Source organism: Thermosynechococcus sp. (assembly GCF_025999095.1).
Taxonomy (GTDB): domain Bacteria; phylum Cyanobacteriota; class Cyanobacteriia; order Thermosynechococcales; family Thermosynechococcaceae; genus Thermosynechococcus.
Map to the genome: position 1 here is coordinate 2,276,669 of NZ_AP024678.1, position 57,671 is coordinate 2,334,339.

At 54.3% G+C, this 57,671-nt stretch carries 51 protein-coding genes and 1 pseudogene (1 of these 52 cut by a window edge); 27 read left to right on the forward strand and 25 right to left on the reverse strand.

The window, feature by feature from the left end:
• Positions 1-45 precede the first annotated feature (45 nt).
• The 3 genes from Q0W94_RS11175 (at position 46) to Q0W94_RS11185 (ending at position 3,362) form a co-directional block, all read left to right on the forward strand.
• On the forward strand, positions 46-702 hold the full coding sequence (locus Q0W94_RS11175) for a Mo-dependent nitrogenase C-terminal domain-containing protein (RefSeq protein ID WP_297759111.1): 657 nt from the start codon (positions 46-48) through the stop codon (positions 700-702).
• A gap of 22 nt (positions 703-724) precedes the next feature.
• The gene (rimO, locus tag Q0W94_RS11180) at positions 725-2,059 is read left to right on the forward strand and encodes a 30S ribosomal protein S12 methylthiotransferase RimO (protein WP_297759114.1); all 1,335 of its coding nucleotides are present in this window, start codon (positions 725-727) and stop codon (positions 2,057-2,059) included.
• Between the two features lie 64 nt (positions 2,060-2,123).
• Complete coding sequence (locus Q0W94_RS11185; protein WP_297759117.1) at positions 2,124-3,362, forward strand: sensor histidine kinase KdpD; 1,239 nt, start codon at positions 2,124-2,126, stop codon at positions 3,360-3,362.
• Here Q0W94_RS11185 and Q0W94_RS11190 read toward each other — a convergent pair.
• Both Q0W94_RS11190 and Q0W94_RS11195 read right to left on the reverse strand, forming a co-directional pair.
• Positions 3,332-4,186 (reverse strand): DNA-formamidopyrimidine glycosylase, encoded by an 855-nt coding sequence (locus Q0W94_RS11190; RefSeq protein WP_297759120.1) that lies wholly within the window; start codon positions 4,184-4,186, stop codon positions 3,332-3,334. The genes Q0W94_RS11185 and Q0W94_RS11190 overlap by 31 nt on opposite strands.
• An 11-nt stretch (positions 4,187-4,197) precedes the next feature.
• On the reverse strand, positions 4,198-4,428 hold the full coding sequence (locus Q0W94_RS11195) for a photosystem I reaction center subunit IV (RefSeq protein ID WP_011057407.1): 231 nt from the start codon (positions 4,426-4,428) through the stop codon (positions 4,198-4,200).
• Between the two features lie 200 nt (positions 4,429-4,628).
• Here Q0W94_RS11195 and Q0W94_RS11200 point away from each other — a divergent pair, with 200 nt between their 5' ends.
• Positions 4,629-4,967, forward strand: a complete 339-nt coding sequence (locus tag Q0W94_RS11200) for an STAS domain-containing protein (RefSeq protein WP_315863128.1) — start codon at positions 4,629-4,631, stop codon at positions 4,965-4,967.
• A gap of 27 nt (positions 4,968-4,994) precedes the next feature.
• On the opposite strand, the gene Q0W94_RS11205 is transcribed toward Q0W94_RS11200, so the two are convergent.
• Genes Q0W94_RS11205 through Q0W94_RS11220 form a run of 4 tightly spaced genes read right to left on the reverse strand, consistent with a single transcriptional unit; the run spans position 4,995 to position 8,425 of the window.
• Positions 4,995-6,056, reverse strand: coding sequence for a 3-deoxy-7-phosphoheptulonate synthase (locus Q0W94_RS11205; RefSeq protein WP_315863071.1), 1,062 nt, complete (start codon positions 6,054-6,056; stop codon positions 4,995-4,997).
• 35 nt (positions 6,057-6,091) lie between these two features.
• On the reverse strand, positions 6,092-7,228 hold the full coding sequence (locus Q0W94_RS11210; protein WP_297759128.1) for an LptF/LptG family permease: 1,137 nt from the start codon (positions 7,226-7,228) through the stop codon (positions 6,092-6,094).
• Between the two features lie 2 nt (positions 7,229-7,230).
• Positions 7,231-8,019 (reverse strand): LPS export ABC transporter ATP-binding protein, encoded by a 789-nt coding sequence (gene lptB / locus Q0W94_RS11215; RefSeq protein WP_297759131.1) that lies wholly within the window; start codon positions 8,017-8,019, stop codon positions 7,231-7,233.
• Positions 7,976-8,425, reverse strand: coding sequence for an LptA/OstA family protein (locus Q0W94_RS11220; protein WP_297759133.1), 450 nt, complete (start codon positions 8,423-8,425; stop codon positions 7,976-7,978). Before Q0W94_RS11220 ends, lptB begins: the two co-directional genes overlap by 44 nt.
• A gap of 59 nt (positions 8,426-8,484) precedes the next feature.
• On the opposite strand from Q0W94_RS11220, the gene holA reads away from it, so the two are divergent.
• Entirely contained in the window at positions 8,485-9,492 is a 1,008-nt protein-coding gene (gene holA / locus Q0W94_RS11225; RefSeq protein WP_297759135.1) for a DNA polymerase III subunit delta, read from the forward strand.
• On the opposite strand, the gene Q0W94_RS11230 is transcribed toward holA, so the two are convergent.
• Complete coding sequence (locus Q0W94_RS11230; protein ID WP_297759138.1) at positions 9,429-9,884, reverse strand: hypothetical protein; 456 nt, start codon at positions 9,882-9,884, stop codon at positions 9,429-9,431. The genes holA and Q0W94_RS11230 overlap by 64 nt on opposite strands.
• A 213-nt stretch (positions 9,885-10,097) precedes the next feature.
• Between Q0W94_RS11230 and Q0W94_RS11235 the strand changes: the two genes are divergently transcribed.
• The 4 genes from Q0W94_RS11235 (at position 10,098) to Q0W94_RS11250 (ending at position 12,110) form a co-directional block, all read left to right on the forward strand.
• Positions 10,098-10,514 (forward strand): hypothetical protein, encoded by a 417-nt coding sequence (locus Q0W94_RS11235; protein WP_297759141.1) that lies wholly within the window; start codon positions 10,098-10,100, stop codon positions 10,512-10,514.
• Between the two features lie 52 nt (positions 10,515-10,566).
• Entirely contained in the window at positions 10,567-10,890 is a 324-nt protein-coding gene (locus Q0W94_RS11240) for a metal-sensing transcriptional repressor (RefSeq protein WP_297759143.1), read from the forward strand.
• 69 nt (positions 10,891-10,959) lie between these two features.
• Positions 10,960-11,253, forward strand: coding sequence for a YggT family protein (locus Q0W94_RS11245; RefSeq protein ID WP_315863072.1), 294 nt, complete (start codon positions 10,960-10,962; stop codon positions 11,251-11,253).
• Positions 11,253-12,110 (forward strand): DNA adenine methylase, encoded by an 858-nt coding sequence (locus Q0W94_RS11250; RefSeq protein ID WP_297759151.1) that lies wholly within the window; start codon positions 11,253-11,255, stop codon positions 12,108-12,110. Before Q0W94_RS11245 ends, Q0W94_RS11250 begins: the two co-directional genes overlap by 1 nt.
• A 21-nt stretch (positions 12,111-12,131) precedes the next feature.
• On the opposite strand, the gene Q0W94_RS11255 is transcribed toward Q0W94_RS11250, so the two are convergent.
• Positions 12,132-13,070: a hypothetical protein gene (locus tag Q0W94_RS11255; protein ID WP_297759153.1), complete on the reverse strand. Its 939-nt coding sequence runs from the start codon at positions 13,068-13,070 to the stop codon at positions 12,132-12,134.
• Between the two features lie 110 nt (positions 13,071-13,180).
• Here Q0W94_RS11255 and Q0W94_RS11260 point away from each other — a divergent pair, with 110 nt between their 5' ends.
• The 4 genes from Q0W94_RS11260 to Q0W94_RS11275 all read left to right on the forward strand — a co-directional run bounded on the left by Q0W94_RS11260 (position 13,181) and on the right by Q0W94_RS11275 (position 17,582).
• Positions 13,181-13,453 carry a hypothetical protein gene (locus Q0W94_RS11260; protein WP_297759156.1) on the forward strand — a complete coding sequence of 91 codons (273 nt, stop codon included), beginning with the start codon at positions 13,181-13,183 and terminating at the stop codon, positions 13,451-13,453.
• A gap of 219 nt (positions 13,454-13,672) precedes the next feature.
• Positions 13,673-14,932 carry a M48 family metallopeptidase gene (locus Q0W94_RS11265; protein WP_297759159.1) on the forward strand — a complete coding sequence of 420 codons (1,260 nt, stop codon included), beginning with the start codon at positions 13,673-13,675 and terminating at the stop codon, positions 14,930-14,932.
• Positions 14,933-14,967: 35 nt separating this feature from the next.
• On the forward strand, positions 14,968-16,395 hold the full coding sequence (locus Q0W94_RS11270; protein WP_297759162.1) for a YdiU family protein: 1,428 nt from the start codon (positions 14,968-14,970) through the stop codon (positions 16,393-16,395).
• The gene (locus Q0W94_RS11275) at positions 16,392-17,582 is read left to right on the forward strand and encodes a lipid-A-disaccharide synthase-related protein (protein ID WP_297759165.1); all 1,191 of its coding nucleotides are present in this window, start codon (positions 16,392-16,394) and stop codon (positions 17,580-17,582) included. Before Q0W94_RS11270 ends, Q0W94_RS11275 begins: the two co-directional genes overlap by 4 nt.
• Before the next feature lie 82 nt (positions 17,583-17,664).
• Here the strand turns inward: Q0W94_RS11275 and psbC are convergent, their stop codons facing one another.
• Complete coding sequence (psbC, locus tag Q0W94_RS11280; RefSeq protein WP_297759167.1) at positions 17,665-19,050, reverse strand: photosystem II reaction center protein CP43; 1,386 nt, start codon at positions 19,048-19,050, stop codon at positions 17,665-17,667.
• Positions 19,034-20,092, reverse strand: a complete 1,059-nt coding sequence (gene psbD / locus Q0W94_RS11285) for a photosystem II D2 protein (photosystem q(a) protein) (protein WP_024124638.1) — start codon at positions 20,090-20,092, stop codon at positions 19,034-19,036. The genes psbC and psbD overlap by 17 nt, the downstream gene beginning before the upstream one ends.
• Positions 20,093-20,627: 535 nt before the next feature.
• Between psbD and rbfA the strand changes: the two genes are divergently transcribed.
• Positions 20,628-21,017, forward strand: a complete 390-nt coding sequence (gene rbfA, locus Q0W94_RS11290) for a 30S ribosome-binding factor RbfA (RefSeq protein WP_297759170.1) — start codon at positions 20,628-20,630, stop codon at positions 21,015-21,017.
• Here the strand turns inward: rbfA and Q0W94_RS11295 are convergent.
• The 3 genes from Q0W94_RS11295 to Q0W94_RS11305 form a co-directional block, all read right to left on the reverse strand.
• The gene (locus Q0W94_RS11295; RefSeq protein WP_297759173.1) at positions 21,014-21,901 is read right to left on the reverse strand and encodes a sulfite exporter TauE/SafE family protein; all 888 of its coding nucleotides are present in this window, start codon (positions 21,899-21,901) and stop codon (positions 21,014-21,016) included. The two genes, rbfA and Q0W94_RS11295, sit on opposite strands and share 4 nt — an antisense overlap.
• A 3-nt stretch (positions 21,902-21,904) precedes the next feature.
• Positions 21,905-22,447 (reverse strand): rhodanese-like domain-containing protein, encoded by a 543-nt coding sequence (locus tag Q0W94_RS11300; protein WP_297759176.1) that lies wholly within the window; start codon positions 22,445-22,447, stop codon positions 21,905-21,907.
• 80 nt (positions 22,448-22,527) lie between these two features.
• Complete coding sequence (locus Q0W94_RS11305) at positions 22,528-23,226, reverse strand: MBL fold metallo-hydrolase (protein ID WP_297759179.1); 699 nt, start codon at positions 23,224-23,226, stop codon at positions 22,528-22,530.
• Positions 23,227-23,426: 200 nt separating this feature from the next.
• Here Q0W94_RS11305 and Q0W94_RS11310 point away from each other — a divergent pair, with 200 nt between their 5' ends.
• From Q0W94_RS11310 to Q0W94_RS11330, 5 genes are all read left to right on the forward strand, one after another.
• Complete coding sequence (locus Q0W94_RS11310; RefSeq protein WP_297759182.1) at positions 23,427-24,890, forward strand: FAD-linked oxidase C-terminal domain-containing protein; 1,464 nt, start codon at positions 23,427-23,429, stop codon at positions 24,888-24,890.
• Positions 24,890-25,906 (forward strand): cobalamin biosynthesis protein CobW, encoded by a 1,017-nt coding sequence (gene cobW / locus Q0W94_RS11315; protein WP_297759233.1) that lies wholly within the window; start codon positions 24,890-24,892, stop codon positions 25,904-25,906. The genes Q0W94_RS11310 and cobW overlap by 1 nt, the downstream gene beginning before the upstream one ends.
• Positions 25,907-25,912: 6 nt before the next feature.
• Entirely contained in the window at positions 25,913-28,240 is a 2,328-nt protein-coding gene (locus tag Q0W94_RS11320) for an NAD-binding protein (protein ID WP_297759236.1), read from the forward strand.
• Between the two features lie 453 nt (positions 28,241-28,693).
• The gene (locus Q0W94_RS11325) at positions 28,694-29,347 is read left to right on the forward strand and encodes an FHA domain-containing protein (RefSeq protein WP_297759239.1); all 654 of its coding nucleotides are present in this window, start codon (positions 28,694-28,696) and stop codon (positions 29,345-29,347) included.
• A complete protein-coding gene (locus Q0W94_RS11330; protein WP_297759242.1) occupies positions 29,347-30,249 on the forward strand; it encodes a tRNA (5-methylaminomethyl-2-thiouridine)(34)-methyltransferase MnmD in 903 nt (300 codons plus the stop codon). The genes Q0W94_RS11325 and Q0W94_RS11330 overlap by 1 nt, the downstream gene beginning before the upstream one ends.
• On the opposite strand, the gene Q0W94_RS11335 is transcribed toward Q0W94_RS11330, so the two are convergent.
• On the reverse strand, positions 30,242-30,985 hold the full coding sequence (locus Q0W94_RS11335) for a M50 family metallopeptidase (RefSeq protein ID WP_297759245.1): 744 nt from the start codon (positions 30,983-30,985) through the stop codon (positions 30,242-30,244). The genes Q0W94_RS11330 and Q0W94_RS11335 overlap by 8 nt on opposite strands.
• A 16-nt stretch (positions 30,986-31,001) precedes the next feature.
• On the reverse strand, positions 31,002-31,496 hold the full coding sequence (infC, locus tag Q0W94_RS11340; protein WP_051372785.1) for a translation initiation factor IF-3: 495 nt from the start codon (positions 31,494-31,496) through the stop codon (positions 31,002-31,004).
• Between the two features lie 303 nt (positions 31,497-31,799).
• Between infC and Q0W94_RS11345 the strand changes: the two genes are divergently transcribed.
• The 3 genes from Q0W94_RS11345 (at position 31,800) to Q0W94_RS11355 (ending at position 38,639) form a co-directional block, all read left to right on the forward strand.
• Positions 31,800-33,008, forward strand: a complete 1,209-nt coding sequence (locus Q0W94_RS11345) for an efflux RND transporter periplasmic adaptor subunit (protein WP_297759247.1) — start codon at positions 31,800-31,802, stop codon at positions 33,006-33,008.
• Between the two features lie 6 nt (positions 33,009-33,014).
• Positions 33,015-36,149: an efflux RND transporter permease subunit gene (locus tag Q0W94_RS11350; protein WP_297759249.1), complete on the forward strand. Its 3,135-nt coding sequence runs from the start codon at positions 33,015-33,017 to the stop codon at positions 36,147-36,149.
• Positions 36,150-36,212: 63 nt separating this feature from the next.
• Positions 36,213-38,639, forward strand: a complete 2,427-nt coding sequence (locus Q0W94_RS11355; RefSeq protein WP_297762431.1) for a DNA topoisomerase (ATP-hydrolyzing) subunit A — start codon at positions 36,213-36,215, stop codon at positions 38,637-38,639.
• On the opposite strand, the gene tilS is transcribed toward Q0W94_RS11355, so the two are convergent.
• Together tilS and ccsB are read right to left on the reverse strand one after the other, a co-directional pair.
• Entirely contained in the window at positions 38,560-39,594 is a 1,035-nt protein-coding gene (gene tilS, locus Q0W94_RS11360) for a tRNA lysidine(34) synthetase TilS (protein ID WP_315863130.1), read from the reverse strand. The genes Q0W94_RS11355 and tilS overlap by 80 nt on opposite strands.
• Positions 39,595-39,606: 12 nt before the next feature.
• Positions 39,607-40,566 (reverse strand): c-type cytochrome biogenesis protein CcsB, encoded by a 960-nt coding sequence (gene ccsB, locus Q0W94_RS11365; protein WP_297759255.1) that lies wholly within the window; start codon positions 40,564-40,566, stop codon positions 39,607-39,609.
• A gap of 191 nt (positions 40,567-40,757) precedes the next feature.
• Here ccsB and Q0W94_RS11370 point away from each other — a divergent pair, with 191 nt between their 5' ends.
• Positions 40,758-41,540 (forward strand): YaaW family protein, encoded by a 783-nt coding sequence (locus Q0W94_RS11370; RefSeq protein WP_297759258.1) that lies wholly within the window; start codon positions 40,758-40,760, stop codon positions 41,538-41,540.
• Here the strand turns inward: Q0W94_RS11370 and Q0W94_RS11375 are convergent.
• From Q0W94_RS11375 to Q0W94_RS11395, 5 genes are all read right to left on the reverse strand, one after another.
• Entirely contained in the window at positions 41,537-44,536 is a 3,000-nt protein-coding gene (locus tag Q0W94_RS11375) for a DEAD/DEAH box helicase (RefSeq protein WP_297759261.1), read from the reverse strand. The two genes, Q0W94_RS11370 and Q0W94_RS11375, sit on opposite strands and share 4 nt — an antisense overlap.
• 13 nt (positions 44,537-44,549) lie before the next feature.
• Complete coding sequence (locus Q0W94_RS11380; RefSeq protein WP_297759263.1) at positions 44,550-45,356, reverse strand: bifunctional diguanylate cyclase/phosphodiesterase; 807 nt, start codon at positions 45,354-45,356, stop codon at positions 44,550-44,552.
• Positions 45,357-45,439: 83 nt separating this feature from the next.
• On the reverse strand, positions 45,440-48,436 hold the full coding sequence (locus Q0W94_RS11385; RefSeq protein ID WP_297759266.1) for a PAS domain S-box protein: 2,997 nt from the start codon (positions 48,434-48,436) through the stop codon (positions 45,440-45,442).
• A 90-nt stretch (positions 48,437-48,526) separates the two neighbouring features.
• Positions 48,527-49,240, reverse strand: coding sequence for a tRNA (guanosine(37)-N1)-methyltransferase TrmD (gene trmD, locus Q0W94_RS11390; protein ID WP_297759269.1), 714 nt, complete (start codon positions 49,238-49,240; stop codon positions 48,527-48,529).
• Positions 49,240-50,349, reverse strand: coding sequence for a S49 family peptidase (locus Q0W94_RS11395; protein WP_297759273.1), 1,110 nt, complete (start codon positions 50,347-50,349; stop codon positions 49,240-49,242). Before Q0W94_RS11395 ends, trmD begins: the two co-directional genes overlap by 1 nt.
• 211 nt (positions 50,350-50,560) lie before the next feature.
• Here Q0W94_RS11395 and pipX point away from each other — a divergent pair, with 211 nt between their 5' ends.
• From pipX to gor, 4 genes are all read left to right on the forward strand, one after another.
• Entirely contained in the window at positions 50,561-50,830 is a 270-nt protein-coding gene (gene pipX, locus Q0W94_RS11400) for a transcriptional coactivator PipX (protein WP_315863131.1), read from the forward strand.
• A 438-nt stretch (positions 50,831-51,268) separates the two neighbouring features.
• Complete coding sequence (locus tag Q0W94_RS11405; RefSeq protein ID WP_297759278.1) at positions 51,269-51,511, forward strand: thioredoxin family protein; 243 nt, start codon at positions 51,269-51,271, stop codon at positions 51,509-51,511.
• Positions 51,512-51,605: 94 nt separating this feature from the next.
• Entirely contained in the window at positions 51,606-52,922 is a 1,317-nt protein-coding gene (locus tag Q0W94_RS11410; protein WP_297759281.1) for a permease, read from the forward strand.
• Between the two features lie 56 nt (positions 52,923-52,978).
• The gene (gene gor, locus Q0W94_RS11415) at positions 52,979-54,364 is read left to right on the forward strand and encodes a glutathione-disulfide reductase (protein WP_297759283.1); all 1,386 of its coding nucleotides are present in this window, start codon (positions 52,979-52,981) and stop codon (positions 54,362-54,364) included.
• On the opposite strand, the gene ctpA is transcribed toward gor, so the two are convergent.
• The 3 genes and pseudogenes from ctpA to Q0W94_RS11435 form a co-directional block, all read right to left on the reverse strand.
• Positions 54,351-55,589: a carboxyl-terminal processing protease CtpA gene (gene ctpA, locus Q0W94_RS11420; RefSeq protein WP_297759286.1), complete on the reverse strand. Its 1,239-nt coding sequence runs from the start codon at positions 55,587-55,589 to the stop codon at positions 54,351-54,353. The genes gor and ctpA overlap by 14 nt on opposite strands.
• A 66-nt stretch (positions 55,590-55,655) precedes the next feature.
• Positions 55,656-56,520, reverse strand: a pseudogene (truB, locus tag Q0W94_RS11430) (tRNA pseudouridine(55) synthase TruB).
• A protein-coding gene (locus Q0W94_RS11435; protein WP_297759294.1) for a TolC family protein crosses the window boundary here: on the reverse strand, positions 56,520-57,671 show its 3' portion. The gene runs 300 nt beyond the window's last position; 1,152 of the gene's 1,452 nt are visible here — the last part of the coding sequence; the start codon falls outside the window, past its right edge — the gene reads right to left on this strand; it ends in the stop codon at positions 56,520-56,522. Before Q0W94_RS11435 ends, truB begins: the two are co-directional and overlap by 1 nt.

The window sequence follows — 57,671 nt, forward strand, 5'->3', positions numbered from 1 at the left end:
ACCTAGAGTACAGTCGTAGTGAGCAGCACTCTTAGGGTAACTTCTATGGCAACCACCGCAGCATCTACCCTTGAACTCACACCGGAACAAACGGCCCTTTGGATCAAGGGGCTTTTGAGCATTGCCTGCGCCGATGGTCATTTTGATCCAGAAGAGAAGCAACTGATTGCAAGCCTAATTCAAGAGGAAATCGCTCCGGAAATTGACACTGATCACTTTGCCCCCGTCACCGATGCAGAACTGGTGGCAGCCTTTGGGGGCGATCGCGCCCTTGCCGAAAATTTTGTGCGTACCGCCGTAATGGTGGCGCTTGCCAATGGCATTTACTCCCAATCAGAGGATGCCGAACTGCAACGCTTCTGCCGCGCCTTAGGACTAGAAATTGATGCCCTAGAGTCCCTAAAACATACCCTTGATGGTCAGCACGGGAGCAATGAACAAACCCTGCGCCTCCTGGATCCGGTGCGCCATTGGCTGGATGGTTTAGAGATCAAAGATGCCAAGGTCGCTCGCTTTCTCTGCCGCCTGATTCCCGCCCAATGCCCCTTTGAGCGCGACATTACCCTCTTTGGTCGCAAGATTGTCCATATTCCCCCCCTCTGTAAACTCAATCCCCTTTATGATCAACTAGTGGGGTTGCGCTTCCGCGCGCTCACCTATTTAGCGGATGAGTGTGGTGAAGACATTACCCCCTACTGTTAGATGGTGCTGACGACCTATTTAGATGCCAAACCCAACAAAACCGAAAATTGCCTTTGCCCACCTTGGCTGTGATAAGAACCGCGTGGATACGGAGCACATGATTGGTCTGCTGGCCGCAGCGGGCTATGGGGTGGGTACCGATGAAACCGAAGCCGACTACGTCATTGTCAACACCTGTAGCTTTATTCAAGCCGCCCGCGAAGAGTCGGTGCGCACCCTCGTGGAGCTGGCGGAGGCCAATAAAAAAATTGTAATCACAGGCTGCTTAGCCCAGCATTTTCAGGGGGAACTATTGGCGGAGCTTCCCGAGGCGGTGGCCGTTGTCGGCAGTGGCGACTACCAGCACATTGTGGAGGTGATTGAGCGGGTAGAAATGGGTGAGCGGGTACAGCAAATTAGTGCGGTGCCCACCTACATTGCCGATGAAACCGTTCCCCGCTACCGCACGACGCCGGCCCCTGTGGCCTATCTGCGGATTGCTGAGGGCTGTGACTATCGTTGTGCCTTTTGTATCATTCCCCAGCTGCGGGGCAACCAGCGATCGCGCTCCATTGAGTCCATTGTTAGCGAAGCTCACCAGTTAGCGGCTGAGGGGGTCCAAGAAATCATCATTGTTTCCCAGATTACGACAAATTACGGCCTGGATCGTTATGGCCAACCGCAACTGGCGACTCTGATTCGCGCCCTCGGCGAAGTGGATGTGCCGTGGATTCGCTTGCATTATGCTTATCCCACTGGGCTAACCCCTGAGGTGATTGCAGCAATGCGGGAAACCCCCAACATCTTGCCCTATTTGGATTTGCCATTGCAACATTCCCATCCCGAAGTCCTACGGGCAATGAATCGGCCTTGGCAAGCAGGGGTTAACGATCGCCTGATTGAACGGCTGCGGCAGGAATTACCGGAAGTAGTGATGCGGACGACCTTTATTGTGGGTTTTCCCGGTGAAACCGAGAGCCAGTTTGCGCATCTCTGCCAGTTTGTGCAGCGGCATGAATTTGACCATGTGGGGGTGTTTACCTACTCCGCCGAGGAAGGGACTGCTGCCTATGAGCTGCCGGATCAGATTCCCGAGGAGATCAAACTGGCGCGGCGCGATCGCCTCATGCAACTGCAACAACCCATTGCCCAGCGCAAAAATGCCGCTGAAGTGGGTAAAACTGTGCCGGTACTCATTGAGCAGGAAAACCCGCAAACGGGGGAATTCATTGGGCGATCGCCCCGATTTGCCCCGGATGTGGATGGGGTTGTCTATGTCAAGGGAGCCGCTACCCTAGGCACGATTGTCCCCGTAGAAATTACTGCTGCTGATATTTACGATCTGTACGGCATCATCCCCACCTCAGTTCGGTTTTAACCCTAGGCGAATCGGAAACATTGGGGCTATGGTCAAGGCAGTTGGGGACGTTGCATCGGCTGCTATGGGGCGCTCGCATTCCACCATTGCTCGTTATGATACCCGTGCCAGCGATCGCTTTTGGCAGTGGCAAGCGGGGGTTGCTGCCTTAGAAAAATTATTGGCAGTGATGCATCCCATTGAGGGCTTTTTAGTTTCTTTCCCCAGCCTTATTCTTCAAGACTGTCCCTTAAAAACCTATGTCCTCATTCCCCAGGGGCGATCGCTTCCGTACTTGCCGCCATCAGGGGCCAATTCTGCTCTCCCCGCGATGACCCTTTTGCCCCTAGTGCAGGGGGGAATGAGTCCCTTTTGCTTGCTTCTAAGTCCAGAGGTGAATCTTTTGCTGGTTTATCAAGGGGAGCAAGGACTGCACTTTTCCTTTGCCCCTGAGGAAATTCATGCTTTTTGGCAGCAGTTGCGGCAGCAACTTCCCTCAACCGATCTCCACGCCATTGATGAGTGGTTTGCCAGTGTGGAGATGGTACCCCCGAGCTATCGCTTGGTGAGTCAATTTGGTCAATGGCTACTGGACTATAGTCAACCGGAAACCACGTCCCTGCCTGTAACTTCTATCCCCATGGCCCCTGAGATTCGGCTGCTCCAAGCCCTCTCCCACGAGGTGCGTACCCCCCTCACCACCATTCGTACCCTTATCCAATTGCTACAACGGCAAGAGAATCTCCCTCAGCGCACATACCAGTATCTGCAAAAGATTGGTCAAGAGATTCAGGATCAAATCAGCCGCTTTAATCTCCTGAGTGATGCTGCTGAAATCTTCACCAGTCCTAACCCCAAACCCCGCCTTGCTTTTGGGCAGACCCCCTTGGCGGAACTCTTGACAACCAACTTGGCTCGCTGGCAAAAACAGGCGGCGCGGCGGCAGGTCAAATTAGTGCTAGATTATCCCCCCAATTTACCCGTTGTCCTCAGTGATCCAGCCTCCCTAGATCAAGTCTTGACCGGGTTAGTGGAATACTATAGCCAAACCCTTGCCTCGGAGAGTGAACTGCAATTGGTAGTGCAGCGGGCAGGACAGCACGTGAAGCTAGAATTACGATCGCCCCAGTATAAACACCGCAGTGATCTTGCTGCCTTGGGGCACCTCCTCCTCTGGCATCCGGCAACCGGACAAGTGAGTCTGAACTTTCAGGCGGCAAAACTCCTGATTGAAGCAGTTGGCGCTAAGGTGATTCAACGGCGCGATCGCCAAGCGGGCGAAATTCTCACCCTTTACTTGCCCATTGCCGAAAACAGTGGCTGACACTGGGGACAATAGTGACTGGATCGCCCTGCCAAGCGCAGCCGTTCAATGGTTGTGCCACAGACACGGCAGGCTTCCCCTTTACGACCATAAACCCATGCTTGGGCCCCATAGCGACCATTCACCCCCAGCGGAGTGACAAAGCTACGAATTGTCGTGCCACCCGCTGCGATTCCTGCCCTCAGCACTTGACGAATGACCTGGTGGAGGCGAACGATCTGCTCAATCGCCAGGGTATCGGTGGGTAGGGCGGGGTGCAGACCACTCAAGAAAAGACTCTCATCGGCATAGATATTCCCCATGCCCGCAACAATAGTTTGATCCAAGAGCGCCGTTTTAATGGGGCGACGACAGTGAGCCAGCCGCGCCGCCAAGAATGCCACTGTAAAAGCCTCACTCAGGGGCTCCGGTGCCAATGTGGCCAGCGCGGGAATCGCTTTCTCTGGGCGGCAGTGTGCCGGAATCCACCAACAGCGACCAAAAGTTCGTTGATCCACAAAGCGGAGTTCTGCCCCCCTTTGGAAAAACCAGCGCACCCGCGTATGGGGACAGGGGGGCTGGGGAGTGGTCAGCCACAACAACTGGCCACTCATGCGCAGATGAATCACGAGGCAGCTGCCGTCATCTAGGGTCGCCAAAAGGTACTTGCCCCGTCGTTGCCACTGTTGAATGGCGCGATCGCGCAAGTGATCGATAAACGCCTGCGGCTGTTTGGGAAGCGCAATAGAACGGGCTAGAAGTATGTCAACCCCAACAATGGGTTGTTCAAGGGTGACGACTGCTAGCCCACGACGTACCGTTTCAACTTCTGGTAATTCTGGCACAATCCCAGAAACTATTTACCTTTTTTGGGAGGAGCCACTTCTTGCACTTCGTGGAGCGCAAAGTTATTCGTGTTCACACCGCTGGCACTGCCGCTGTAGCCCGTGTAATTGACTTTGTCGAAGCGCACAATCACAGGATATTTGACGCCGGGGGTTTGATCCACAGAGGCGACGGTGCCCACTTCGTTGTACCAGTAGGATTCAGGGCGGAGAATCTTGACTTTAGAACCACGTTGCACCATGAGTTATCGTCCTAAAAATTTCTCAACGGCTAGAGTTAAGCCTACTATGACTACTACGGCTTGTTACGCTCGCTCCACAAAATTTCACAGAGCTTGCCATTTCTGGCGCTCAGTAAAGGGCGGTTATGTGTTTACTCCTTTACGAATCTCTGGGAAAAAAGGCTGTATACTAGCGGGGAACTCCTTTGCGTCGTCCTGTTATGGCCAACACTATCGAAGTGATCAAGCTGTCTGGGGTCTTTGGTGGTCCGCAAGCTCAGGAATTTCGTCAAACCATTAGTGAGCTGGTTCAAGGGGGGACTAAAGCGCTATTGCTGGATTGTGGTAATGTTACCTTTATTGACAGTTCTGGCTTGGGTGCTCTTGTTGTTGCCCTGAAAACTGTCCGTGCAGGTGGGGGACAGCTTTACCTATGTAATATTCCTAAACAAATGATGATGCTCTTTGAACTCACGAGCATGGACAAGGTCTTTCAGATCCTCAAAGATGAGGAAGAATTCTTTTCATTGAAGCTACCTCCCCAACAGACAAATAACTAACTTCTCTTTCCTTGGGAGGCGATCCGGTTATCTGGCGACCAGTTGCGATCCTACGGCACTAGCCAATTGTTCGAGCATCGTTACTGTTGTCCCAAAGTCCACGCAGGGATCGGTAATGCTTTGGCCATAGACTAACTGTGAGAGATCTTTAGGAATTGGTTGATTACCCGCCTTGAGATGGCTCTCGATCATCACACCCGCTAAATAACGGGAGCCTTGCTGCACCTGCTGGGCAAGATTCTCACACACTAGCACTTGGCGTTGGGCGTCTTTAGCAGCGTTGGCATGGCTACAATCCACCATTAGCCGAGGTGTGAGTCCCTTGCGCTCTAAGAGTGCCGCAGCCATCTCGATGTGAGCCGCAGAATAGTTGGGGCCGTCTTTGCCGCCGCGCAATACAAGGTGAGTATCGGGATTCCCAGTGGTGGCAACAATACTGGCCCGGCCTTCGGCATTAATTCCCAAAAAATGGTGTGACTGCTGGGCTGCGATCATGGCATTAATCGCAGAATCTAAGTGGCCATCAGTGCCATTTTTGAAGCCTACGGGCATCGAGAGACCGGAGGCCATTTGACGGTGAGTTTGGCTTTCGGTGGTGCGAGCACCAATAGCTGTCCAACTGACAACGTCGGCAATATACTGGGGAATGATCGGATCGAGTAATTCTGTAGCGGCGGGTATCCCCAAGTTGGCCAAATCCAGCAGTAGCTTACGGGCGAGGCGTAGCCCCGTGTTGATATCATAGCTGCCATCGAGGTGCGGATCGTTGATGAGGCCTTTCCAACCTACAGAGGTCCGTGGTTTTTCAAAGTAAACCCGCATAACAATTTCCAGACTATCCTGCAGGCGATCGCGCACCCGAGCCAACTTTTCCCCATATTCCAGCGCTGCCTTGACATCATGAATCGAACAGGGCCCCACAATGACCAGCAGGCGGCGATCGCGCCCCTTGAAAATGTCACGAATGCGATCGCGAGTTGTGGCCACAAGGGTAGCTTGGGATTCAGTCAGCGGTAAATCCGCCAGCAGGGTAGCAGGCGTCAACAAGGGTCGCGTCTCAACAACGTGAAGATCAAACGTTTGCGGCATGGATTAGCAATCAGCACTTCTTTCATCATAACTCTCTAGCTGCGATCCGCGCGCCACAGGAGGGCGATCGCCACCACCAAGCCAATACTGTGGGGCAACCACGCCGCCGCCAGGGGCGAGAGGGTGCCAATAGTCCCCAGTGCACCGAGAAAAAAGGTAAGCACGTACTGACCAAACACCACCGCCACACTAATGCCAAATCCCTGCCGCCCCCGCCGCTGGGAGGGACTGAGGCCAAACCCCACCCCTAAAAGGGCAAAGACCACGGCCAAAAAAGGCTGAGCATAGGACTGAGCCAAATGAACCTTGAGGGCACGCACCAGTTCTGGCTCTTGATCGGGATCGAGACGCTGCAGGGCACGGCGTGCTTGGGTGATCGAGAGTTCATTCACATCTGTGGGCCGCAGTGGTTGGGATTGGGCAGGCCGAGGCAAGCGGATCTCCTGTTGGTCAAATTGTAAAAGATTGCGGCTGACCCCCCTGTGGCTAATCAGATAGGCTATGCCCTGAGAGAGTAACCAGCGACTCTCCCGTACATTCCACTCAGCGGATTTAGCACTAATGACCTGAGTCATCTGCGGTTCCGAAAAATCCAAAACTGTGATCCCCTGAATGCGGCTGCCATCAAAGCGATGCCCATAATACAGTCGCCGCACATTCCCGTGGCGATCGTACTCAGGGTAGAAAATATCGGTGCCTGAGCCAAGGGTGCGCTCCTGCTGCAGTAACTCGCGCATGAGTTTTTGCGATTCATACTTGGCGATCGGTACCGCTGTTTCATTCAGCGCGAGGGTCAACCCACTCACACATAGAGCAAAAACCACCACAGGTATGAGGACACGGCCCAGACAAATGCCCACACTGCGCAGGGCAATCCACTCCCCCTCCTCCGCGAGCCGACTCATTGCCCCCACCACCGCCAGCAGCACAGCCATGGGAAAGACCAAGACCAAGACGGCAGGCAGTTGATAACCAATCAATTGCAGCAAGATCGTCAGGGGCAGTTGAGCATCGGCGATTTGCCGCACCAGATCAAAAATCGTGCCGACGGTCAACGCCAAGGTGGTAAAGACGCTGAGGCCAAAAATAAACCCCGGCAGTAGTAGCGAGAGAAGATACTGATCCAGCTTGGGAAGGGTCGGCAGCCAGATCCGCCGCGGTGCTCTAATCATGCCTAGAAACGAAAATCCTCACCAAGGTAGTATTGCCGCACTTTGGCATCCTGTGCCAATTCCCAGCTATTCCCGGCAGCTAAAATCTGCCCTTCCCGTAAAATGTAGGCGCGGTCAATAATTTCCAGTGTTTCCCGCACATTGTGATCGGTAATGAGAATGCCCATTTGGCGATCGCGCAGCTTCGCAATCATGTCCTGGAGCTCATGCACGGCAATGGGATCCACGCCCGCAAAGGGTTCATCGAGCAGTAAAAAACTGGGTCCTTGGGGACCTGCGGCCAAGGCACGGGCTAGTTCAGTGCGCCGCCGTTCTCCTCCTGAGACTCGCCGACCGAGGGTGTGGGCAATATGGGTCAGCCGAAATTCACTCAGCAGTTGATCCAAGCGATCGCGCCACTGCCGCCGAGGCACCCCTGTTTCCTCTAAAACCAAGAGAATATTTTCAGCAACCGTCAACTGGCGAAAGATACTTGGTTCCTGGGGCAGATAGCCAATGCCCCGCCGTGCCCGCTGATGTAGGGGAGCATGGGTAATATCGTCATCATCCAGCCATACTCGACCATAATCCGGTCGTTCAATCCCCGTGGCCATGTAAAAGGTTGTCGTTTTCCCTGCACCATTGGGCCCCAGCAGACCCACCACCTCTCCCCGTGCCACCGAAAGGCTGACATGATTCACCACCCAACGACTGCCATATCGCTTACAGACGCCCTCTAAACGCAGGCTTGTAGGCAGCGTAAACCGCTCATTGGGGCTGCACAGGTGTAAGAATTTGTTGGTTAGGGTCATCGGGGATCATCAGGATAGATTCAACTTGGCGGCTGGGCGCCGGTAGGGCCACAAATTTTGCTTCCCTAATTAGATAAGTGATAGTATCGGCGCGGAGGCTGTTCCCCTGTTGCCAGACGTACACATTCCCACTGAGGACAATGCGACCTTCGCGACTGAAGTATTGCGCCTGTGCCGCTGTGGCCTGAATTTGGCGGGCCGGATAGCGTAGCTGCACATTACCCCGGGCCGTAATCACCCCCGTGACTGCATTTGCCTGTTGCACATCGGCCAAAATGGTCAAGGCTTGGGAAGGTGCTTCTTGGGACTCTGCCGGCTGCCAGCAGAGGGGAGCTATTGCCAACCCCACTCCCAGTGTACTCAATGCCAAGAGGCAGGATGACCATTGGGAACCAGAGCGCAACATGTCCTTCACTCTCCGCCACAATGTCTCTATCCTAGTGGATAGGGGAATTGTTCCGTGCCATGCCCGTTTATTTCTATTGGGGTGAGGATCAATTTCGGCTAGAGCAAGCAGTTAAGGCCCTACGTCAAGCAGTGGTTGATCCCCTGTGGGAGAGTTTTAACTTCGAGAAATTTGCCGGGGAAGAAGCCGAAGCGGTCCAAACAGCCCTAGCACAGGTGATGACACCGCCATTTGGGGCGGGCGATCGCTTGGTGTGGCTGGTGAATACGACCCTGGGTCAACGCTGTAGTGCGGAGCTACTTGGCGATTTGGCACTGACCTTGCCGCAAATTCCCGCCAACTGTCATTTGCTCCTCACCAGTCCCCAAAAACCCGACAGCCGTAGTAAAGCCATCAAGCTACTGCAACAGTATGGCACCATTCAGGAATTTAGTCCAATTGCCGCTTGGAAAACCGCTGAGATTGAACAGCAGATCCGTAAGGCAGCTCAACGCTATCAGCTGCACCTGCCCCCGGAAGGGGTACAACTGCTGGCAGAGGCCGTGGGTAATGACAGCCGCCAACTGCACAACGAACTAGAGAAATTGGCTTTGTTTGCGGGCGATCGCCCCCTTACCACTGAAGACATCACAACCCTTGTTCATGCCACCCAACAAAGCAGCCTCACCCTGGCCAGTACCCTGCTGCGGGGAGATACAGCTGCTGCCCTGACTCAACTGGAGGACTTGCTGCTACAAAATGAACCCCCGTTGCGCCTTTTGGCTACCCTGACAAAACAATTTCGCACCTGGTTGTGGGTCAAGTTGCTCAGCCATGAGCGGGACAATCAACGGCTTGCCAAGCTAGCAGAGGTGGGAAATCCGAAACGGGTCTATTTCTTGCAAAAAGAAGTGAACGCTGTTGCTCTGCCTGCCCTTCAGGCCTGTTTACAGATTCTCTTAGCCACGGAGTATCAATTAAAGCTAGGGGCTGAACCAGTGGCTACGCTACGCCAAGGGATGATTCAGCTTTCCTTGGCCTGCTCACGGCGTTCTTGGGGCGATCGCTCTGGCGGCGGTGACAGTTGACTTGGGGACAGCCGCGCAGGTTTGCGACTGGGACGATTCCACGTTTGCCATGCAGCTTTTACCCCAGCAAAGACACTACGGGTGGTCACTTTCACCTCTTGGACTTGGCGTTTTGCCGCTGCAATCCCTTGATCCACCTGCTTGACCACGTTCCCAGCACTTTCTACCCCTTGGCTAATGTCATCGGTGAGATCGCTAATCTCTAGACCGGTCAAGCGAATCGCTTCTAGGGTAGGGGGAAGTTCACGCCCCAAGGTATCAAAGAGCTTTTCAGCACTGCGAGCAGCCCGTGCCAACTCCATAAATGCCGGAATCGCAGCAACCAGAACGGCTGCCAAGCATACGGCCACCAATACCAGTGACACCGCCAACCAAAAAATTGGTTCTGTCACGTTACTTCGTCCACTGAGTCTTGCACGGGATGTGTCCCGATACTATCACGACTTCCCCAGGAGCAACAGTTACGGGAGTAAAGCCCAAGGCAGAGGTCCACTGCAGAACTGAGAAATGAGCCGTAATATTCATGCCCAAAACCAAGCGCAGCTAGCAAGTTTGCTACAATTGCTGTGCAGCCATTGGTTGCTGTTCCGCGCGAGGAATCATCAATGTCTTTATGCCAGCCGTTGCGCTGGGGAGGTGCCACAATCGTTATCTCTTTAATCGGTTTAGGGGCGGCTGCTACTCCCTTGCCCAAATGGATGGCGCGCTTCAACCTGAGAGCCCAGCAAGCCCAACAAATGCAGGCGATCGACGACCGGTATAGGCAAAAAGTGCCACAGGTGGCATTGAACGCAGCTCAAGAACAGGTAGAGAAATTCTTGGTGGCGGGTGCCCCCACAGCTAAACTCCAGCAACAATTTGACTTGGTGATGAGCTTACAGCAGATGCTGCAACGGCCACGTTTTGCGGCTGCGTTAGAAATCCCGCAAGATCGCACCCCTGCTCAGGGCCAACCCCTGGCGGCTATGAATTGCCAACGCTGCGTGAATTTACCTGATCACCAGGGGGCAACCATGCCCTAGTTGGTCGGCTTCTTGAGGTATCTGCTGATCGTTTTGTTTAGGACGGTTTGCCGTGAGCACTGAATCCCATTCCCATTTTTCCCCTTCTGTGCATTCCCATCCCCATCATCACAGTGAAGAATCCCTGCGGGCAATTGTCAATCGGCTTTCGCGGATTGAGGGACATGTGCGCGGCATCAAAACGATGGTGCAGGATAGTCGTCCTTGCCCCGAGGTGCTGATTCAAATTGCCGCTGTGCGGGGAGCATTGGATCGGGTGGCACGCTTAATTTTAGATGAACACTTAGATAAGTGTGTTACCCGCGCGGCTCAAGAGGGGCGCATTGATCAGGAACTCGCCGAACTCAAAGCCGCCCTTGATCATTTTTTGGGATAATAGATCTTTTTTTGGGATATATAGTTCGCTTTTTTGGGATAATAGTTCGGGATAGCATAAGCAATGCCAATGCCTGCTGTTGTTGTGGTCAATTGGGTCCTGGGAATCATCCTCGCCATTTTTACCCTGATCTTTTTGGGGCGGATTGTCCTCACGTGGTACCCGCAAATTAACCTCACCCAAGGGCCATTGAAAGTGATTTACTGGCTCTCAGAGCCTGTGCTGGCACCCACCCGCCGCATCGTGCCGCCTCTCGGGGGAGTTGATATTAGCCCGATTATTTGGGTGGGGATTGTCACACTCCTGCGGGAATTACTTGTGGGGCAGCAGGGCCTGTTGTTTATCCTGTTTCCGCCGGCCTAGTGGAGACAGCAACGATCCTCAACCCCAAGCCATTTCTCAAGTGGGCGGGGGGCAAGTCTCAATTACTGAGCCAAATGGCCCCCTACCTACCCCGTCAATGCTGCTGTTATGCTGAGCCATTTTGTGGCAGTGCAGCGCTCTATTGGTATCTCTTTGGCAAAGCCCAGCAAGGGCAGTTTCAATTTCAGCAGGCGCACCTGAGCGATCGCAACCCTGAACTCATCAACTGCTACCAAATTGTGCGCGATCGCGTTGAGGAATTGATTCAGAAACTTACAGAATATCGGCAACAGCATAGTGAAGCCTTTTACTACCACGTTCGGGGTTGGGATCCGCAGCAACTTGACCCGCTGACCCGTGCCGCTCGTTTGATCTATCTGAACAAAACCTGTTTTAACGGCCTCTATCGCGTTAATCGTGCGGGACAGTTCAACGTTCCTATGGGGCGTTATCGCAATCCCCAGATTTTTGATCCAGAGGCTTTGCGTCAGGCGAGTCATGCCCTTCAAGGTGTGAAACTAACTGTGGCCGATTTTCAGGAGGTCTTAACTTGGGCAGCGACGGGAGATTTTATTTACTTTGATCCGCCGTATTATCCGCTTTCCAAAACGGCTAATTTTACAAGCTACGTCAGCCAACCTTTCGGCGAGGCAGAGCAGACTGCCCTAGCTAAGGTGGTGGCTGAACTAGCTCAACGGCGATGCTACGTCATGCTGAGCAATGCTTGGGTTGAACCCATGCTGCAACTCTATCGCTCTTGGCGTTGCATTGAACTTAAAGCCAGCCGTGTCATCAACTCCGATCGCCATAAACGGGGTAAGGTTAGTGAACTATTGGTGGTCACCTATTGTTGCTAAACCCAGCAATTCTGACAAGGCTTATGCAGGGAAGTATTTACCCCGTGTCGTGATCATGACGGCGCCCCGTTCGCGAATCAAATCCTTGGCGGCCCGTTCCAAGCGATAGCCAAAAAAGAGGGGGCGAATCTCCTCACTTGCCTCTACCTGAGCTACAAGGTTTAAGAATCGCTCCACCTCTGATTCTGTAATGTTGCTTTTCACCTCTCCTAGCACCAATACAGGACGCCCCTCCACCTGAGCGCGAATCACTAAATCAAATTCATACTCGCCATTGTTGCGCAGGGGCAGGGTGTCGCGATCGCAAAAGTCAATCTCCATCCCCCAACGATACTCTAGAATTTCTGGCACTACTTCCAAAGCCAAGTCTTCCAGGGAGCCACCGAGGGCTTCACTGAGACCTCCCACCTGCCGCGCCAGTTGTTTCACTGCCCTCTCTGTGCGCTCTTGGGCGGCAGACAGCCGATCTACAGCAACAGCTAGCTGATCCACCCGTTCCTCAGTACGCTTTTGGGCTTGGGCTAGCTCTTCTACCCGTTCCTCAGTGCGTTTTTGGGCTTGGGCTAGCTCTTCTACCCGTTCCTCAGTGCGTTTTTGGGCTTGGGCTAGCTCTTCTACCCGTTCCTCAGTGCGTTTTTGGGCTTGGGCTAGCTCTTCCACCCGTTCCTCAGTACGCTTTTGGGCCTGGGCTAGCTCTTCTACCCGTTCCTCAGTACGTTTTTGGGCTTGGGCTAGCTCTTCTACCCGTTCCTCAGTACGTTTTTGGGCTTGGGCTAGCTCTTCTACCCGTTCCTCGGTGCGTTTTTGGGCTTGACCCAGATCGGCAACGATTGACTTCAGTTCATTGAAGTCCCTCGCCCTTACGACGTCGTCATAGGCCTCACGGATCACTTCCACCAGTAGATGTGCCTGTTCCGGTGTAAAAGCAGTCCGTAATTTTTCTTCCAGCGTAGAGGCCATTGCCTTTGGAACTTGTTGGTACCTTAATATTCTTATATTCTAACGACAACCCAATTTGCCGGTTACTAGTGATTAAACTATAAACAATCAGGTGGCTTGAGGACGGTGTGATGGTGAAAGATGGGTTACGCTACTGGCCGCTGGGTATGGCTTTTCTTTTAGGAGTGGGTCTTGAACCCGTCAGAGCGGCGGAGAGGTCCCTACCCCCAACTGGTCTAGCAGAAGAGGCGTTGATTGCTCTCATTGAAGCGGCCCCCCTTGCCCAAGCTCGCCTGCCACAATCTGAAGGCTCTGCTATCGATCTATTGCCGCTGCCACCCCAGCCCGCCGCAGAAGTTGCCCCCCCTCAGAGAATCTGCCGCTTCCCTGCCGACGACCATTGAGGTCAAGGTTGATTCGTTACCTTCTGCTGTCGAACCCTCACCGACAACGACTGACTTCGCCGGAATTCTCCAGAGGCCCTCACAACACCGCAACTAACAGCAGAGCAGGCAGCACAGGAGGCGCGTTTAGCACTTCTACGGGAGGGCGATCGCTACTGGCAATTAGGCGACCTGACCACCGCCCAAACCTACTACCAAAAGGCCAAAGCTGACCTGAATGTGCCACCACCCCGTGTCGCACCTCCCGCTGTACTGGAAATTAGTCAACTGCCCCCGGCAGCCCAAGTCTATTGGCGAGAAGTTCAGTCTGGCTCCCGACTTTACACTGCCCAGGCTGTACCGCTACAGCTGCTGGTGGAGCAATTTCCGGAGTTTATTCCTGCTCAAGTGCGGTTTGCTGAGTTTCTGGCTCAGCAGGGTTCCCTCAAAGAGGCCTATGCCCATCTAGAGAAGGCCGCCAGTCTCTATCCCGACCAGCCAGACATTCAACGCAGCCTGATTGCGCTCTACGATCGCCAGCAGCAGTGGCTGGAAGCAGCGCTTGCCGCCCAGCGGTTTGCCCTCCTGAATCCTGATCATCCTGCTACACCGGAATTTGAGCAACTGGCCGCAGAGCGCATGCAACGGTTCCGGCGCCGTCTTCAAGGGCAATTGCGCGAAGGCATGGTTGTGGGTGCCCTCACCGGCCTAGTCGGTGTCGCCCTCACGGGCAATCCCCTGCTGTCTTTGAACTCGATTCAAATGATGACCTTGATGATGCAAGGGGAGTCTGCCCTAGGCCGCTCAGCGGCGCGGCATATTAGCCGCCAAGTCAAGCTCCTTGAGGATGCGGAAGTACAGACCTATGTCAATGAAGTCGGGCAGCGCCTTGCCAAAGTGGCCGGTCGCAATGAATTTGAGTATGAATTTTTTGTGATAAAAGACAATGATCTCAACGCCTTTGCCCTTCCCGGCGGCAAGATCTTTATCAACTCTGGTGCAATTCTCAAAGCGAATACCGAAGCGGAACTTGCAGGATTACTTGCCCACGAAATTGCCCATACAGTCCTCTCCCACGGTTTTCGCTTGATGAGCCAAGGCACGGCCACTGCCAACTTGACGCGGTTATTACCCGCTGGTGGCTATGTGACAGGGATTCTCGTAACTAGCTATAGTCGTGAAATGGAGCGAGAGGCGGATATTTTGGGCACACAGATTCTTGCCAGGGCAGGCTATGCTGCTGATGGCCTACTTAACCTAATGCACACCCTCAAACAGGAATACCGCCATCAGGAGCCACCGCTACCGTGGTTTTCCACGCACCCCCCTACTAATGAGCGCATTCGCTATATTCGTGGTTTGATGGGCGATCGCGGGTACACCCCCTTTGCCTTTGAGGGAGTCGAACGGCACCAAGGAATTCAAGCGCACTTGCGTGCCCTTGTGGATCCCCCCAATCCCCCAAAATCCAAACGGGAAACTCCCAGGACACCCCAATAGCTCAGTCCGCTCTGCACGTTTTGAATATGTTTTGAATGTCTCAACACCGTTTTCAAGCCCTTGAGTATGAGCCTGCCTTTCTTTCCCTAGGGGAAGAGTACTGGGACGAGGTACAACCAGCAACATTTCCGCAGCATATCCTGCGTTTTCGCAATGATACTCTCTTACCCTTGATGGGCTTGGATGCCGCTGAAGTAACCGATGCCGATTTTATTGCCGCCTTTGGCCAGTTTCAGGGGCGAGAACCCTTTTTGGCGATGCGTTACCACGGCTATCAGTTTGGGGAATATAACCCCCGTTTAGGAGATGGTCGCGGGTTTCTCTATGGCCAGTTTCGCGGTGTGGATGGTCAACTGTATGACCTTGGCACAAAGGGTTCTGGCACCACACCCTATTCGCGAGGGGGGGATGGTCGCCTTACATTAAAAGGGGGTGTCCGCGAAGTTTTGGCCAGTGAACTGCTGCATCGCTTGGGGGTGCGTACCTTTCGCAGTCTCAGTTTAGTGGAAACGAGGGAATCCCTGTGGCGAGGGGATGAGCCATCGCCGACACGATCGAGTGTCTTGGTGCGCCTGGGGCGCTCCCATATCCGCTTTGGTACCTTTGAGCGGCTCCACTATCTGCGGCGACCAGATTTGATTCGACGGTTGCTCGACCACGTCATTGACTACTACTATCCCCATTTGCTAGAGATCCCAGACCCCAAGGAACGGGATTGTGCTTTCTATCGTGAACTGGTGGCACGCACAGCGGATCTGGCGGCACAGTGGTTGGTGGCGGGCTTTTGCCATGGTGTTTTGAACACCGATAATATGGCGATCACGGGTGAAAGTTTTGACTATGGTCCCTATGTTTTTTTGGAACGGTATGATTTAGGATTTACGGCAGCCTCCTTTGACTACTATGGCCGATATGCCTATGGCAATCAACCGGCAATTTGTGCTTGGAATCTGGAGAAACTGCAAATTCCGCTGTCTTGGGTCATTCCCCTTGAGGAAATGGCAACAGCTCTGAAAACCTTTGGCGATCGCTGTCAAACCACCTATTTGAAACTGATGCTCAAACGCCTCGGTTGGGCAGATCTTCCCCTAGAGCTTGGCCGTTCCCTCGTAGCGCAGACCCAAGCTTTCCTCAGTCGCAGCATCATCAGTTATCCTCAATTCTTTATCAGCTTGCGGCAGGAATTTTCCCCAGAGTGGGCTGCCGATGTGGGTCATCTCTTTTCGGGCAGCCCAACCCTGACACCAGCAGATCAGAAATTGCTAGAGGCTTGGAAAAGATGCTACTTTGAGCTATTGCAGCAGGCAACTCCACCACAGCGGGCAGCAATTCCCCAGACCTTACGGGCAGCCAACCCCCTTGTCATCCTCACTCGTCCCCACATCGAACAGATTTGGCAAGCCATTGATCAGGAGGATGATTGGTCGCGATTTACGGCAACTCTTGAGCTAATGCAGGCATGAAGCGACTCCTTTGCCTTAGTAATGGTCACGGTGAGGACGCGATCGCCAGTATCACTTTACAAGCCCTGAAAGAGCGTTGCCCAGATGTAGATCTAATGGCGTTGCCCTTGGTGGGCTTAGGGTCTGCCTATACTCGGCTCGGTATTCCGCTCTTGCACCCAGGAAAAGTGCTGCCCTCCGGTGGATTTATCTACATGGATTTACGGCATTTATGGCGGGATCTCAAGGCTGGTCTGCTGGGACTTTTAGGATCGCAGATTCGCACCATCCAAGCTTGGCAGCAGTTGGGAGGGCATCTTTTGGCGGTGGGGGATATTGTGCCATTGTTGCTGGCCTATGGCAGTGGCGGCACCTACAGTTTTATTGGCACTGCCAAGTCTGACTATTACCTTTGGGATGGGACAGGGCGCCCCTATGGTTGGGGAATGGGTTGGGCAGGCAGTGACTATCTTCCCTGGGAACGGTGGTTGTGGCGATCGCCCCGCTGTCGCGGCATTTTTATTCGCGATGAGTTAACCGCCAAAGGGTTGCGGCAATTGGGTTACACGGTTCACTACTGTGGCAATCCAATGATGGACTTAGTGATGCCCCCCCCTGAGCAATCCCCCTTTACCACTAAAACTATTGTGCTGCTGCCGGGGTCTCGTGCCCCCGAGGCCTACCGCAATTGGCAACACATTCTAGGGGTACTGACACCCCATCACGATCAGCCCCTGACATGTCTTGCCGCCGTCAGTCCCAGCCTTGATTTACAGCTTCTTGAGCAGAGTCTGGAGGGTTGGCAACCGATAGCCAGTCCATTACCCAAGACCACCGCATGGCGGTTGGGTCAGCAACAACTGATCTTAAGTTCACACCACTTTCGGGAATTTCTGCATTGGGCAGAAGGGGCAATTGCCCTTGCCGGCACCGCAACCGAGCAGTGTGTGGGCCTCGGCAAGCCGGTGGTGACATTTGCCGGTGAAGGCCCCCAATTTACCCGTCGTTTTGCCCGCCGTCAAAAACGCCTACTGGGGGAGTCCATCTTTTTTCTGGATGATCCCCTAGAAGCCCTCCCTACCCTCTGGAGTATTTGGCGAGATTCTGAGTTACTAGCTCGAATTGCCGCTAACGGTGTCGAGCGTATGGGGCGTCCAGGAGCGAGCGATCGCATTGCTGCCCGCCTGCTAGAAATACTCAATGGTTGAGTCTTCATAAAAATCTTCATAAAAAAGACTCCCATCGCTTAATGGGAGCCAAGAAGTTCTGAATGAGAATCCGTAAGTTGCCCTAATCTAGGCTAGGCATCGAGAGCACGGGTTCAGATTCACGGTCAATCCCCTTCTCAAAGCCAGCCGCCGCCGCCCGGGCACGCCCCGCATGCCATAGGTGACCCACCAAGAAGAAGAAGGCCAAGACAAAATGCGAGGTTGCTAGCCAAGAGCGGGGAGACACGAAGTTCACCGAGTTAATTTCGGTGGCCACACCGCCCACAGAGTTGAGAGAACCTAAGGGAGCGTGGGTCATGTACTCAGCGGCACGACGTTCCTGCCAAGGCTGAATATCGTTTTTGATCTTGTTCAGGTCAAGACCATTGGGACCACGCAGGGGCTCCAGCCAAGGACCACGGAAATCCCAAAAGCGCATCGTTTCACCACCGAAGATGATTTCGCCAGTGGGAGAGCGCATCAGGTATTTCCCAAGGCCCGTGGGACCTTGAGCCGAGGCAACATTGGCCCCCAGTTTTTGGTCGCGGATCAAGAAGGTCATTGCCTGAGCCTGAGAGGCCTCCGGGCCCGTAGGACCATAGAATTCACTGGGATAGACCGTGTTGTTGAACCAGACAAAGCAGGTGGCAATGAAGCCCATCATGGAGAGGGCACCTAAGCTATAGGAAAGATAGGCTTCCCCAGACCAGATGAAGGCACGGCGTGCCCAACCAAAGGGGGTTGTCAGGATGTGCCAGATACCACCGGCAATGCAGATCAGACCGATCCAAATGTGACCACCGACAACATCCTCAAGGTTATTGACGCTGACGATCCAGCCCTCACCACCAAAGGGAGACTTCAGCAGATAGCCAAAGATGACCCTCGGGTCAAGGGTGGGGTTGGTAATGACGCGGACATCGCCACCACCGGGTGCCCAGGTGTCATAGAGACCACCAAAGAACATGGCTTTAGCCACCAGCAATAGAGCACCAATACCAAGGACGATCAGGTGGAAACCAAGGATCGTCGTCATTTTGTTTTTATCTTTCCAGTCGTAGCCAAAGAAAGAGGAGTATTCCTCAAGGGTTTCAGGGCCACGAATCGCATGGTAAACCCCACCAAAGCCGAGAACAGCAGAGGAAATCAGGTGTACCACTCCAACCACAAAGAAGGGAAAGGTGTCCACGACTTCACCACCAGGGCCAACACCCCAGCCAAGGGTGGCAATGTGGGGGATGAGAATTAGCCCTTGCTCGTACATTGGCTTCTCGGGAATGAAGTGAGCCAACTCGAACAGAGTCATGGCACCGGCCCAGAAAACAATCAGGCCAGCGTGGGCGACGTGGGCACCCAAGAGTTTGCCGGAGAGGTTAATCAGACGAGCATTACCGGCCCACCACGCGAAACCGGAGGATTCTTGGTCGCGATTGGTGGCAAAAATCGAATTACTAGAGAGCGTTACCACGGGGGAGTACCTCTTCTGGGAAGACAAAGTTTTCATGGGGTTGGTCTTGGGGGGCCATCCAAGCACGGATGCCCTCATTCAACAGCAGGTTCTTCGTGTAGAACGTCTCAAACTCAGGGTCTTCCGCGGCCCGAATCTCCTGCGAAATGAAGTCATAGGACCGCAGGTTCAACGCTAGACCCACCACGCCAATCGCACTCATCCACAGCCCCGTCACCGGCACAAACAACATGAAAAAGTGCAACCAGCGCTTGTTCGAGAAGGCAATGCCAAAAATTTGGCTCCAGAACCGGTTTGCCGTCACCATCGAGTAGGTCTCTTCCGCCTGGGTCGGGCTAAAGGCTCGGAAGGTGCTGGCACTCTCTCCATCTTGGAAGAGGGTATTTTCCACCGTGGCGCCGTGGATGGCACACAACAGGGCACCCCCCAGCACACCGGCTACCCCCATCATGTGGAAGGGGTTCAAGGTCCAGTTGTGGAACCCTTGGAAAAATAGCAGGAAACGGAAGATGGCGGCAACCCCAAAGCTGGGGGCAAAAAACCAGCTGGATTGCCCCAGGGGATAGATCAAAAAGACGCTGACAAAGACGGCAATGGGGGCGCTGAAGGCAATGGCGTTGTAGGGACGGATGCCCACCAAGCGAGCAATTTCAAACTGCCGCAGCATGAACCCAATCAGACCAAAGGCGCCGTGCAGGGCAATAAAGGTCCACAGACCGCCCAGTTGACACCAGCGGGTGAAGTCCCCTTGGGCTTCGGGGCCCCACAGCAGGAGCAGGGAGTGCCCCATGCTGTTGGCGGGGGTGGAAACGGCAACGGTGAGGAAGTTGCACCCTTCCAGGTAGCTGGAGGCCAGGCCATGGGTGTACCAGGAGGTGACAAAGGTGGTCCCGGTCAGCCAGCCCCCCAGCGCCAGGTAGGCGCAGGGGAAAAGCAGGATGCCTGACCAGCCGACAAAGACAAATCTGTCCCGTTTGAGCCAGTCGTCGAGGATGTCAAACCATCCCCGTTCCGCTGGCGCTCGTCCAATCGCGATCGTCATGGAATTAAATCCTCTTGCAGATATAGATGCCAGATTTAGAACCTTACAGTTGCTGGTAGGGCGTTATCAGCTCCTTAAAAACTTAGGAGCGATCGCTCCAGCATCCTGTTAATTTGGCTTCATAAATAAGAAACCCCTCCCTCGCTAAGGCTTGAGCTAGTAGGTAGTTTTACCTAGTTGCTGTTGGCGCTTACCAAGGGTAGGTTAAGCTTCCCATCAGCATTTACTGTGGGAGAGCTATATTAACGTGATAGCGGAATTCTTACGAAATATCAAGGTGATTGTTGCCTAGCTTCTCAGGGTTCTCATTTTTGAGCAGGGGTCGCAACTTAGCAAGACAGCAGAAAATTGAGGCTTCAACCTGAACAGAACGCCAGCAGGAAATGTTAAGTATTGTAACACTGCTGGCAGTGGTTACTGCTCCAGAGGTCTTGGGCGATCGCCCCCAAGCCAGAAACAGAGGCATAGCTATCTTGATAAAATTAGGAGAGGTGCAGGATAGTCTTTGCCAACAAGCGAGAAAAGGAGGCCCGCCATGGCGACCGAACGACGGGTGGCACGGGTAGCAGAATTAATCAAACGGGAAGTCAGCCAGTTGTTAATGTACGAAATCCGCGATGAGCGCGTGGGGGCGGGCTTGGTCAGTGTCACCGATGTGGAGGTTTCCGGTGATTTGCAGCACGCCAAGATTTTCGTCAGCATCTACAGCACGGATGAGGTGCGGCGCGCAACGATGGCAGGACTGAAGGCAGCTTCAGGCTTTGTGCGGCGGGAATTGGGGCAGCGCATCCGCCTGCGGCGGACACCCGAGGTGGTGTTTGTTGAGGATCGATCCCTTGAACGGGGCAGTCGCGTTCTTTCGCTGCTCAATCAGCTCAATCAAATTGAACAACAGCAGGATGCCTCAGAAGCCCCAGAACCCTAAGTCTGGCTTCGTCTTGGGGGAACGGATGCCCTAAGGTCGTGCCTCGGCAGCAGGGTGGAGCTTTTGCTGCGCTGAGGGGGTGCCAGTAGGGTTTTCAGGATCACGAAAAGAGCAATGCCAATTAAGAAGTAACCAAAGCCCTGCTGAAGTCGCTTGGCGGAAATGCGGTGACTAAGGTAGCTCCCCATTACCGAACCGCTGGTCGCTGCGAGAGTGAGCGTCAGGGTCAAGCGCGGATCTAAAGTCACAGTGCCCAGATAGCCCCAAACTGCTGCTATAGAATTGGCAGCAATAATTAACAGCGAGGTACCAATCGCCTGCCGCATCGGAATTTTTCCCAAGAGGACAAGGGCAGGAACGATGGCAAACCCCCCACCAACCCCCACCAACCCCGTCAAAACACCGACACCTAGGCCCTCGGTGGGTAGCCACAGCCAACAGTACTTACATACTGGGGGGGCATAAAGCTGGCTTTCAAGGGAACTTTCCGGCGGGGTGAGTTCAGGGGCAGGGGGATGTTTTTGCCGCCGAATCATTAAAACAGCCGCTACCATCATGGCAACGCCAAAGAGTAGGAGTTGCACCGTATCGGTAATCCAGGGCAAGGCCGCCAGGCGTGCTCCCAGGTAAGCACCCACCATGGTTGCCGAGCCAAAAATCAGAGTTAGACGCAGGTTGACGTAGCCGCGCCGCCACTGGGGGATCACCGCCAATAAGCTGACGCTGCCGACAATCACAAGCGTCATCGGAATCGCGACTTTGGTTTCAATGCCCATGACATAGACCAGTACTGGCAGGGCAAGGACGGAGCCGCCGCCCCCCAATAGACCCAGGCTCAAACCAATGGCGATCGCCAGACCATGCCCCAGCCAGTAGCTCAGCATGGGCTATTTCACCTGGGGGCGATTGAAGGGCAGCAGGGCCAACAGCCGCCCTAGGGCACAGGTTCCCGTGACACCGGCAAAGACCAGGCCGGCCCCCACAAAGCCCGACAGGAACAAGAACCCTGGGTTAACGGCAAAGCCAAGAATCACACCAGTGAGAATCAGGCTGCCGGCAACAATTTGCACCTGCCGCATCAGGCTGATGGGAGCACTCACAGCACCCTTGACCGGATAGCCCGCCTGTTTCCAGCGTTGAATGCCTCCCTCAAGGTTTTTGAGATTTTTCAACCCCCGCTGAGCAAGGGTTTCGTAAGCCATGCGCGATCGCCGGCCCGATTCACAGTAGAGCACCACAGGGGTGTCAGAGCTACAGGGGGGTTCAAGTTCCTTGACATTCGCCAAGGGACACAGCAGCGCCCCCGGAATATGGGCATTGTTGTATTCGCTGGGCTCACGCACATCAATTAGCAGTACCTGTTGTCGCTGCAGGGCATCGTGGAGTTCAGCCGCAGAAATGAGAGGAGACTCCGTCGTTGTTGTAGTCATCGTCGTTGGTTCTCGTCGTTGGTTCTCAAATAGTTACTCAGGGTTAGCTAACAAGACAGGGGCAATCAGGGATCAAGGAGCTAGACGGCAGTGGCAACCATGCCACACTGTTGGTTAGCGGGCACCGCTTCCATGATTTTCTTAGGATCGGGCAAGTTCAGGTTGGCCATGAATTCAATGAACTGCTGGCGATCGCGACCGACAAAGCGAGGATTAAAACGTTTTTCCTCACCGATGGTGGAAACAGTGTGACCGCGATAGTCATGGCCGGGGTAAACCAATGTCGTATCCGGTAGCGTAAAGAGCCGCTGTGTTACCGCATCATACATCGCACCCGCATCACCACTTTGGAAGTCAGTGCGCCCACAGCCCCGGATAAAGAGAGAATCCCCCGTCAGCAGATGGGTGCCATTCACCAAAAAGGCCATGTGGCTATCGGTGTGCCCCAAGGTGGCGATCGCCTGAATCGGGATGCTGCCGACGTGAATCACTTCGCCGTCTTTGATAAAACCATCGGCGCAGTCCACGCGAGCATTGTCGGGCACAAGGGTCTTGCAGCCCGTGCGTTCGCGGACTTTGCCCGCCCCGGTAATGTGGTCAGCGTGGACATGGGTTTCTAGGCAGTAGCGTAATTTGAGACCCAATTCCTGAATCAACCGCACATCGCGATCCACCTGTTCAAGGACGCTATCCACTAAGGCAGCGTCACCCGTAGCTTCATCGGCAATTAGGTAAGAATAGGTCCAAGTGTCGTAGTCAAAGAGTTGGCGAAACAGCATAGCGGACTCCTTTAGGGGGTAAAGCGTGGGGAAACTCCCTCAGCCTGAAGATTAAACTTAAAACGGTTACCATTTCAGCTTAGTTGTTCTAAGAATAATTTTATAACTATTCAGTAAACAAATGTCAAATCCCCCCTCTCCCCATGTTTCTAAGGGGAAGCCAATTTAGGATAAAAGAAGGCAGTTTCAGAGCACTGGGGATGTCCACACTACAGCAAATTACCCCTTGGCAGCGCATTAGCGAGGAATTAACTGCGATTGTCGGCAAAGACAGCCTCATTCAGAATCCCGCAGAAGCCCTCGTCTACGAGTGCGATGGACTTTCTATGTATCGGCAGCGGCCAAAGCTGGTCGTGCTTCCCCAAACCACCGCCCAGGTCTCGGCGATCCTCAAAGTCTGCGATCGCTACCGCATTCCCTTTGTGGCCCGCGGGTCAGGGACGGGGCTATCCGGGGGTGCGTTGCCCCACACGGAGGGGATTCTCATTGTCACGTCCCGCATGAACCAGATTTTAGAGATTGATCTAGCCAACCAGCAGGTGGTGGTGCAGCCGGGAGTAATCAATGCATGGGTTACCCAAGCCGTTGCCGATCACGGCTTTTACTATGCTCCGGATCCTTCAAGTCAAATTATTTGCTCCATTGGTGGCAATGTGGCCGAAAACTCCGGCGGTGTCCATTGCCTGAAGTATGGCGTTACCACAAATCATGTACTGGGACTCACAGTGGTTTTGCCCAATGGACAGATTGTTGAACTTGGTGGCCCTGCTCCAGAAATGCCCGGCTACGATCTGATGGGGGTTTTTGTCGGGTCTGAGGGCACTCTCGGTATTGCCACAGAAATTCGGCTGCGGCTTCTCAAGCAGGCGGAGGCGATCGCTGTGCTACTGGCAGACTTCACCACGATTGAAGCGGCCGGGGAAACCGTTTCTGCGATTATTCGAGGGGGAATCATTCCTGCGGGCATGGAAATTATGGACAACCTCAGTATCAACGCCGTTGAGGATGTGGTGGCCACCAACTGTTACCCCCGTGATGCCGGTGCCGTATTGCTGGTGGAAGTTGATGGTCTTGAAGCAGAGGTGCCTATTTTGCAGGAGCGTGTCAGGCGCATTTGCTATGAACAGGGGGCACGCCATGTGAGAGTTGCCACCGCAGCTGAAGATCGCCTCCGCCTTTGGAAGGGTCGCAAAGCCGCCTTTGCCGCTGCCGGTCGCCTCAGTCCTAATTATTTTGTCCAAGATGGGGTCATTCCCCGCAGTCAACTGGCCACCGTCCTCAAGGAAATTGAACAACTGAGCCGCCGCAGTGGTTATCGCATTGCCAATGTCTTTCATGCGGGGGATGGCAACCTGCATCCTTTGATTCTCTACGATCAATCGGTGCCCGGTGCACTTGCGGCAGTGGAGGCCCTAGGGGGCGAAATCCTCAGGCTCTGTGTGCGCTTGGGGGGCAGTATTTCTGGGGAACATGGCATTGGTAGTGATAAAGCCTGCTTTATGGGCGAAATGTTCAGCCCAGCGGATTTAGAGACAATGCAACAAGTGCGGGCTGCCTTTGATCCCAAACGGCTGGCCAACCCCGAAAAAATCTTTCCGACACCGCGCACCTGTGGCGAAGCAGCTCATCAACTCAAAGACTTTCCTAACATTGAGGCATTTTAATGAGTGCAAAAATTCCAGTGACGATTATTACCGGTTTTCTCGGCAGCGGTAAGACAACCCTCATTCGGCACTTACTTCAGAATGCAGCGGGCAGGCGCATTGCTGTAATTGTGAATGAGTTTGGCGATGTCGGTATTGATGGCGAGTTGTTACAGGCCTGTTGCGATCGCCCAGCGGGCATCTGGGAACTCACCAATGGCTGTCTGTGTTGTACAGTGCAGGAGGAATTCTTGCCAACGATGCAGAGCCTCTTGGCGCGGCGGCCGGAGATTGATCACATTGTCATTGAAACGTCGGGACTGGCATTGCCCAAGCCCTTAGTCATGGCCTTTCGCTGGCCGCAGGTGTGCCATGCCACAACCGTTGATGGCGTCGTGACTGTGGTGGATGGTGTTGCCTTGGCAGCAGGTCAAGTGAGTGCAGATTTAGAGGCACTCTTTGCCCAGAAAGATGCAGATCCCAATTTACAGCATGAGGACACCCCCCTTGAGGAGCTCTTTAACGATCAACTGGCCTGTGCCGATTTAGTTATCCTCAGCAAAACCGATCAACTGACCCCCGATCAGGTACAGCAATGCCTCAGGAAGCTTCGCCAGCAACTGCCGGCCCGGATTAAGCTCCTGGCAGCTCAGCAAGGAGAGGTGCCCGCAGATCTTTTGCTGGGATTTAATGCCGCAGTGGAAGAACACCTGGGGCAGCGACCGAGTCACCATGATTTTGAGGAGGAGCACGACCACGATGAAGAAATTCAAGCGCTTTGCTTAGAGATAGACATGTGCGATCTTCAGCGCCTCCGACAATTTCTGGAGCGTTTGCTCCAAATACCAGATATTTACCGCATCAAAGGGTTTGCGGCTATTGCTGGCAAGCCCATGCGACTGGTGGTACAAGGGGTGGGGCAGCGACTAGACTTGTACTACGATCGCCCGTGGCAAGCGGCAGAGGTCCGTCAAACTCGCCTCGTGGTCATTGGTCGTCAGTTGGATCAAAAGGAGTTGCTATCCCATTTGGGCTAGGAGGATATGGCTAGCCTAAAAGAGGTTATTGACCGCCAGCTGCGCCAACTATTGGGTAGCAGTGCAACCTGGTTCATTGATGTTGGCGATCGCTACCTCAGCATCTGGGTTGAATCCACCAACCTTGATCTCCATCGCCTAGCCACTTGGGGTAAGACCTTCTGGCAGCAGTGGCAGCGGGGTAGTTTCCTACTCTTTGCGGCAGAACCCTATCAGCCTTTTCCCTATTGGTGGAAAGTGTGGTCTGTTGTCTCGGCCATACCGCAGGCGACTCCGATAGGGGAAACCGGTGCCAGCGATCGCTTTATCATCTGTGGCTTGGGTAGTTTAGGTCAGTTTTGTATCCAAAGCTTGCATCGCTTTGCCGGTGAGCATCTGAGGCTTCAGATCTGTGCCGTTGAACGCCAGGCCAACATTGAGTGGGACATTCCCCAGTTGACGGCGTTGCTCAGTGAACCTGTGATCATCGGTGATTGTCGGCAGGAGGCGGTTCTTAAAGCCGCTGGTATTGACCGCTGCCGCACGCTCCTGGCGGTGACGAGTGATGAGGCCACCAATATTGCCACGGCGATTGTGGCTCGGCGCTTAAATCCAAGTGTCCACCTCGTGGTGCGCTCTAGTCGTGATAATCTCAACGCCCTCCTCAAGAAAAAATTGGGAAACTTTATGGCACTCAATCCCACAGAACTGCCGGCACCGGCCTTTGCCCTTGCAGCCCTTGAGGAGAATATCCTTGCTGTGTTTACGATTGAGGGGCAACAGTTTCGGGTATTGCAACAAACCATCACTGCTGATAGTCCCCTAGTGGGTATGTCGGCCCACCGCTGGCAGCGCCGCCATCAACGCCTGATTAGTATTCGCGACTGCCATTCCCAGCCCTCGATCTTCCAGCCGACTCGCCCCCACCGTCTCTTTAACCATTGGCCCTCAGATTGGCGCTTTCAGGCGGGCGATCGCCCCATTTGGATTGAACGGGTAGAGAGGGTAACCCCATCGCCAATCTCAGAGCCCCATCCGCTTCAGCAGCTACTTCAGTGGGTACGGCAACTGCCTGAGCAGGTACAGCGATTTTGGCAGTGGATCCAGAGCGATCGCTCCCGCGAATTGATCTTCAATGGCCTTTGGATTGGCAGTAGTCTGTGGCTGTTGACTGCTATCCTGCTGCGTTACAACGTCCCCGCGCTAACGTGGCAGAAGGCCTTTGCTGCCGGGTTTATTCTCTTGCTGGGGGGCTTTGGTGATGTCTTTGGCGGGCTAGACAACGATCCGGTTCCTCCTTGGCTGTTGGTGGTCTGTATTTTGGTGGCGATCGTTAGTCTCCTCTTTATTGTCGGCATCTTGGGACTTTTGGCGGAAAAACTGCTGCAAGCGCGGTTTGACTTTCTTAAAAAACGTCCTCCTTTGCCCACGGCCGATCACGTGATTGTGGTTGGGCTAGATCGCATTGGTCAGCAGGTAGTGCAGCTGCTACGGGCCTGCCGTCAACCCCTTGTGCTCCTGGTGGACAACCCAGAGCAGACCCAGCTTTTTGAAGACTTGCCGATGCTCCTTGGCAACATTCCAGAAAAGCTTCCCCAAGCCCATCTGGAAACCGCCAAAAGTGTGGTTCTCACCACTGCCGATGAAATGTTGAACCTAGAGGCAGCCTTAATCGCCCGCCAAGCCACAGAGCAGCGCGAGCCTCCCATTGGGTTGGTCATTGGCATCTACAATCCTACCCTCACCAACGATCTGCGAGATCTCCTCCCCCGCGCCCGGCCACTCTGTGCCTATGCCCTTGCTGCCGAAGCCTTTGCTGGTGCTGCCTTTGGGGAAACGGTGTTGGGTTTGTTTCAAATTGATCAGCAGACGGTACTGATTGCCGACTACACCGTTACCGCCGGCGATACCCTTGAGGGCAAGTTGATTGGGGAAGTGGCCTATGGTTATGCCGTCATCCCTATTTTCTACGATCGCCACGAGCAGTTTCTGGGCGGTGAAACCCGTCATCAGTTCTTGCCCAGTGACACGCTGCAACTGACGGCGGGCGATCGCCTGATTGTTTTAGCGACGATTGATGGCCTACGGCGCATTGAACAGGGCAAAATGGCGCCCCGGCGTCTCTGGCGGCTTTGGGTCGGTCATCCCCGCATCGCGGAAGCGGCCCTAGAAATTGGGAATCTGATCACCAAGATCACGGGTCTGCCCCTGCTGCAATCGCGCACCTTTATTCAGCAACTGCCTGCGGCAATCACCCTTGAACTCTATGAACCCCAAGCCTTTCGCCTCGGTCAACAACTACAAGCCCTCGCCCCGGTGCGCCTGTTTCCCTTGGCAGATCAGGAAAAGGGTTAGGTGAAACTCGGCCTCACCGATAGCTCTGCATGATCGCAGAGATCGCAGAGATGGAAAGATTGAATAAATTGATTTTATCATTATGACATAGAGTACTGGTCTAATTATTTCGGTCCATCAATATTCTGCCTAAATCAAGGTAAAAACATTTACAAAAACCTATCAATTTTTTAGCGCGACTGATGCCAGGGGGTAGGGCTAATGTGTCCCTTTGGTTAAGGAGGCCTGCTTTGTTCATCCTGAGTTCAAGAGTGATAACCAAACTACAGTGGTTGGGGTTTTGTGCTCCACGTTGACGCCCTAGTTTCTGACCCTCTTATCTCTTATTGAGAGGGGATGGGATTGTGGCCGGGGGATGATCGTTGCCCCTAGCTTTTTTTTGATATCTTTGGCAATTCTAGTCCGCAGGCTAAGATAGTGATTAGCTATCATCCATCAATCTAGGGTGTTCCCATGAGCGGTAACCGTGAGCACCATCTACTCAACATCGAGGATGAAACGGGTAAGCGCACAATCCCTTTGGAGGCGGCAACCTACTCCATTGGCCGCGATGTCACCAATGCGATTGTCATTCATGGTCACGGTGTCTCACGGCAACACGCCTTGCTGCTGCGGATTCCCTCACCAAATGGCTATCGCTATCGCGTGGTGGATGGTAATGCTGATGGTAAGCCCAGTGCCAACGGTATCCTAGTGAATGGCCAGCGAGTGCAAAGCCATGAGCTCAAAGATGGAGATGAAATTAACTTTGGTGGAGCCGTCAAGGCGCACTACGCCACCGTGTCGATGGGGGATGCGGAGTTTGTCAAATATTTGAAGAGCGTCAACTATCACAGTATTAAGGCAGTGCCGATGACCGCAACGATTACCCAAGCAGAGGAAGGTGCAGAGGATAAGCAATCAGAAGAAGAAACGAAATTTCATGCCACTCCCCCCCCGCTGCCCTCCAATGCTCCGCCACAGTCGGCGCCAACACCCAAATCTGCTTCCCCTTGGCTGCCCATTGTTGCCGGGATAGTTATTGTTCTTGCGATCGCGGGAATTGGCCTTGTGGTCATGAACCGACCCCCTGCCCCCCAACCACAGACCCCCACGCAAACGCAGTGATGGCCTCTTCCAAAAACTTAGCTCCTGCTTTGAACTCAATCTGGCAACCCCAACCCACCGCAGACGGCTCTTTTACATTTTTTTCTTCAGAGTTTGGCGAAACATTCCATAGCCTTGGGGGAGCGCGTCAAGAAGCCTTTGAAAAGTTTGCGATCGCCACCGCTTTGCCCCGCAAAGCCCAAGCCTCTCATCTGCGGCTTTTGGACATCTGCTATGGTTTGGGCTACAACACTGCCGCGGCGCTAGAGGTCATTTGGCAGCACAATCCCACCTGTCAGGTCACGATCATCGGCCTCGAGCTAGATGTGGGCGTTGCCCAAGCAGCTTTAGCGGTGATGCCCCCTTGGCCAGCAGCGGTTCAAGAGATTCTTGAGGGATTGGCTCAGCAACAGCGGGTGAGCACCCCACGGTGTGAGGCACGACTTTTAATTGGGGATGCCCGCCAAACGATTCAAGACCTCGTTTGCCAAGGATTCCAAGCCGATGCGATTTTTCTCGATCCCTTTTCACCCCAGCGCTGTCCGCAACTGTGGACGGTAGAGTTTCTCAGCTTAGTGGCTCAGTGTTTGGCACCGGCGGGGCATTTAGCCACCTATTGTCGCGCTGCGGCCGTTCGCTCTGCTTTACAGGCGGCGGGTTTACACCTTGGGACGCTGCCAATTGTTGCCCGCCAGCACAGCCATGAATGGGCACAGGGAACCGTGGCTCGCTGGCAACCAGATCAACTCATTCCCCTGTCGCTGATGGAACAGGAACATTTGCAAACCCGGGCGGGTATTCCCTACCGCGATCCCCACCTGCGGGATAGTGCCCAGACGATTCGATGGCGCCGCCAAGTGGAGCAGCAAACTGCTAACCGTGAGTCTACGAGTCGTTGGCGACACCGCTGGGGCATTACCTAGGGCGGGTATAGGCCACCTTGAGACTCCACAGCAGCAACCCCAAGGTCATCAGAGAAATGATTGCTCCCCACAGCCAATAGGGAAGCCAGAGGTACCGTTGAAGAAGCCCCGTATCGGAGAGCTGGCCCCCCGGAATGGCCTGGGTAAAAAGGTAGTCCACCTGCTGAAATGTGCTAATACAGGCCTGAACCCCAAGGAACTGAATGGCAATCCCCTTGAGCCAGCGATTGCCGCAATAGGCCACCAGCAGAATGGCAATCGCCACCAAGGTCATGAACACAATGCCAAAGAGCGATCGCACCCACAGCAGCAGCGAAACTAGGATCAGCATCCCCAGTGCTTTGAGACAGAGGTCTGTGGCACGATGGGAGCGGCTCGACAAAATAAAGAGACTGCCAGCGATCGCCGGTCCCAGTGGCCCGCCCATGGCGACTAAACCCTGTCCTAAATTTCCCAGGAGCACCTCGCCGCCATAGCGGGCAAATCCTGAACCATTGGGATTGATGACTAATTGCTGAAAGTAGCCCCCCAACAGAATTGCCGTGAGGCCATGCCCCATTTCATGGAACCATGTGGCCAAGATTGTAAAGGGATAGAGCAGATACTTCCCCAGGGGAATCTGCCAAAGAACAATTGTGGCCAGGGCGGCGATCGCCAGCAGCAGTGCCGAACCGGGTTTCTCACTGGCCGAAACGTCCAGCGGGGGGGATTTGGGGTCTGGACGAAAGCCAAACATACGCCCCCAGCATTGATTACCGCTTGGGTGCCAAAAACATGATCATATTGCGCCCTTCTTGCTTCGGTGCCTGCTGCACTTCGGCCACCGCTTGCAGGTCATTGGCCATACGGTTGAGGAGTTCTTCTGCCAAGTGGGAGTGCTGAATTTCTCGGCCTCGGAATGTCACCGTAGCCTTCACCTTGTCCCCGGCTTTGAGGAAACGCTCAGCGCGGTTGATACAAACGTTGTAATCGTGTTCTTCGATTTTGTAGCGCATCTTCACCTCTTTGACATCGGAGGTATGCTGCTTTTTGCGAGCTTCCCGCGCCTTCTTTTCCTGTTCAAAGCGAAACTTGCCGTAGTCAATAATTTTGCAGACGGGGGGATCTGCTTTGTCACTGACGAGAACCAGGTCAAGCTCCTTTTCGCGGGCGATCGCGATCGCCTCTTGGGACGACATAATCCCCAATTGGGACCCATCAGTATCCACCACCCGCACCCGCGGAAAACGGATGCGCTCATTAATCATGGGTTGTTCTTGCTGTGTTTTCTTGGTAAGAGCCACTGGTACCTGTACTGTCGTTGATAAAGGTTGGTGCAGGAATTGTCCTAGCCTCTAAGGTAGGCCAGAAATGACCCCCTGCCCCTTGCTCTACATCTTAGCGGAGGATTGCCAATAGAAGGTATTCTCTCCGCACCCCAGATATACAAAACTCATCATTAAACTAATCATTAAAGCAAAACTAATCATTAAAGCAGCACTCGCCATAGGTGCCTTTAGGCTAGACTGAGGGTACTTATTGCCTACGCTGGGTCCCATAGGGTCTGAGGTATGGTGCAACGGCAACTGTTCACATCAGCTCTCCTAGGAAGTCTTTGCTTCCTTGTTACCGCCTGTGGTCAACCAAAGGCAAAGGCTCCCCCCCCAGCGGCGCGGGTGAAACTTGCGGCGGTTCAAACGGAAACTCTCTCGCAAACCGCTGTTTACAACGCCTCTTTGCAATCCCGTGAGTCCATCACCCTCCAACCCCAAGTTTCGGGTCGAATTGCTCAAATCTATGTTCAAAACGGTCAGTTTGTCAATCAAGGTCAGCCCCTCATCCTCATTGACCCCTCAGAACAGCAAGCCGTTGTTGCTAGCAATTTAGCCGCGATTCAATCCGCTCAAGCCAATGTAGAGAATGCCCGCTCCATCCTCCGCGCCCTTGAAGCCCAGCGACGTGCCAATCTCGCCACCGTAGAGTTCAATCGGATTCAAGCGGAACGCTATACGGCCCTCCTGGCAGAAGGGGCTGTTGCCAAAGAACAAGCGCAGTCCTTCATCACCAGCTTTCGCACCGCCCAAGCAGCACTCCAACAAACCGAAGCCGATATTCGTGCCCAACAGGCCACCATTGCTCGCTTAGAAAAGGCCCTCCTTGCTGCCCAAGCTAACGCCCAGCAGCAGGCCGTTGTCCTGAACTGGTTTCAGGTGCGCGCTCCCTTTAGTGGTGTTGTTGGCAATATTCCCCCCAAAGTGGGCGATTTTGTAACCCCCCAAACCAACCTCCTCACCCTGACCTCAAATCAACCTTTAGAGGTCTATATTCAAGTGCCCATTGAGCAGATCTCCCGCATTCGGGTGGGAACGCCGGTGGAGTTAGTAGATATGAATGGCAGTGTTGTCGGTAGGAGTTCCGTTTTTTTCATTGCCCCCAACACCACCAACAATACCCAAACTATTTTAGTTAAAGCCCTCTACAACAATACTCGGAATAATCTCCGTGCCGATCAACAAATTCAAGCCCGTATCATTCTCGATCAGCAACCGGGGATTCTGGTGCCGACGACGGCTGTCTCCAATCTTGCCGGCCAAAACTTTGTCTTTGTCGCCGAAAAAGACACCGAGGGCAACATGATTGCCAAACAAAAGCCCATTCAAGTGGGGGCGATCCAAGGGAACAGATATCAAGTTTTTCAAGGCCTCAAACCGGGAGAGCAAATTGTTGTCTCGGGAATTCAGCGCCTGCGCGATGGTGTGCCCATTACTCCTGAGTCTTAAAAGAGCATGATTAGCAATTTTTTTATTAAGCGCCCCGTTTTTGCAACAGTTTGTTCTCTACTAATTATTCTGGTGGGGGCGATCGCGCTGCCAACGCTGCCCATTGAGTACTACCCTAACGTCAGACCACCGACAATTCAGGTGTCTGCCAACTATGCCGGTGCTAATGCTGAAACCGTCGAAACGAATGTCACCACGATCCTAGAAACGCAAATTAATGGCGTGGAAGGGATGGATTACATTGACTCCACCAGTAATAGCTTTGGCAACAGCAATATCACGATTACCTTCACTGAGGGCTATGACGAAAACATTGCTGCGGTAGATGTGAATAACTTAGTTGCCTCTGTTACCTCACAACTGCCACCAGAGGTCATTAACACTGGGGTCAATGTTAGCAAATCCACGAATCAGATTGTTTTGGCCTTAGCCCTGTACCCAGAGGAGGGCTACGACTACGATGCCACCTTCATCAGCAATTACGCGACCCTCTATGTGGTACAACCGCTGCAACGTCTGAAGGGCGTAGGAAAGGTTCAGGTCTTTGGTCAACGCACCTATGCGATGCGGATTTGGCTTGATCCCAATCGCTTAGCCAGTCGCGGTCTCACGGCTCAGGATGTGGTGCGCGCTCTCTCTGATCAGAACGTCCAAGTGGGGGCCGGGATTATTGGTGCCCCCCCAGCACCAGAGGGACAGGAGTTTCAAATTTCCATTCAAGCCCAAAGTCGCTTGGCCTCAGAAGAAGAGTTTGCCGACATTATTGTTCAGCGCGGTGAAGATGGTTCCGTGGTTCGCATTCGCGATGTCGGTCGCACCGAGCTCGGAGCACAAAACTACAACACCAACTTTCAGTTTGATGGTCGTAACGCGGTCGGGATTGGTATCTATCAACTCAGTAGTGCCAACGCCCTCGACATTGCCCGTGCTGTGGAAGCGGAGATGGCTATTTTAGCCGAGAAATTTCCGCCGGGCCTGAAATGGAGTACGGGATTTAGCACCACCGATGCGGTGCAGGAGTCGATCAAAGAGGTGGTCATTACCCTGATTGTGGCCATCATCCTTGTGATTGCGGTGATCTTTTTATTTCTTCAAGATTGGCGTGCCACAATTATTCCATCGGTGACGATCCCCGTCTCGTTGATCGGCACTTTTGCGTTTATGAAGGCTTTTGGGTTCTCGATTAACAGTTTGACCCTGTTTGGTCTGGTGCTGGCGACGGGGCTGGTGGTGGATGATGCGATTGTGGTCGTGGAAAATGTTACCCGTCTCATCGAAGACGAGGGCATGACTCCCCAAGAAGCGGCCAGTCGCTCAATGGCGGAAGTCACCGGCGCGTTGATTGCCACCTCATTGGTGATGATGGCGGTCTTCATTCCCGTGGCCTTTTTTCCGGGAGTGACTGGGCGGCTGTATCAGCAGTTTGCTTTGACGATTGTCTTTGCGATCGCCCTTTCTACTTTTAATGCCTTAACCCTTTCTCCCCCTTTGTGTGCCCTGCTCCTACGGCGGGAACGTCCCCCGATGGCGAACTTTATCTTGTTTCGCTGGATTAACCGCTTGATTGCAAGAACGCGGCGGGGCTATGCGCGAAGCCTAAATGTGATTGTGCGACTAAAATACTGGGTGCTGGCGGGTTTTGTCGCACTGCTGGGGGTGACCTACTGGCTATTTCAGATCGTTCCCGGTGGCTTTGTCCCCCAAGAGGATCAGGGCTATTTTGTCACCCTCATACAATCACCCCAAGGGGTCTCCCTAGAATACACGAGTAATATTGTCTTCAAAACAGCGGAGGCGATCGCCCAAAATCCAGCGGTCGAACATACCTTTGCCATTGCCGGCTTTAGCTTCTTTGGCACCGGTTCAGATAAAGGAATTATCTTTACGAGTCTCAAGCCTTGGTCACGGCGGCCAACCCTTGATCAGTTGCTACCCCAGTTTCAGAAGGTGGTCGCGGGTGAACTCGGAGCAGTGGTATTTTCGTCCAATGTGCCGACCATTAACCTTGGTGGGAGTGGCCTTGGCGGCTTTGATATGCAGGTGATGGACCAGCAGGGTCTAGGTCTTGAAACCCTTGCAAGTTCGGTGAACGAGCTGATCCTAAAAGCAAATAGCACTCCCGGTTTTGTTGCTGTTAATACCCCCTTTGCCATTAATGCTCCCCAGTTAAATGTGACGGTTGATCGCACCCGCGCCCTTGCCTTGGGGATTTCCCTCAAGGACATTTTTAATGCTATGCAGATTTACTTGGGGTCGTTATACGTTAACCAATTCACAATCTTTGCCCGCAGTTACCAAGTGATTGTGCAGGCGGATAAGCAGTTTCGCTCGAATCCCGATGACATCAACCGCATCTATGTGCGTTCAGAGCAAAATGCCCTCATTCCCCTCAGTAATCTCGTAAAAATTGAAGAGGTCTCGGCACCGCCCATTATTTATCACCATAACTTGTTCCGTTCGGCAGAGGTGACCGGCCAAACTGTGCCGCCCCTCAGCGATCGTCAAGCGATAATGACAATGGCCTCTTTGGCTGAGGAGGTTCTCCCCACTGGTATCGGCTATAGCTGGACGGGGTTATCCCTAGAGTCCATCCGCTCCGCAGGCCAAGCACCGTTGATTTTTGGCCTTGGTCTGGTGTTTGTGTTCCTCGTGCTCTCAGCGCAGTACGAAAGCTATATTGACCCCTTGATCATCATCCTTGCGGTGCCTTTGGCAATCATGGGTGCTTTGCTGGCACAGTGGTTGCGGGGGCTGAATAATGATGTATTTTGCCAAATTGGCTTGGTGATGCTGATTGGCCTCGCCAGTAAGAATGCGATCCTGATTGTGGAGTTTGCCAACCAAATTCGTGAAAGCAAGGGCAGTGGCATTGTCAAGTCGGTGATTCATGCGGCCGAAGAACGGCTGCGCCCCATTTTAATGACGGCAATCTCCTTCATTTTGGGCATCTTCCCCCTGGTCATTGCCACGGGGTCTGGCGCAAAATCCCGTCACTCCTTGGGAACCAGTGTCACGGGTGGCATGATTGCGGCCACACTCCTCAGTTTCTTTGTGGTGCCGATTATTTACATCCTCATTAAGGAAATGGTGGCACAGCTAACCAAGGAGAAGCCTGAGGAAGCAACACCAACGGAGTCTTAACTTCCTTTACAATTCGCAAAACTCTTGTATTGTGGGGAATGATCCTTTGGCTTGTTCGTGATCATGCCCAAACAACTGGATTTGCTGACCCCTGGACAGGTGATTCCTACAGCAGTGCACAGTGAAATGCAGCGCTCCTATCTGGAGTACGCCATGAGTGTAATTGTGGGGCGGGCGCTACCAGATGTACGGGATGGGCTAAAACCAGTACATCGGCGCATTCTCTATGCGATGTACGAGTTGGGGCTGACGCCCGATCGCCCCTTTCGCAAGTGTGCACGGGTCGTGGGGGATGTGCTGGGGAAATATCACCCCCACGGGGATCAAGCGGTCTATGAGGCACTGGTGCGCTTGGTGCAGCCCTTTAGTAGTCGCTATCCGCTGTTGGCGGGGCATGGCAATTTTGGCTCCATTGATGATGACCCACCGGCGGCAATGCGCTATACGGAAACGCGCTTGGCAGCGATCGCCCACCGCACGCTACTGGAGAATATCAGCAATGCCATTGTGGATTTTGCTCCCAACTTTGACAGTTCCCAAGCAGAACCATTGGTGTTGCCGGCGCAACTACCGATTTTGCTGCTGAATGGCTCAACGGGAATTGCGGTGGGCATGGCTACAAACATTCCACCCCACAATCTGGGGGAAGTGGTGGATGCACTGATTGCTCTCATTGACCGACCCCATCTTTCCCTAGAGGAGCTCCTCACCCATCTGCCGGGGCCAGACTTTCCCACGGGGGGCGTAATTGTGGATGGGGGAGGATTGCGACGCGCCTACAGGACGGGTCGAGGAACAATTACACTGCGGGGAGTGGCAACCCTTGAGGATATTGCGCCCGGACGCGGCCGCCACCGCCGCCAAGGGATTGTGGTGACGGAGTTACCCTATCAGGTGAATAAGGCGGCATGGATTGAAAAGGTGGCAGATTTGGTGAATCAAGGTCGCCTTGAGGGCATTGCCGATCTGCGGGATGAGAGTGATCGCGAGGGGCTGCGGGTGGTGATTGAACTAAAGCGGGATGCCCCAGCGGCGCAACTCTTGGAGCAGCTCTATCACCTAACAGCGTTGCAAGTGACCTATGGCATCAACTTGATGGCACTGGTGGACAATCAACCCCGCCAGCTCTCCCTCAAGGAGATCCTCGGGGAGTTTTTGCAGTTCCGCGAAGAGACGCTGCTGCGGCAATATCGCCATGATCTCGAAACAGCCCAAGCCCGCCAACAGGTGGTGACGGGACTCTTAATCGGCCTCAATGCCGTGGAGCAGGTGATTGAGATTGTGCGCTCGGCGGCGGATGGCAGTGCTGCCCAGCGGGAATTGATGACCCGCTTGGGTTTAAGCGATCGCCAAGCTAGTGCCCTGATTGCCATGCCCCTACGCCGTCTCACCCAACAGGAACGCCAAGAACTAGAACGGGAACAGGCGGAGCTGCAAGGGCGGATTGCCCAATTACAAACCCTGATTCACCAGCGGCCTGAGCGCCTCAAGGCACTGAAGAAAGAATTGCGGCAGTTGAAAAAAGAATTTGGCGACCCTCGCCGTACCCAAATTCTGAGGGAAACCCCTGCCCCTGAGGAAGTCCCTGCTGGTGGGGGTGATGCCCTCTGGATAGAAATTCGTGATCGCGGCTATGGTCGCTGCCTGCCCCAGCCCCGTCGCCGTAGTCTGCCGTTGCAAACGTGGCTACCGTGGTCAGAGCCATTGCCCTTGGGTTTCTCGGTACAGGCCAGCGATCGCCTGTGGGTGTTTACGGAAAGTGGCAGGGTCTATCCGCTGCCTGTGGAGCGACTACCCCTCACCAGCCGCCGCGAGGGCGATCGCGGCCACCCCCTCCTGACCCTCCTACCGGAGTCAGCCCAAGGGGAAAGCCTCCTTACTGTCTTGCCCAGTCAAGTCACAGCGGACAAGCTCATTCTGCTGACGCGCCAAGGTCGCCTCAAGGTCATTCCCATCTCAGACCTGCAAGACCTGAGTGGGCGCGGCCTGCAACTCACCAAACTGAAGGCGGGGGATGCCCTTGGTTGGGTATTGCCTGCGGACAGGGGTCATTTGGTGTTGGCCACCTCGCGGGGGCGGGTGTTTCACTTTTTCATCCCCGACATTCCAGCTTTGGGACGGCTGAATCAAGGGCAAGCGGCGGTGCGCCTCAGTGTGCCGGAGACCTTGGTGGGGGCGATCGCCCTTTCGGAACCAGAGAATGTTATCCTCGTTACCGCTTCAGGTCTGGGTAAACAAGTGCCCTTGCCCCTAATTGAAGTTGTACCCCTCGGTCATTTAGGTCAATTGGCGATGCCCTTGCCGCAAAGATCGGATCGCCTGGCGGGCATTGGCCGTGGCGGTAGTCCCCTCGCACTGGTGACGACCCAAGAACGGGCCTGGATCACCAATGGGGAAGAGATACCCCTCCTTAATAAAGAGGCGATGGGGGTGGCGATCGCTCCCCTTGACCCGGGGGAACAGGTGCAGGCGGTGGTGGCGTTGGCCTGACTAATTCAATCCAGGGGCCACAGACCCGCAGGTGCTGCCCCCCCGGCAAAGTGGCACTTTGGCTGCCATTGCCTGCCGCAATCAGAAAACGCACCGCTTCAATCAGGTTAAAATCAATGCCCCGTTTTAGATGCTGCCGCAGAAAGCGCCAGATTAAGCGGCGTTGCAGAGCAAGGGGCAATTCCCGGAGGCGCAACCGATCTAAGGCCGGCGGATGCTCGCGGATCACTGTGGGGGCAAGACGCTCCACCTCAGCCTCGAAATAGGCGCGATCGCCAGCAAGCAGCTCAGCAGTTTGGGCAAGCACCTCTTCCACATTGGCATTGAAGTGCTGTTGTAAATAGGGGATTAACTGCAAACGCAGCCGATTGCGGCGATACGCCAAATTGTGGTTGGTTTCATCCTGCCAGATGGGCAATCCGTAGGCTTGGCAAAAAGCAGCGGTTTCAGCGCGGGTCATGCCTAGGAGCGGGCGCACCAACTGAATAGCGCCCAAGGAACGGCTGGGCAAGAGGGTGGCGAGGCCATCGGGGCTAGTGCCCCGCAGCAGATGCAGTAATAGACTTTCAGCGCGATCGCTCTGGGTATGGGCTGTCACCACATGGGTGCAATCCAACGCCTTGGCCACGCTCTCAAAGACTTGGTAGCGCCATGAACGGGCGGCGGCCTCAGTTTTCGGCAGCTCAGGGGCACTCACCACCTCACAGGGTAGATGCCATTTCTGCGCTAGCTGTTGGACAAAATTGGCATTGGCGGTGCTATCTGCACGCCAGCGGTGATCACAATGGACCGCCACCAAAAACCACTGCCAGTGGGGCTGTAGATCCAGCAACAGGCGCGTTAAACAAACGGAGTCTTGCCCCCCCGAGAGAGCAATGAGAATCCGTGATCCCACAGGAAGCCATTGCTGGATTTTTAAGGTGGTATGCAGGCGGGCGTGGTGAATGCCCCACACGGGCACAACTCACTAGAAAAACCAACCGTAGGAGTGTAGGCCCTTCCCCAGCAGATTCACCCCCAGGTAGCAGACCCAGACCACCCCAAAGCCAACCGTGGCAAGAATCGCCGGTTTACGCCCTTGCCAATCGCGGGTAATGCGGGCATGGAGATAGGCAGCATACACCAGCCAAACAATCAGTGCCCAAGTTTCCTTTGGATCCCAACTCCAAGGTGCGCCCCAAGCCTCGTTGGCCCATACGGCACCGGAGATAATGCCAATCGTCAACAGGGGAAAGCCCAGACCAATCATGCGGTAGCTCAGGTTATCGAGGGTTTCGGCTAAAGTCAGGCGTTGCACACTCAATTGCAGCGCTGGTGGGGTGAGTACCCCTGTGCCACCGCCCCCCATCGAGGATTCTAGGGAAGGTTCTGGCGGGCGACTGCGGAAGCCACCTGTTCCCACAGAACTCCCCTTGAGGTTGACGGGCTTGCCCCAGGTGACGATAAGAAAGGCGATCGCCAGCAGGGAGCCCACCATCAAGGTGGCATAGCTGAGCATCATCACACTGACGTGCATCATTAACCAGTTGGACTTAAGAGCTGGCACTAGGGGGGCCGACTGTTGCATCTCCGGGGGCAGAGAGAGGGCAGCCAAGGCCGTAATTCCCATTGCAACGGGTGCGGTGACAACTCCCACAAGGGGCTGGCCACTGATGGACTCAGCCACAAAGTGCATGGCCGTCAGCCCCCAACACAGGAAAAAGAGGGATTCATAGAGATTACTGATGGGAAAGTAGCCCCCCTCAATCCAGCGGGCCGCCAGCAGGCCAGTGATACAGAGGTTAGCGATCGCTATCCCCGTGCGACCGGCAGCGGTCAGCAGCGGCCACTGGGGAAATGCTGCCCCGCACCAGTAGAGCAACATGGTGATAAAAAGCACCGCAAAGGCGGTATTATCGAGCCAACCTTCTAGGGTCAATAAATCCATAGGTTTTCGTATTGCCAGCCTGCTACTCTTTTGTATTGTACTGTTTGTACTGTCCGAACCGCGCTTTTCTGGGATAGGGGAGTGTGTTCCATTCTTAGGAAGAAGGGCTTACCACAATTTAGCCTGAATCCCTATAATCAGGGGTGAAGCATCATCCTATTCTATTGTGCTGCTGCTGGAGCAAGAACCCCATGAATGAGCTACGGGCTGCGCTGGAATTGGCGACGGAGGAGGAGTTGCAAGACCTAACAGAAATTCTGTTTCGTCGTCGGCTCAACCCCTTGGACTATCTAACCACGCCGGATCCCATTGCGGTACAAGCCCAAGATCGTCAAGCCTGGTTAGATGACATTGAAGAGCGGTTTCGCTTTTTGGCAGCCGATGGTTTGACGGTGCTCAAGGGCAAAGCCCAGCAAATCAGCTATCGGCAAACTTTGATGCGGGTCTGTCGCTACTTAAAAATTAAGTTTTCCCCCAGTTGGACGGTGCCTGAACTGGAAATGGAGATCTTCTTCAATGTGTTGCAGCGGATGTGGAAAAAGCTGGGGGATCAGGATCGGCGGGTCTTGGCCGCCCAAATTCAAGAGAGCTTGCCGGAACTGCGCCATGGCCACCCCATTTCCATGGAAATGGTGCGCTTAATCCTAGAGGGAAGTGCCGCGATCGCCGTCAGTTCTGTTGTGCGCTCCATGGTGGTACAGCAGGTGGCACGGCAGTTTGCGATTCATTTTGCTGGCTCCAAGCTCTCAATTATCCCCTTGGTGTCACGGGGGGCAGCCATGGGGGCCGCTCGATTGGCAGTGGGGCGCAGTCTCTTGGCCTTTGCCAGTACTGCCCTCTGGGTATGGTTTATTGCCGATTTGGGTTGGCAAGCCATTGCCACTAACTATGCCCGCATTATTCCCACCATTTTTGCGATCGCCCAAATTCGTCTTTTGCGGGGTGAACAGGCCGCCCAGTGGGCGATGGCCTAGAGGGTGATCAGCCGCTCTTTGTCCAAGGTGAGCAGGTGCCGCAGCTGGTCGAGGTTGAGTTCAGTCAGCCACTGTTCGCCGCTCCCCACAATCATTTCTGCAAGGGCTTTTTTCTGTTCGATTTGCTCGTGGATCTTTTCTTCAAGGGTACCCGTGCAGACAAATTTATGGATTTGGACATTGCGGCCTTGACCAATGCGGAAGACGCGATCGCTGGCCTGATTTTCTACCGCTGGGTTCCACCAGCGATCGTAGTGAAAGACATGGTTAGCGCGAGTCAGATTGAGACCCACGCCCCCTGCCTTGAGGGAAAGAATAAAGACCATGGGGGCTTCGGGATCGTGCTGAAAGCGTTCCACCATGAGTTCCCGCTGGGCTTTGGGGGTGCGTCCTGAGAGGAAAAACACCTCCTGCTGCAGCACCTTTTCCAGGTAGGTTTTCAGGTGGGTGCCAAACTCAGCAAATTGGGTAAACACCAAGGCGCGATCGCCCACTTCCTGAAGCTCTTGCAACATTTCTATTAGGCGTTGCAATTTACCTGAGCGAGCGGGGGCATAGTCTTCTTGGTGGAGATACTGGGCGGGATGGTTACAGATTTGCTTCAGCTTGGTCAGGGTGGCCAAGATATTGCCCCGCCGCTGGATGCCTTCGCTATTTTCGATGGCAGCAAGGGAGTCTTCCACCACAGCACTGTAAAGCTGCAGCTGCTCCAGGGTGAGGCCACAATACACCAGCATCTCCTGTTTTTCGGGCAGGTCTTGAATAATACTGCGGTCGGTTTTCAGGCGCCGCAGAATGAAGGGTTGGACATAGGTGCGCAGGGCGTTGAGGGAGCTGGTGTCGCCATAGCGTTCAATGGGACGGACATAGCGGTGTTGAAAGTAGGTGCGATTGCCCAAGTACCCCGGATGGAGGAAGTCCATAATTGACCAAAGTTCGAGCAGGCGGTTTTCTAGGGGGGTTCCCGTCAGGGCAATGCGAAACTGGGCGGAAAGTTCCCGCGCCGCTTGGGACTGTTGGGTGTTGGCATTCTTGATGTTTTGGGCTTCATCCAGTACCAAATGCTGCCACAGAATCTGTTGTAAGGTGGTGCGATCGCGCTGCAGGAGGGCATAACTGGTAAGAATCAAGTCATGGCTTTCCACCATTGTGAGGAAGGCCTTGCCCCTGGGGCGATCGCTCCCGTGGTGGACATAGGCCCGCAAGGTGGGAGCAAACTTTTGGCACTCCCGCAGCCAGTTCCCCAGCACCGAGGTAGGACAGATCAACAGTGTCGGTCGGTAGGCACGTCCCGTTTCCTTGAGGTGGAGCAAAAAGGCCAACAGTTGAATCGTTTTCCCCAAACCCATATCATCCGCCAAGCAAGCCCCCAGCCGCCAGCGTTCCAAAAAACTCAGCCACGCCACCCCCCGTGCCTGGTAGGAGCGCAGTTCACCACAAAACTCCTGGGGTGTCGGCACTGGATCAAGGCTTTGTTTGCCCGTGAGGCCATCCAAGAGTGTCTGCAGCGCATCATTGGGGTCTAAGCCAAGAATCGGCAACTTAGCCACCGTCACCGTATCCCCCGTAGCAATGCGCAGGATATCGGCAAGGGAGAGTTGGGTCTTGGGGGGAGACTGGAGAAACTCTTGAGCCGCCTTGACCTGTTGGGGGCGCAACAGCACCCACTCACCATTGAGATAAACCAGGGGCGTCCCTTGGCGGCGCAGTTGATCAAAATCTGCTTCCGAGAGGGGATGCTGCCCCAACTGCAACTGCCACTGAAACTGCATCAAGCTGTCAATACTCAAGCCGCTAGGGGCCGTCGGCGGCAATGTGGCAATTATTTTTAGACCCAAGCAATGTTGGGCGCTATTGCGGCGCAAACTCGGTGGCAAAATGATCGCAACCCCCTGCTGCTCCAGGGGCGCAATTGCACTTTGCAAGAAGGCATAAACTTCGGTGGTCTGCAGCGTCAGACCCTCAGGGGAGCGTTGTTGAAGACTGCGATCGAGGGGACGATAAATGCGGGAGGCCAAGCCCAATCCCCGCAGCAGGGTTTCTTGGGGCTGCCAGAGCACCTGCCCTTGATAGAGGAGGGCCTCTTGGGTGCATTGCCAAATCGCGGCTGCCGTTAGCATGGTGTCCGTTTCCCCTTCAGTTTGCAGCCCAAAGACCAGGCGCCAGTCACCATCGGCAGTATCTGGAGGTACCAGTTGCAGAGCCAGTCGCCACTGGGGACGCAGATCCAACTGCTCACGGTAGGGTTCTTGCCAGCGGTGCAGTCGTTCAATCAGGGAAGGCGGCAGTTCTGTGGCTTGACCTGTTTTCAGGAGCCCCAGCCAGGGGCTATGCTCTTTGGCTAGGCCCACTTTGGGCAATTCGAGGTCAGCAAGGACAGTGCGCAGATAACCCTGTAATGTCTGCTGGAGAAAATCCGCCAGCAGGTCTGAAGCATGGGGCGGAAACTGCAACGCCGTGCCATCGGCTTGATAACAGCGACACAAATCGGGCATCTGCCGGCTAAATTGGCGGAAGCGATCGCGATCGCCCCGATGGGTTAGCAGAACTCGCCACCCCTCAGCCGTTGGCAGGTATTGGCCGCGCACAATTAAATCTAGCAACCAGCGACTAACGTGCAACCAATAGCGCAGATCCTCGCCGATAGACCCACTATTTGGGTCGTGAAGGCTGAGTTGATGCAGTTGTGCCAAAACAGCCGTGGCGGGGATTGCCCAACCGGGCACCCGCCATAAAAACAGGGGTTCCCCCTTGACTGCCGCAAGGGGTGGCGGCAGCAGTTGATGTCCCTGAATCTGTGCTGGCAAGGCAACGTAAGTGGAACTTGGGCAGGCTGGCTCCCCAATAGGTATTTTGCTCGGGGTGGCGTAGGGATAAACTGGCAGAGCGGACGGCTCCCAAGGCGTGATTGCCTGGGTGAGCGATCGCCATTCTTCCGCCCAAATGAAAAACTGTGGCGCTGGCCCTAGGAGCCACGTGCCATGTAAAATAGCCATGCCAATATTTTAATTAATGAGAATAAGCTTTCAGGAGCCATTCGAACTCTTCGGGGGGCAGGGGAGGGGCAAAGAGATAGCCTTGACCGTAGTCACATCCCAGTTCCTGAAGTATTTGCAGTTGTCTTGGTGTTTCAATGCCCTCCGCAATAGACCGGTAGCCCAACTGCTGGCTCAGGAGTAAAATCATGCGGGTAATTTGCACGTTACGTTCGTTTTCCTCCAGTTGGCTGATAAAGGAACGATCTACCTTGAGGTGTTGAATCGGGAGGCTGTGGAGATAGCTGAGGCAGGAATACCCTGTACCAAAGTCATCAATGCTAATTTCAATATCGCGATCCCTGAGCAATTCCAGCAAACTCAGGATTTCACTCCCCAGTTCAATCCCAATCCTTTCGGTGAGTTCCAGCAGCAGCTGCCCTCTGGGCAGGGGGTATCTCTGCTGAAGGGTATCCAGATACTTGAAGAAAGTGGCATCCTGGAGTGTCTTGGCAGAGACATTGACACTAAGTCTCAAGTCGGCTGCGATATCAGACTGCCGTTGCCAAGTCCAGAGCTGCCGACAGGCCCGCTCGAGAATCCACTGATCCAACGCCACGATCAACCCTGTCTCCTCGGCAATGGGAATAAAGTGTGCCGGTGAGACTAGACCCCGCTCAGGGTGTTGCCAGCGCACCAAGGCCTCCATGCCGACCAATTGCTGGCTCTTCAAATGGAAAATCGGTTGGTAAAAGAGTTGCAATTCCCCACCCTTCAGGGCGTGGCGCAGATCATGTTCAAGGTGGAGCCGCTCTAGAACCTGTTTGTGCATCTCGGCCATTAAAGACAGCATAGCGCTTTGTTAACTGCCTTTTAGCCGCATACATAGCAATATCAGCATCCCTTAGGACGGCTATACCAGTTTCATACTCGTTTTGGGCAAAAGACAACGCCGATACTCGTACTGAGGAAAATTTGCCGCTCCTCCAACCGCAGGGGTTCCTGAAGGCGATGGATAATTTGTTCGCAAAGGGCGATCGCCCTCTGGAGGTTGGGCACCTCAGTAAGCAGAATCGCAAACTCATCTCCGCCCAAGCGAGCCACTGTGTACCGATTCTCAACGAGACACCGCAACCAACTGGCGAAAGTAATTAGAATTTGGTCCCCCACCCCATGGCCGAGACTGTCATTAATGACCTTAAAGCGATCCAGATCCAAAAATAGCACTGCATAGTGAAACTCAGGATTTGTTTGCGCCTGGGTAATTGCTGCTGCCAATTGCTCCATGAAGTACAGCCGGTTCGGCAGTCCGGTCAAAGCATCATGATAGGCTTGCCGATGCAGTTGAATCTGCACTTTTACTCGAGCAGTGACATCGCGGGAGGTTGTCTGTAGGTGGTGCAATTGACCGTGACTGTTGTAGCAGGGTTTAACTAAGGTCTCCAGCCACAGGGTATCCCCTTGGGCAGTACAAACCTCATAGGTCATAGGCCAGAACCTTTGTTGCTGAATCATCTGCTCGAGTTCTTGGTTGACTCGCGATCGCTCCCGATCAGAAGCACAAAGCCGGCTAAAATGCCGGCCAAGCAGCTCTTGCGGAGGGATTCCCAACAGGGTTTGACAGGAGGGACTCACGTAGAGACATTGCCACTGCAGATCGTAAAGCCCAATAATATCGCTGGTATTTTCCGCCAGGAACCGATAGCGTTCCTCACTTTCCCGCAGCGCCAGTTCAGTGGCTTTGCGTTCTGTAATATCAATGTTGGTCCCCACCACTTTACAGGGCTGGCCGTGCTCATCGTGAATCAATACTGCTTCACTGTGGAACCAGCGGTAGGTGCCATTGCAATGGCGGAGCCGAAAATCAATATTGTACTCTGCCTCGCCGCGTAGGAACTGGCGGTAGGCGGCGATAGCGCGATCGCGATCCTCTGGGTGGAGTCGCTCCTCCCAATCCTCAAGACTGGCTTCCTTGGCGGTGTCAGCATACCCCAATTGCCTTCTGTAGCTCGAGGAGACATAGAAGCTCCCTGTCCGTAAATCACAGAAATAGAAACCGATATTGGAGACCCGTGCCGCTAACTCTAACTGCGCCTGTTGTTCCTTGAGGCGCGTCTCCGCCACCTGCCGCTCAGTGACATCCAAAACTACGGTGTACCAGATAACAGCGCCATCGCTCTCCCGGGTGGGTTGACCAGCCCCCTCCAGCCAGCGGACTTCTCCTGTGGTGGGATGAATGATGCGCCATTGACAAAACCAAGGGGTCAAGGTTTCAGCTGAACGCAGCACAGATTGCCACGTGGCTTCTCGATCCTCGGGATGCACAAGCTGCCACAAACATTCACCATCGGCGGCCGCTGCCTCTGCCGGCACGTCCCAGAGACGTTCGCACATTGGATTGAGGTAAAAGGCACAGTTGCGGCCATCGGGATATTGCTTATAGCAGAAAATGGCGCCAGGCAAGTGAAGCGTCGCCAAGCGAAAGCGTTCCTCACTGGCGCGCAGAGCAGCCTCAACCCGTCGCCGTTCAGCCAGGTCCTGTTGGGCTTGCCGGTGCAGGGTGGCTTGGTAAACGGCCACCTCCAACTGGGTGGCAATTGCCCGGGCAAGGTCAATTTCTGCCCTTGACCACGCATGGGGTTGAGGGTAGGTAAATAGGCTCAAGCTCCCCCAGAGGCGATCTGCCACCATCAAGGGAATCAGTAACCATGCTCCCGGAAAACGAATTGCCAGTTCCTGGTTAATGGGATCGCTAATTTCACGGGTATCGGCAATAATGACGATGTTCCCTGCTTTTAGATCCGCGGCAAAAGGGTTGGCGCGATCGGGAATTTCAAAACCATCATGACGCGAAAAGTTGGGATCATGGTGATACTCGGCAATATGCCGCCAGACTCCCTGCTCCGGTAAATACTGCACCACAACCGCATCAACCCCTAGCCCTACCTGGGCAACTTCCCGCACAGCCGTCTCAAAGATTGTGTCGAGATCAAGGGAGTTGCGAATCGCTTGCATAACGCGGTTCAGGGCTTGCTCCCGCAGTAACTGTTCTTTGAGAGCGGTAATATCACGAGCCACAGATTGAATTTCCCTGAGATTGCCCTCCGCATCAAAAATGGCGGTGTTCATCCATTGCGTCCACCGCAATCCATGCTGGGGATGATACACACGGTTTTCACTGACAAAGGTAGGGGCATTGGGACGCAGTTGAGCCACTTTTTCTAGAAGCGAAGATAAATCTTCGGCGAGAACAAATTCCGACCAAGGGCAACCAATGACTGCCGAAGCGGGGCGGCTAAAGAACTGACAAAAGGCGTCATTGGCAAATGTAATGGTGGTATCAGGTCGGGAGCACAAGACTAGGTCTGATTGATTTTGCAGAATCTCACAGTAACGGTTGGCCTGGGCTTGCCAATAGTCTTTTAGTATTTGTTGTTCGAGTTCACGGCGCTTGCGGGCACTAATATCCCAAAATGTACTGATACTAAATTCCACCTGACCTTCCGGATCAAAGATCGGACTAGCCTGCACTTCCACTGTGAGTCGGCGATCCCCATACTGCACCTCTAGCTCCACTGGCAGTAATGTGAGTCCCTGCAGGGCTTGAATCCCGGGCAGCTCATCCTTGGGATAGGGGCGATCGCTACCGCAGTAGAAAATCTTTAGATCCGCACAAATTTGGCTAGGCGTTGCCTCAGGGTCCTCAACACCCAACAGGGCGCGTCCAGCGGGGTTCATGTAAATAATCTCGCCAGTGACATCATAAAGAGCAACACCAACGGGCAAAACGGACAGAACCGCCGCTAGATAGTGTTCGAGATCACAGCCAACCTGCGTTTGGAATAGCTGAAGTAGCCCTTGGGTAGAGCCTGCCAAGGGCCGCGAATCAACAGTAAAGGAGCGTAGTGAGGAAGTATCCATGGAAAGCAGGTTGCAAAGCCTCTAAGTGAGGAGAATTTGCCTTGAGACTAGCACAGTTTTTCCTATGTGTAGCCCATAGTTTAACGGTTTTCAATTAGTTTTAGCTTGCCCCTGGGTTCGAGCTAGCCATCGAGCATAAAGATCAGGGCGGCGCTGTCGTGTGCGCTCAATTTGCTGTGCCCGTCGCCAAGCCGCGATTTTTCCGTGATCACCAGAAAGTAACACTGGCGGCACTGCCCAGCCCCGAAATTCTGCGGGTCGGGTGTAGTGGGGATAATCCAGCAAACCATCTTCAAAGCTCTCTTGATGGAGTGAGGCAGCTTTACCTACCGTGCCCGGCAGAAGTCGCAGCACACCATTGATAATCACAAGGGCCGGAATTTCACCACAGGTCAAGACAAAATCACCAATGGAGATTTCTTGGGTGACTAAGTGCTCAACAACCCGCTCATCCACGCCCTCATAGTGACCACAAAGGATGACGAGCTGATCCCGCTCCTGGGACCAGTGCCAGAGGTGCTGTTGGGTGAGGGGCTGCCCTTGGGGGGTAACATAGATGACTTCGCGCCGCGGCAAAGAGGGCAGCGATTCCACGGCAGCAAACAGGGGGTCTGGCTTCATGACCATGCCCACACCACCGCCATAGGGTTCATCATCTACCCGCTGGTGCTTATCGGTGCTAAAGTGCCGTGGATTGGTTAGGATAACCTCCGCAATGCCCCGCGCCAAGGCTTTGGCCATGAGGCCGCTGCTGAGGGGTGAAGCAAAGAATTCAGGAAAAAGAGTAATAATGTCAAAGCGCATTACTGACGGTGGCAAGAGAGGGAACCATAGTAGGCAAGGGCACGCAATTGACCAAGGGCACAAAGTTGCTCTTGTTTCCACATCCGTTGGGTTGCTAGTGCCGGGGGCGGTGACTGAACGCCAAAGAGTTGATTGATCAAGGGGGAGCGATCGCGCCGAAAACGGACAATGGCATATTCTCCCTCCTTGAGATTGGCAGCCCTGGCGAGGGCGTTCAGGGTTTCTGGGCGGCTGCGGGTACCATCGATGAGACGGTAGCGCTGCGCCTGATCGTTACTGAAAATCATCGCTCCCATTTCGTTGCGAATAACGCTGGGATCAATGCCCCGTGCCTGGGCCACATGATTAATAAACTTGGTGTATTCCTGCTCAAGGCCAGCTTGGAAGACCTGAATTTCTTGGGGGGTGAGGCGACGGAAGGGATTGCCAATATCTTTGCTGCGGCCAGCGCTCAGGGTCCGTTCTTCGATACTATTGGCGGTGACACCTCCCATCAGTAGGCCGTTATCGAGGCTAGTGGGGCGATCGTAGTAGAAAACACTGGGACCGAGAATGCCAATACTGCCAACCATGCTGCCATGATCAGCGTAGATCTTATCCGCTGTCACCATTGCCCAGACCCCTCCGGAAGCGGCAATACCCTCAATAAAGGCATAGACAGGTTTTTGGGTTGCTTTGCGGTAGCTCCTAATGCCCTCGGCGATCGCCTGTGAGCCAAAAATCGTGCCACCGGGAGTGCTGATATTGACAAAGACGGCCTTAATAGTTTTATCCTTAACAGCTTCTGCCAACTGCTGCTGCACTTCATAGCCGTAGGTGACACCCACAAGAGGGGCAAAGAAGCTATCCTCTTCGTTTTGGGGGCTGCCTAGAATTGGACCAATAATGTCAATCCTAAGAATGCGATCGCGACTGCTCTCCTTGCCGCTGATATGTTCGTAGGGACTTGTTTCACTGGCGGGCGCCAACAAGATGCCGAGGAGGGCAAAAAAAACCGTGGCACTGAAGCCCACCACCCCCAGGGTGAAAAAAAAGGTCAGCGTGCCAAAAAAGATCACACCGCAGCGGTGAAACACACTAGGCCAAAAGGGGGGAAGTGAACGCGCCATGGATAAACAGAGGGAAGGGTTTGGGTATAATCTGAACAGCTTTTCAGCGAAGCCTCTTCAGTGTTTTAATGACTAAATTAACTTGAACTAAATTTATTTTAGCCATAGTAGGCGGTCTTCTCTTGTTTTTCCTCCTCACGACTTATCCTTGCCGTCTTGGCCTGTCATTATCCTTTTGCGAGGTAGGTTCTCTTTTCTAATGAAGCCCCCGATTACTGCTGAGCAGTATCTCAATCATCCCACCTTTGGCTTGCTCTATGGGGTATGTCCTCTAGATGAGCATCGGCAACTCTTTACAACCTTGTATGCCCAGCGGCTCTTTTTCGTTGTTACTCAGCGGCCGGAGGGTGTGGAGTTTCAATCCATTAGTCGCACGGATGCGCGAATGCTCATTGAACAGCGGTTGCGATCGCTGCGCCGTCTTCGCAAAATGACCGAGTACCAGAGCCTGGCAGCGATTCATCATCAAGCTTTCCTGTAGTGTTCCGGGATTGGTGAGGGATGATGCATTAAGGCAGCGGCGCAGCGCTGAGGTATCCGTTTTCAGACGCTGTACCACCATGGTACTCCCATAAACCCATTGGCCACTTGCCCTGCCGGCGGCGCAGTGCTGCGAGCTACCAGAAATATGCCGGGATGTTGAACAATTGCAATTGATCCAACGGGCAGAGGCCCTTAGGTTCCATCTTCAGGAAATCCGGCAGTTCTTAGATCTGCGGCAACACTGGCCACTGACCTGCGGGCCGGTCTATAACCAACTGCCAACAGAAGATTGCCGCTATTGATGCTCGCATCCAACAGCTCTTTTGGGGGCTTGTGTTACTCAATTTTGAGTTTATAGTAAATTTATAATATAGTTATGTAGTATAGAGTGTTATGATAAAAGCGTTCAATGCCCTACCCGAGGGAAAGGTGAGTGATGGCTGAGTTAATCGTTGATATTCTGGGCACAGGATGTAAAAAGTGCCACCAATTAGAGGCCAATGCGCGCGCAGCCCTGGCACAGCTCAATTTGACCGCTCAAGTCAATCATATTACCGATCCTTTAGCGATCGCCGACTCTGGTGTCATGCGAACCCCTGCACTGCGGATTAATGGACAAGTGGTCTCCCAAGGCAGCGTGTTGGATACCCAGGAGATCGTTGCTTTTCTGCCCCACTAAAATGCAAGTCAGAAAGGGAGTGCCCATTATTTAGTACTTAGCAAATTAGTCCTTAGCAAAGAAGAAAGCAATAGCATCTTGCCAGGAGAAAGCAATGGCATTTTGGCAGGGACAATGGAAGTCACTATTGGTGACGATTGGCGGGTTTTTGGTATGTTTTTACTTACCCGTTGAATCACTACAGCAGTGGCAGCGCCTGCAGGCGGCTTTTTGGAGTGCTCTCTATCTGGTGCGCTGGTATGCCCAGGAGCATGTTCTGCTGTGCTTGGTTCCGGCCTTCTTTATTGCAGGGGCGATCGCTGTTTTCCTGAGTCAAGAGGCCATCATGAAGTATCTAGGGGCAGAGGCCCCCAAGACCCTAGCCTATGGTGTGGCAGCGGTATCAGGTACGATTTTAGCGGTGTGCTCTTGTACAGTCTTGCCACTGTTTGCCAGTATCTATCGGCGAGGGGCGGGTTTGGGGCCGGCTATTGCCTTTTTGTATTCTGGTCCCGCCATTAATGTGTTGGCGATTATTCTGACGGCACGGGTGTTGGGTCTCTCGCTGGGGGTGGCGCGGGCAATCGGGGCCATCGTTTTTAGTGTTGTGATTGGTTTGCTGATGGAGGCTCTCTTTCCTACCCCGGTCAGTGCCGCAGCCGTGAATACGGCCACCGCTAGCGGGAACGAACCAAGGCATCCCCTGTGGCAGCAGGTCGTCCTCCTGGGAGTGCTGGTGGGCATACTGGTCTTTGCCAACTGGGTGCAACCGACAACCGATGCCTCCCTCTGGCAGAGCATCGCCCTCGGCAAATGGTGGCTGACGGGTCTGTTGGCTCTTATGTTGAGCGGTCTGCTGGTGGTGTGGTACCACCTTAGCCCGGCCAAGGTACTTCTGGCGATCGGTGTCACCGCTCTACTTGCATGGCGATTTGCGGCCTCACCACTAGTGCCCTTTAGCGCTGGCATTGTTGGCATCAGTTGGCTGACCAGTACTGGTCCGAAAGAAGCGAGGGCTTGGTTTGAGTCCACTTGGGAGTATACCCAACAAATTTTACCCCTGCTGCTGTTGGGAGTGCTTATAGCAGGTTTCCTCCTAGGCCGTCCGGGCAGTGAGGCCCTCATTCCCAGTCAGTGGATTACAACGGCTGTAGGGGGCAATTCGATTGTTGCCAATTTCTTGGCAGCCCTCTCCGGCGCGCTAATGTACTTTGCAACCCTAACCGAAGTTCCGATTTTGCAGGGTCTTTTGGCCAATGGCATGGGACAAGGTCCTGCACTGGCACTGCTACTGGCCGGTCCAGCCCTATCCCTGCCCAATATTCTGGTTCTGCGCCAGATCATCGGCTGGCGCAAAACCCTGACCTATGGGGCGTTGGTGGTGCTGATGGCAACCTTGACCGGAATTGCCTATGGCTCCCTTTGGCCCTAAAACAGATAGATTTGCTAGAGTGAGGCTAAATCTTGAGCCGTGCTTGAGGGGTGAGGATGAGCTACGACTATGACCTGCTGGTGATTGGTGCCGGCTCCGGTGGCTTGGCAGCCTCAAAGCGAGCAGCTTCCTACGGTGCTAGGGTGGCCATCGCCGAAGGGGATAAAGTTGGCGGCACCTGTGTGATTCGGGGTTGTGTCCCCAAAAAGCTTATGGTCTATGGCTCCAAGTTTAGCCGCCTCTTTGAAGACGCTGTCGGCTATGGCTGGCGCCCCGTTAAGGCAAAACTCAATTGGGAACACCTGATTCGTGCGGTGGATCAGGAGGTGAATCGACTCAGTCAACTGCACATTAGCTATTTGGAAAAAGCAGGTGTTGAACTGTTGCCCTTTTTTGCCCGCTTTGCTGACGCCCACACCCTAGAACTGGTGGATCGCCAAGGACAGGTCCAGCGGCGGGTGACAGCAGCAAAAATCCTGATTGCCGTCGGCGGCGAAGCCATTAAACCCAATGTGCCGGGAATTGAACACAGCATTACCTCGCGGGAGATGTTTTTGTTGCCCAAGCAGCCAAAGCGCATCGCCATCCTTGGGGGCGGCTACATCGCTGTTGAGTTTGCCGGCATCCTGCGGGGACTAGGGACAGAGGTCATTCACTTTCTGCGGGGCGATCGCCCCCTGCGGAGTTTTGATCAAGACATTCAAGATGGCGTCTATGAAGGGATGATCCGCCACGGCATTGATGTGCGTCGCCGGTGCCACATTACTGGCTTGCAGCTCACTAAGAAGGGTAATATCCGCGTTTGCTATGAACAGCAGGGGCAAACCTGTGAAACCAAAGTTGATACGGTGCTGTGTGCCGTGGGGCGCGCTCCCAATTTGCAGGGGCTAGGCCTCGATCAGGCGGGGGTTCACCTAAGAACCAATAGCCAAGGAATTGTGGCCATTGGGGTGGATGAATACTACCGCACCAATCAAGAGCATATTTTTGCTGTGGGCGACTGCACCAACCGCGTCAACCTCACCCCGGTAGCCATTGCTGAAGGACGCGCCTTTGCCGATACCCAATTTGGCAATCTCCCCCGCACCTTGAGCTATGAGAATATTCCCTCGGCGGTGTTTTCCCAGCCGGAGGCAGCTTCTGTGGGGCTTTCGGAGGCGCAGGCCAAGGCGAAATTGGGGGAAGAGAATGTGAAAATCTACCGCGCGGCCTTTCGGCCCATGTACCACAGCCTCACGGGGCGCGCTGAACAGGTGATCGTCAAATTGGTGGTGGACAAAAATACGGAGTGGGTGCTGGGGGCCCACATGGTCGGAGAGAATGCCGCTGAGATTATTCAAGGGATCGCGATCGCCCTCAAAATGGGCGCCACCAAGAAAGACTTTGATGCCACCATTGGCATTCACCCCTCCACTGCTGAGGAGTTTGTTACCCTGCGCTAGTGGCCACTTGCATCGGACTGTGGAGCAGCTCTAGGGCCGCCAGATATTGGGGATCTGCTGCGGTACCCATGGCCATCAGACTCTCGGGAGCATCGAGCACCCGCCGATCTGGCTCAATCCCTACTTTGTTGATGTTGTGGTGATTGGGGGTTTCGTAGTGGGCAATCGTCACAGCGAGGCCAGAGCCATCACTCAGGCTAAAGAGGGACTGAATCGAGCCCTTGCCATAGGTGCGATCGCCCACCAATCGAGCGCGCCCATGATCCTGGAGGGCACCGGCCAAAATCTCACTGGCACTGGCTGTGCCACTATTTACAAGGACAACTAGCGGATCATGGGTGAGAGCGCCCCCACTGGCATTGAGGCTGTCAATAATCCCTTGGCGATCGACGGTATAGACAATTACCCCTGAGTCCAGCCACAACTGGGCAATTTCTACTCCCGCCTGCAACAGTCCCCCCGGATTATTGCGCAGATCAAGAATGTACGCCTCAGCCCCCTGCTGCTCTAGCATTTGAATGGCTTTGCGCATTTCTGTGGGGGCCATAGCACTGAACTGGCTGAGGCGAATATAGCCAACGGTGTGCCCCTGCACTTGGCGAACCTCAGCCGTGACCGGATTAATCTCAATGTGTCCGCGGTGCAGGATCAATTCCTGAGGGGCTTCATTGCCCCGCTGCAGCAATAGGTGAACCACAGAACCCGCCGTCCCCCGCATCCTTTCGGCGGCCTCATCAAGGCTCAGTTTGGCGGTGGGCACACCGTCAATGGCAAGAATGCGATCGCGGGGTTGAATACCGGCTTGGGCAGCGGGAGAGCCATCAATGGGAGCAATCACTTCAAGGACACCGGTTTCAGGGTCAGTGCTAATTTGCAAGCCAACGCCGATGAGTTCACCCGCAGTGGTCGTTTGTAGGCTGCGAAACTGTTCAGGCCGCAGGAATCGGGTGAAGGGATCCTCAAGGGTGGCCAGCATTCCTTGAATGGCAGTGTAGGTCGCCTCGCGATCGCCCAGGGAACGCTTTAGGACTTTTTCGCGCACTAGCCACCAGTTTTGACCATTAAAGGTGGGATCAACATAGGCTTGGTTAACAATACGCCAGGCCTCATTAAAGAGTTTTTGTTCTTCCGTCAGGGCGATCGCCGAGTGACTGGGGAAAATGCCCCAGACCCCCACAAGGACAACCCAACAACAAATGAGACGTTGCAGCCAACGAACCCCCATTCCTTCACCTGCTGATTGCTTCTTTCTCTTAAGCTAGCACTAGAAAAAATCTCTAGGCAGGCACGGCTACCCCTTGAGCACTACCTTGGGATGCAGGCGATCGCCCCCACTGATGCCAACGCCGACACAGACAGTGGCAAAGGTGACGCCCACAACACTCTCCGCCGGCGGCAGCCCCTCACAAATCACGGCGCGGCCATGGTACCAGTCATTGAGTTGTGCTGCATTGAGTTCAAGCCACGGCAGATGCGAGAGAACCGCTTGGGGCGGGCACAGGGGTAAATGTTCTGGGGCAATGGCTTTCTAGGCAATGGCTCTCCTCGATCCGCAGGCCGCTGCTTTCAATCCGTTGCAGGGCTGCCAGGGTGCCACCCACCCCCAGTGCAGCCCCCAAATCGCGGGCAAGGGCACGGATATAGGTGCCACTGCCACAGGTAATATGTAGGGTCAATTCTGGGTAGCGACCCGCTTGCCAATCCAACACCTCGATGCTGTAGACCTCAACAATCCGCGGCGGAACGCTCACTACCTCACCCGCACGGGCCCGGGCATAGAGCCGCTGGCCAGCCACTTGAATCGCACTGTAGGCCGGGGGCAATTGCTCAATTTCACCCATAAATTGAGGGAGCTGTTCTTGGATGGCGGCGAGCGTTAGGTGACCGGCCGCCTGTTCGCGGCAAATGTCCCCCGTTATATCATCGGTGGTGGTGGTAATCCCAAAGCGCACCGTGCCAATGTAGGCCTTGCGATCGCTGAGATAGGGCAGAAGTCGCGTTGCAGCCCCAAGGGCGATCGGCAGTACCCCTGTGGCCATCGGATCCAATGTGCCCCCATGGCCAATTCGTTTAAGCCGCAGCCGCCGCCGCAGTTCATTAATACAGTCGTGGGAGGTGCAGCCAGCAGGTTTATTCAAATTCAAAAAACCAACCATCAAGGGGTTGCAGTTGTTGCAGAACTCAAGGGTAACCCACTGACAAAGCGTTGCAGGGCAGCGATCGCCCGGTTGTAGTCAAGGGTTGAACTCAACAGGTTGCTCTGGGCTTGGATCAGAGCGGTTTCAGCATTGCTCACCTCCGCTTGGGTGCCAATCCCTGCTTGGAAGCGTAGACGAGCCAGGCGCAGTCCCTCCGTGGCTTGGCGCACCGCCGCTTCATTGGTGCGGATATTTTCCTGACTGGATTTGAGGGTGTAGTAGGCCTGCTCCACTTGGAAGCGAATTAAGTTGCGAAAGGCGGCATACTGGGCCTCAGCGATCGCAGCAGCGCTTTCCTGCTGGGCGGCACTGGCCCGGGAGACTCCACCATCAAAGAGGGTGAGGTTCAGTTGGCCACCCACAGTATATCCCCAACGGGGGCCAACCCCATCGGTGAGGCTATCAAGGGTGTTAAAACTCCCCCCAGCCACCAACTGCGGGCCTAAGTTTCCCAGGGCAACCCGTCGTTGCTGTAGTGCCGCATTCCGTTGCGTCAGTTGCTGTTCCAATTCGACGCGCTTCCGAAAGGCCAAGGCAATGCTCTCCTCAAGGGAAAGCTGCCATTTCCCAACCACCCGAATTGGGTCAGCGGCGCGCACATTGGCCTTGTCATTGAGACTGAGCACCTGGGCCAGTTGGCGTTGGGCAGTTTGCAGTTGGCTTTGGGCTTGCACCAATTGCTGCTGGTTATTGGCCAGTTGCACCTGTGCGGTAAGGACGTCAAATTGTGTGCCTAAGCCAGCGCGCTCGCGGGCGATCGCATCCCGCAGGCTAATTTGCGAGTTTTGCACTGCTGCTTCACCAATGCGCACCAGCGCTTCCGCCTGTTGGATGTTGTAGTAGGCATTGGTAACATCCTGACGCAGTTGTTCCAATTGCCGCTGGAGATCGAGTTCGGCATTGCGGACCTGTTCCTGTGCCGCTTTGATACTGCCATCCCGCTGGCCAGCGGTGAACAGGTTGTAGCCCAGGGCCACGGTGCTAGTCCACGTGTTGCTGGTGGAATTCAGCCGCAGCGGCGGCGGCAGTTGGGCATTTTGCAGCCGAATCGCCGCTGAATCCGTGCGACTAATCCCCAATTGCAGGGAAATACTAGGATAGAGAGCAGC

Bases quoted from the DNA above. Each gene is read 5' to 3' on its own strand.
- Q0W94_RS11295 (WP_297759173.1), bottom strand. From the start codon at position 21,901: ATGCTGAGCTACTGGCTGGGGCATGGTCTGGCGATCGCCATTGGTTTG.
- Q0W94_RS11205 (WP_315863071.1), bottom strand. From the start codon at position 6,056: ATGCCGCAAACGTTTGATCTTCACGTTGTTGAGACGCGACCCTTGTTG.
- gor (WP_297759283.1), top strand. From the start codon at position 52,979: ATGAGCTACGACTATGACCTGCTGGTGATTGGTGCCGGCTCCGGTGGC.
- Q0W94_RS11355 (WP_297762431.1), top strand. From the start codon at position 36,213: ATGCCCAAACAACTGGATTTGCTGACCCCTGGACAGGTGATTCCTACA.
- Q0W94_RS11395 (WP_297759273.1), bottom strand. From the start codon at position 50,349: ATGGCGCGTTCACTTCCCCCCTTTTGGCCTAGTGTGTTTCACCGCTGC.
- ccsB (WP_297759255.1), bottom strand. From the start codon at position 40,566: ATGGATTTATTGACCCTAGAAGGTTGGCTCGATAATACCGCCTTTGCG.
- ctpA (WP_297759286.1), bottom strand. From the start codon at position 55,589: ATGGGGGTTCGTTGGCTGCAACGTCTCATTTGTTGTTGGGTTGTCCTT.
- Q0W94_RS11320 (WP_297759236.1), top strand. From the start codon at position 25,913: ATGGCTAGCCTAAAAGAGGTTATTGACCGCCAGCTGCGCCAACTATTG.
- Q0W94_RS11260 (WP_297759156.1), top strand. From the start codon at position 13,181: ATGGTGAAAGATGGGTTACGCTACTGGCCGCTGGGTATGGCTTTTCTT.
- Q0W94_RS11385 (WP_297759266.1), bottom strand. From the start codon at position 48,436: ATGGATACTTCCTCACTACGCTCCTTTACTGTTGATTCGCGGCCCTTG.
- Q0W94_RS11235 (WP_297759141.1), top strand. From the start codon at position 10,098: ATGTCTTTATGCCAGCCGTTGCGCTGGGGAGGTGCCACAATCGTTATC.
- Q0W94_RS11300 (WP_297759176.1), bottom strand. From the start codon at position 22,447: ATGACTACAACAACGACGGAGTCTCCTCTCATTTCTGCGGCTGAACTC.
- Q0W94_RS11220 (WP_297759133.1), bottom strand. From the start codon at position 8,425: ATGTTGCGCTCTGGTTCCCAATGGTCATCCTGCCTCTTGGCATTGAGT.
- Q0W94_RS11380 (WP_297759263.1), bottom strand. From the start codon at position 45,356: ATGGCCGAGATGCACAAACAGGTTCTAGAGCGGCTCCACCTTGAACAT.
- rbfA (WP_297759170.1), top strand. From the start codon at position 20,628: ATGGCGACCGAACGACGGGTGGCACGGGTAGCAGAATTAATCAAACGG.
- Q0W94_RS11410 (WP_297759281.1), top strand. From the start codon at position 51,606: ATGGCATTTTGGCAGGGACAATGGAAGTCACTATTGGTGACGATTGGC.
- Q0W94_RS11405 (WP_297759278.1), top strand. From the start codon at position 51,269: ATGGCTGAGTTAATCGTTGATATTCTGGGCACAGGATGTAAAAAGTGC.
- Q0W94_RS11200 (WP_315863128.1), top strand. From the start codon at position 4,629: ATGGCCAACACTATCGAAGTGATCAAGCTGTCTGGGGTCTTTGGTGGT.
- Q0W94_RS11305 (WP_297759179.1), bottom strand. From the start codon at position 23,226: ATGCTGTTTCGCCAACTCTTTGACTACGACACTTGGACCTATTCTTAC.
- cobW (WP_297759233.1), top strand. From the start codon at position 24,890: ATGAGTGCAAAAATTCCAGTGACGATTATTACCGGTTTTCTCGGCAGC.
- Q0W94_RS11330 (WP_297759242.1), top strand. From the start codon at position 29,347: ATGGCCTCTTCCAAAAACTTAGCTCCTGCTTTGAACTCAATCTGGCAA.
- lptB (WP_297759131.1), bottom strand. From the start codon at position 8,019: ATGACCCTAACCAACAAATTCTTACACCTGTGCAGCCCCAATGAGCGG.
- Q0W94_RS11345 (WP_297759247.1), top strand. From the start codon at position 31,800: ATGGTGCAACGGCAACTGTTCACATCAGCTCTCCTAGGAAGTCTTTGC.
- Q0W94_RS11255 (WP_297759153.1), bottom strand. From the start codon at position 13,070: ATGGCCTCTACGCTGGAAGAAAAATTACGGACTGCTTTTACACCGGAA.
- Q0W94_RS11175 (WP_297759111.1), top strand. From the start codon at position 46: ATGGCAACCACCGCAGCATCTACCCTTGAACTCACACCGGAACAAACG.
- Q0W94_RS11375 (WP_297759261.1), bottom strand. From the start codon at position 44,536: ATGGCTATTTTACATGGCACGTGGCTCCTAGGGCCAGCGCCACAGTTT.
- holA (WP_297759135.1), top strand. From the start codon at position 8,485: ATGCCCGTTTATTTCTATTGGGGTGAGGATCAATTTCGGCTAGAGCAA.
- psbD (WP_024124638.1), bottom strand. From the start codon at position 20,092: ATGACGATCGCGATTGGACGAGCGCCAGCGGAACGGGGATGGTTTGAC.
- Q0W94_RS11195 (WP_011057407.1), bottom strand. From the start codon at position 4,428: ATGGTGCAACGTGGTTCTAAAGTCAAGATTCTCCGCCCTGAATCCTAC.
- Q0W94_RS11335 (WP_297759245.1), bottom strand. From the start codon at position 30,985: ATGTTTGGCTTTCGTCCAGACCCCAAATCCCCCCCGCTGGACGTTTCG.
- Q0W94_RS11370 (WP_297759258.1), top strand. From the start codon at position 40,758: ATGAATGAGCTACGGGCTGCGCTGGAATTGGCGACGGAGGAGGAGTTG.
- Q0W94_RS11325 (WP_297759239.1), top strand. From the start codon at position 28,694: ATGAGCGGTAACCGTGAGCACCATCTACTCAACATCGAGGATGAAACG.
- Q0W94_RS11310 (WP_297759182.1), top strand. From the start codon at position 23,427: ATGTCCACACTACAGCAAATTACCCCTTGGCAGCGCATTAGCGAGGAA.
- Q0W94_RS11270 (WP_297759162.1), top strand. From the start codon at position 14,968: ATGTCTCAACACCGTTTTCAAGCCCTTGAGTATGAGCCTGCCTTTCTT.
- Q0W94_RS11275 (WP_297759165.1), top strand. From the start codon at position 16,392: ATGAAGCGACTCCTTTGCCTTAGTAATGGTCACGGTGAGGACGCGATC.
- rimO (WP_297759114.1), top strand. From the start codon at position 725: ATGCCAAACCCAACAAAACCGAAAATTGCCTTTGCCCACCTTGGCTGT.
- infC (WP_051372785.1), bottom strand. From the start codon at position 31,496: ATGATTAATGAGCGCATCCGTTTTCCGCGGGTGCGGGTGGTGGATACT.
- trmD (WP_297759269.1), bottom strand. From the start codon at position 49,240: ATGCGCTTTGACATTATTACTCTTTTTCCTGAATTCTTTGCTTCACCC.
- Q0W94_RS11210 (WP_297759128.1), bottom strand. From the start codon at position 7,228: ATGATTAGAGCACCGCGGCGGATCTGGCTGCCGACCCTTCCCAAGCTG.
- Q0W94_RS11185 (WP_297759117.1), top strand. From the start codon at position 2,124: ATGGGGCGCTCGCATTCCACCATTGCTCGTTATGATACCCGTGCCAGC.
- Q0W94_RS11350 (WP_297759249.1), top strand. From the start codon at position 33,015: ATGATTAGCAATTTTTTTATTAAGCGCCCCGTTTTTGCAACAGTTTGT.
- Q0W94_RS11245 (WP_315863072.1), top strand. From the start codon at position 10,960: ATGCCTGCTGTTGTTGTGGTCAATTGGGTCCTGGGAATCATCCTCGCC.